This window comes from Actinomadura monticuli (genome assembly GCF_041463655.1).
In the GTDB taxonomy this organism is placed as follows: Bacteria; Actinomycetota; Actinomycetes; order Streptosporangiales; family Streptosporangiaceae; genus Spirillospora; species Spirillospora monticuli.
In genome coordinates, this window is the sequence record NZ_JAXCEI010000031.1 from 1 (window position 1) to 42,994 (window position 42,994).

41 protein-coding genes are annotated in these 42,994 nt (G+C 72.4%); 20 read left to right on the top strand and 21 right to left on the bottom strand.

Features of this window, described 5'->3' with window-relative positions:
- Positions 1-768: 768 nt before the first annotated feature.
- Positions 769-1,530 carry a hypothetical protein gene (locus tag SM611_RS36595; RefSeq protein ID WP_371954999.1) on the top strand — a complete coding sequence of 254 codons (762 nt, stop codon included), beginning with the start codon at positions 769-771 and terminating at the stop codon, positions 1,528-1,530.
- Here SM611_RS36595 and SM611_RS36600 read toward each other — a convergent pair.
- On the bottom strand, positions 1,468-2,301 hold the full coding sequence (locus SM611_RS36600; RefSeq protein WP_371955000.1) for a putative RNA methyltransferase: 834 nt from the start codon (positions 2,299-2,301) through the stop codon (positions 1,468-1,470). The genes SM611_RS36595 and SM611_RS36600 overlap by 63 nt on opposite strands.
- Before the next feature lie 146 nt (positions 2,302-2,447).
- Entirely contained in the window at positions 2,448-2,801 is a 354-nt protein-coding gene (gene trxA, locus SM611_RS36605; RefSeq protein ID WP_371955001.1) for a thioredoxin, read from the bottom strand.
- Between the two features lie 130 nt (positions 2,802-2,931).
- Here trxA and SM611_RS36610 point away from each other — a divergent pair, with 130 nt between their 5' ends.
- Positions 2,932-3,936 carry a sigma-70 family RNA polymerase sigma factor gene (locus SM611_RS36610; protein ID WP_371955002.1) on the top strand — a complete coding sequence of 335 codons (1,005 nt, stop codon included), beginning with the start codon at positions 2,932-2,934 and terminating at the stop codon, positions 3,934-3,936.
- 165 nt (positions 3,937-4,101) lie between these two features.
- Entirely contained in the window at positions 4,102-5,451 is a 1,350-nt protein-coding gene (locus SM611_RS36615; RefSeq protein ID WP_371955003.1) for a class II 3-deoxy-7-phosphoheptulonate synthase, read from the top strand.
- Between the two features lie 107 nt (positions 5,452-5,558).
- On the opposite strand, the gene SM611_RS36620 is transcribed toward SM611_RS36615, so the two are convergent.
- Genes SM611_RS36620 through SM611_RS36630 form a run of 3 tightly spaced genes read right to left on the bottom strand, consistent with a single transcriptional unit; the run spans position 5,559 to position 8,636 of the window.
- Positions 5,559-5,927, bottom strand: coding sequence for an ATP-binding protein (locus tag SM611_RS36620; protein WP_371945588.1), 369 nt, complete (start codon positions 5,925-5,927; stop codon positions 5,559-5,561).
- Positions 5,928-5,971: 44 nt separating this feature from the next.
- Positions 5,972-6,310 carry an STAS domain-containing protein gene (locus SM611_RS36625; RefSeq protein WP_371955004.1) on the bottom strand — a complete coding sequence of 113 codons (339 nt, stop codon included), beginning with the start codon at positions 6,308-6,310 and terminating at the stop codon, positions 5,972-5,974.
- 31 nt (positions 6,311-6,341) lie between these two features.
- A complete protein-coding gene (locus SM611_RS36630) occupies positions 6,342-8,636 on the bottom strand; it encodes a SpoIIE family protein phosphatase (RefSeq protein WP_371955005.1) in 2,295 nt (764 codons plus the stop codon).
- A gap of 355 nt (positions 8,637-8,991) precedes the next feature.
- Here SM611_RS36630 and SM611_RS36635 point away from each other — a divergent pair, with 355 nt between their 5' ends.
- Together SM611_RS36635 and SM611_RS36640 are read left to right on the top strand one after the other, a co-directional pair.
- Complete coding sequence (locus SM611_RS36635) at positions 8,992-13,221, top strand: hybrid sensor histidine kinase/response regulator (RefSeq protein WP_371955006.1); 4,230 nt, start codon at positions 8,992-8,994, stop codon at positions 13,219-13,221.
- An 82-nt stretch (positions 13,222-13,303) separates the two neighbouring features.
- Positions 13,304-13,936, top strand: a complete 633-nt coding sequence (locus SM611_RS36640; protein WP_371955007.1) for a response regulator — start codon at positions 13,304-13,306, stop codon at positions 13,934-13,936.
- Positions 13,937-13,977: 41 nt separating this feature from the next.
- On the opposite strand, the gene gltX is transcribed toward SM611_RS36640, so the two are convergent.
- Positions 13,978-15,381, bottom strand: a complete 1,404-nt coding sequence (gene gltX / locus SM611_RS36645) for a glutamate--tRNA ligase (protein WP_371955008.1) — start codon at positions 15,379-15,381, stop codon at positions 13,978-13,980.
- A gap of 61 nt (positions 15,382-15,442) precedes the next feature.
- Positions 15,443-16,021 (bottom strand): TIGR03086 family metal-binding protein, encoded by a 579-nt coding sequence (locus SM611_RS36650; RefSeq protein ID WP_371955009.1) that lies wholly within the window; start codon positions 16,019-16,021, stop codon positions 15,443-15,445.
- 95 nt (positions 16,022-16,116) lie between these two features.
- Here SM611_RS36650 and SM611_RS36655 point away from each other — a divergent pair, with 95 nt between their 5' ends.
- Positions 16,117-16,974: a DUF6597 domain-containing transcriptional factor gene (locus SM611_RS36655; protein WP_371955010.1), complete on the top strand. Its 858-nt coding sequence runs from the start codon at positions 16,117-16,119 to the stop codon at positions 16,972-16,974.
- The gene (locus tag SM611_RS36660; protein WP_371955011.1) at positions 16,971-17,654 is read left to right on the top strand and encodes an NUDIX hydrolase; all 684 of its coding nucleotides are present in this window, start codon (positions 16,971-16,973) and stop codon (positions 17,652-17,654) included. The genes SM611_RS36655 and SM611_RS36660 overlap by 4 nt, the downstream gene beginning before the upstream one ends.
- A 3-nt stretch (positions 17,655-17,657) precedes the next feature.
- Here the strand turns inward: SM611_RS36660 and SM611_RS36665 are convergent, their stop codons facing one another.
- A complete protein-coding gene (locus SM611_RS36665) occupies positions 17,658-18,665 on the bottom strand; it encodes a methyltransferase (protein ID WP_371955012.1) in 1,008 nt (335 codons plus the stop codon).
- Positions 18,666-18,752: 87 nt separating this feature from the next.
- Complete coding sequence (locus tag SM611_RS36670) at positions 18,753-19,247, bottom strand: HAD domain-containing protein (protein WP_371955013.1); 495 nt, start codon at positions 19,245-19,247, stop codon at positions 18,753-18,755.
- A gap of 89 nt (positions 19,248-19,336) precedes the next feature.
- On the opposite strand from SM611_RS36670, the gene SM611_RS36675 reads away from it, so the two are divergent.
- Both SM611_RS36675 and SM611_RS36680 read left to right on the top strand, forming a co-directional pair.
- Positions 19,337-20,191, top strand: coding sequence for a class II glutamine amidotransferase (locus tag SM611_RS36675; RefSeq protein WP_371955014.1), 855 nt, complete (start codon positions 19,337-19,339; stop codon positions 20,189-20,191).
- Between the two features lie 53 nt (positions 20,192-20,244).
- Positions 20,245-21,057, top strand: a complete 813-nt coding sequence (locus SM611_RS36680; RefSeq protein ID WP_371955015.1) for a PIG-L family deacetylase — start codon at positions 20,245-20,247, stop codon at positions 21,055-21,057.
- Here SM611_RS36680 and SM611_RS36685 read toward each other — a convergent pair.
- The 5 genes from SM611_RS36685 to SM611_RS36705 form a co-directional block, all read right to left on the bottom strand.
- On the bottom strand, positions 21,050-22,192 hold the full coding sequence (locus SM611_RS36685) for an ARPP-2 domain-containing protein (protein ID WP_371955016.1): 1,143 nt from the start codon (positions 22,190-22,192) through the stop codon (positions 21,050-21,052). The genes SM611_RS36680 and SM611_RS36685 overlap by 8 nt on opposite strands.
- Positions 22,189-23,502, bottom strand: coding sequence for a hypothetical protein (locus SM611_RS36690; protein ID WP_371955017.1), 1,314 nt, complete (start codon positions 23,500-23,502; stop codon positions 22,189-22,191). The genes SM611_RS36685 and SM611_RS36690 overlap by 4 nt, the downstream gene beginning before the upstream one ends.
- 89 nt (positions 23,503-23,591) lie before the next feature.
- Entirely contained in the window at positions 23,592-23,954 is a 363-nt protein-coding gene (locus tag SM611_RS36695) for a VOC family protein (RefSeq protein WP_371955018.1), read from the bottom strand.
- 72 nt (positions 23,955-24,026) lie between these two features.
- Positions 24,027-24,659 (bottom strand): TetR/AcrR family transcriptional regulator, encoded by a 633-nt coding sequence (locus tag SM611_RS36700; RefSeq protein ID WP_371955019.1) that lies wholly within the window; start codon positions 24,657-24,659, stop codon positions 24,027-24,029.
- Positions 24,652-25,944 carry an acyl-CoA dehydrogenase family protein gene (locus SM611_RS36705; protein ID WP_371955020.1) on the bottom strand — a complete coding sequence of 431 codons (1,293 nt, stop codon included), beginning with the start codon at positions 25,942-25,944 and terminating at the stop codon, positions 24,652-24,654. Before SM611_RS36705 ends, SM611_RS36700 begins: the two co-directional genes overlap by 8 nt.
- Before the next feature lie 105 nt (positions 25,945-26,049).
- Here SM611_RS36705 and SM611_RS36710 point away from each other — a divergent pair, with 105 nt between their 5' ends.
- From SM611_RS36710 to SM611_RS36720, 3 genes are all read left to right on the top strand, one after another.
- A complete protein-coding gene (locus tag SM611_RS36710) occupies positions 26,050-27,105 on the top strand; it encodes a phosphotransferase family protein (RefSeq protein WP_371955021.1) in 1,056 nt (351 codons plus the stop codon).
- Positions 27,102-27,653, top strand: coding sequence for a GNAT family N-acetyltransferase (locus SM611_RS36715; RefSeq protein ID WP_371955022.1), 552 nt, complete (start codon positions 27,102-27,104; stop codon positions 27,651-27,653). The genes SM611_RS36710 and SM611_RS36715 overlap by 4 nt, the downstream gene beginning before the upstream one ends.
- 139 nt (positions 27,654-27,792) lie before the next feature.
- Positions 27,793-28,731, top strand: coding sequence for a TIGR03621 family F420-dependent LLM class oxidoreductase (locus SM611_RS36720; protein WP_371955023.1), 939 nt, complete (start codon positions 27,793-27,795; stop codon positions 28,729-28,731).
- Here SM611_RS36720 and SM611_RS36725 read toward each other — a convergent pair.
- Positions 28,728-28,871 carry a hypothetical protein gene (locus SM611_RS36725; protein ID WP_371955024.1) on the bottom strand — a complete coding sequence of 48 codons (144 nt, stop codon included), beginning with the start codon at positions 28,869-28,871 and terminating at the stop codon, positions 28,728-28,730. The genes SM611_RS36720 and SM611_RS36725 overlap by 4 nt on opposite strands.
- A 6-nt stretch (positions 28,872-28,877) precedes the next feature.
- Between SM611_RS36725 and SM611_RS36730 the strand changes: the two genes are divergently transcribed.
- On the top strand, positions 28,878-29,168 hold the full coding sequence (locus SM611_RS36730; RefSeq protein ID WP_371955025.1) for a helix-turn-helix domain-containing protein: 291 nt from the start codon (positions 28,878-28,880) through the stop codon (positions 29,166-29,168).
- Positions 29,169-29,317: 149 nt separating this feature from the next.
- On the opposite strand, the gene SM611_RS36735 is transcribed toward SM611_RS36730, so the two are convergent.
- From SM611_RS36735 to SM611_RS36745, 3 genes are all read right to left on the bottom strand, one after another.
- Positions 29,318-29,992, bottom strand: coding sequence for an RlpA-like double-psi beta-barrel domain-containing protein (locus SM611_RS36735; protein ID WP_371955026.1), 675 nt, complete (start codon positions 29,990-29,992; stop codon positions 29,318-29,320).
- 809 nt (positions 29,993-30,801) lie between these two features.
- Complete coding sequence (locus SM611_RS36740) at positions 30,802-31,353, bottom strand: hypothetical protein (RefSeq protein WP_371955027.1); 552 nt, start codon at positions 31,351-31,353, stop codon at positions 30,802-30,804.
- Positions 31,354-31,500: 147 nt separating this feature from the next.
- Positions 31,501-31,623, bottom strand: a complete 123-nt coding sequence (locus tag SM611_RS36745) for a hypothetical protein (RefSeq protein ID WP_371955028.1) — start codon at positions 31,621-31,623, stop codon at positions 31,501-31,503.
- Between the two features lie 150 nt (positions 31,624-31,773).
- Here SM611_RS36745 and SM611_RS36750 point away from each other — a divergent pair, with 150 nt between their 5' ends.
- On the top strand, positions 31,774-32,868 hold the full coding sequence (locus tag SM611_RS36750; protein WP_371955029.1) for a winged helix DNA-binding domain-containing protein: 1,095 nt from the start codon (positions 31,774-31,776) through the stop codon (positions 32,866-32,868).
- Between the two features lie 24 nt (positions 32,869-32,892).
- Here the strand turns inward: SM611_RS36750 and SM611_RS36755 are convergent, their stop codons facing one another.
- Positions 32,893-34,416 carry a long-chain-fatty-acid--CoA ligase gene (locus SM611_RS36755; protein WP_371955030.1) on the bottom strand — a complete coding sequence of 508 codons (1,524 nt, stop codon included), beginning with the start codon at positions 34,414-34,416 and terminating at the stop codon, positions 32,893-32,895.
- A 268-nt stretch (positions 34,417-34,684) separates the two neighbouring features.
- Here SM611_RS36755 and SM611_RS36760 point away from each other — a divergent pair, with 268 nt between their 5' ends.
- Positions 34,685-34,945 (top strand): hypothetical protein, encoded by a 261-nt coding sequence (locus SM611_RS36760; protein WP_371955031.1) that lies wholly within the window; start codon positions 34,685-34,687, stop codon positions 34,943-34,945.
- Between the two features lie 140 nt (positions 34,946-35,085).
- Positions 35,086-36,675: a DUF2786 domain-containing protein gene (locus SM611_RS36765; protein ID WP_371955032.1), complete on the top strand. Its 1,590-nt coding sequence runs from the start codon at positions 35,086-35,088 to the stop codon at positions 36,673-36,675.
- A gap of 84 nt (positions 36,676-36,759) precedes the next feature.
- Here the strand turns inward: SM611_RS36765 and SM611_RS36770 are convergent, their stop codons facing one another.
- Positions 36,760-36,972, bottom strand: a complete 213-nt coding sequence (locus SM611_RS36770) for a helix-turn-helix domain-containing protein (RefSeq protein WP_067638627.1) — start codon at positions 36,970-36,972, stop codon at positions 36,760-36,762.
- A 358-nt stretch (positions 36,973-37,330) separates the two neighbouring features.
- Positions 37,331-38,233: a class II glutamine amidotransferase gene (locus SM611_RS36775; protein ID WP_371955033.1), complete on the bottom strand. Its 903-nt coding sequence runs from the start codon at positions 38,231-38,233 to the stop codon at positions 37,331-37,333.
- 181 nt (positions 38,234-38,414) lie between these two features.
- On the opposite strand from SM611_RS36775, the gene SM611_RS36780 reads away from it, so the two are divergent.
- The 4 genes from SM611_RS36780 to SM611_RS36795 all read left to right on the top strand — a co-directional run bounded on the left by SM611_RS36780 (position 38,415) and on the right by SM611_RS36795 (position 42,878).
- The gene (locus SM611_RS36780) at positions 38,415-39,095 is read left to right on the top strand and encodes a cupin domain-containing protein (protein WP_371955034.1); all 681 of its coding nucleotides are present in this window, start codon (positions 38,415-38,417) and stop codon (positions 39,093-39,095) included.
- Between the two features lie 23 nt (positions 39,096-39,118).
- Positions 39,119-39,355: a helix-turn-helix transcriptional regulator gene (locus SM611_RS36785; RefSeq protein WP_371955035.1), complete on the top strand. Its 237-nt coding sequence runs from the start codon at positions 39,119-39,121 to the stop codon at positions 39,353-39,355.
- Positions 39,356-39,440: 85 nt separating this feature from the next.
- A complete protein-coding gene (locus SM611_RS36790; protein ID WP_371955036.1) occupies positions 39,441-40,400 on the top strand; it encodes a hypothetical protein in 960 nt (319 codons plus the stop codon).
- A 1,233-nt stretch (positions 40,401-41,633) separates the two neighbouring features.
- The gene (locus SM611_RS36795) at positions 41,634-42,878 is read left to right on the top strand and encodes a hypothetical protein (RefSeq protein ID WP_371955037.1); all 1,245 of its coding nucleotides are present in this window, start codon (positions 41,634-41,636) and stop codon (positions 42,876-42,878) included.
- The last annotated feature ends 116 nt before the right edge of the window (positions 42,879-42,994 follow it).

The following is a 42,994-nucleotide window of genomic DNA, read 5'->3' on the forward strand; positions in this document are numbered from 1 at the left end:
ACCAACCCCCCGAAAGAGGCTGGCCACGGGGCGACCCGGCCAACAGACCGAGCCGATAAAGGCACTGGCTTTTAACACGCTGTTGAGTTCTCAAGAAACGGACACCCACCGCACCGAACCCCCGCTCTCGCAGGACCCGACTCCGGGGCAACCCTTCTAACTTACCCGGTCCGCTTCCGTTGTCAAGCCGATCAACGAAGATCTTTTCGACGGTCGAAGGCGTCCCAGTCCCCCGCGGAGACGACACACCCCCAGGCCGAGAGCCTGGCGAAGATCGTTCCGTAGGAGATGCCCTGCGGGCCGGCCACCTCGCGGCGTCCTGCATCCCTCTTGGGCTTTCCAACCACCTTACACGAGCCCGAGCACCGCTCGAACCGCTTTCGGTGGTCCGCTCCCCGGCGGACCGGCCACCGCACTCGGTGTCCCGCGTCCCATCCGGGGTCGTCACACGGGACCAGCTCGGCTCGCCGCCGAATTGTTCCTGGGTGGCTTCCCCGAGACCGGCCGCCTGGCGGCGTCCCGCGTCTCTCGGGGCGGGAGAGACAGTAAGGTCCCGCGTCGGCACCGTCAAATCGCGGCACTCGCCCCCCTCCCTTTCTTGTCACTCACGCACAACATCGCCATCGTTGACCTCGTCTTTCGCGCACTACGTGCGTCGGGTCACAGTGGGGTAGCGTGCGCGGACGGCTCGTCCTCCGGTGTCCGGCACCGCGGGACGGGCGGTGGCTCCCGGCACGACAGTCCACCGAGGTCAGGAGGAAACACCTCGTGAATGTGCCCGTCGCCATCCGCGCGTCCGCGGAACGCCTGGTGGTCGCAGCGACGATGGGGCCGACGATCCATGACGTGCACGCCTGGCGGTTCAAGGTCGTTCCCGGACTGATCGAGGTGCACGCCGATCCGGACAGGTTCCGGCCCGCGCACGACCCCGCGGGGCGGGGCCTGCACCTCAGCAGCGGCGCCGCGCTCGTGAACCTCCGGCTGGCCGCGGCCCAGCTCGGGCACGCGGCGGTGGTGCGGCTGCTCCCCGACGCCGGGCGTCCATCGGTCCTCGCCTCGGTGCGTCTGGCCGGACGCCACCGGGTGACACGTGAGGAGCGCCTCCTTTACGCAGCGACGCTCAAGCCCTTTCCCGCGAATCGGCCCGCGCCAGGCGTCCGGCCGGCAGTTCCCGTGGTCAACGGGCTGGGCGAGGCGGCACGCCTCGAAGGGGCGTCGCTCCATCTGCTGCCCGAGGACCAGAGCGCGACGAGCCGGCGCGCGGTGCTGACCACGCGGGGCGACTCTCCCGCGGCGTGGCTCCGGGCGGGCCAGGCGCTCCAGCGCCTCTTGCTCGGCGGGACGGCCCGCTCGGTCTCGGTCTCGTTCATGTACGAGACGGTCGATGTGCCGGGCGTCGAGGACGTGGCGGAGGCCGGCGAGGTGCCCCAGGTCCTGCTCGAACTCACCCAGGGCGTCGAGGACGGCCTACGCGAGCCGCCTGTACGTCGACAGGACGAACGACAGCGGCGTCGGCAGCGGGTCCGGTAGCTCCCGCAGCCGCTCCCTGAGCCGGTCGGCGGGGACGTGGTGCGCGCTCGGCCCCATCCCCACGAGCGTGGCCACCTCATCGTGGGACAGGGCGGCCTCCACCTCGATCTCCTGCCGCGAATCGAACTTGAAGTAGCCCGCGAGCGCGGCGTCCGTGCGCTCGGTCTTGCGCTCGTCGATCGTCAGAAGCCCGAGCGGCTCGACGAGGGTGCCGAGGTGCCGGGGCGACGGGGTGACGGTGAAGAGGAGGCCGTCGTCGCGCAGTACGCGGTGGAATTCGGCCGCGTTGCGCGGCGCGAAGACGTTGACGACGGTGTCGGCAGCGCCGTCGCGCAGTGGGAGGGGGCGCCAGAGGTCCGCGACGACGGCGCCCGCGCGGGGGTGGGATCTGGCCGCGCGCCGGGCCGCGTGCTTCGAGATGTCCAGCGCGAGCCCGGTCGCGCCGGGTGACCGGTCGAGTACGCGCCCCAGGTAGTGGCCGGTTCCGGCGCCCGCGTCGACGACGAAGGAATGGGCGGCGCAAGCGACGCTTCGCGCCAGCGTGTCGGCGGGTGCGTTGAAGTGGCCCGCCTTCAGGAACTCGTCTCGCGCGCGCACCATCTCGGGGGTGTCGGCCGTTCCCGGACGGGCGTTGCCTGGCAGGAGGTTCGCGTAACCCTGCCGGGCGATGTCGAAGGCATGCCCGCCGGCGCAGAGCAGTGCGCGGTCGGCCAGTTCGAGGTCCGCTCCGCACACGGGGCACACCAGGTATGGGACGACATCGGCGAGCATCCGTCCATCATCGTCCATCCGGGCGGGCCATCGGGTGCCGGCGCCCGCTTCTTTGCCCGTGTGCCGCCCGCCGGCCGCGCGCACGCCCACCGGACGTCGCGCCCGCGCAACCTGTCGCCCGGGGGAGGAGCCTCCCGCAGCCGGAGTCAGGACTCCGCGCGCCGCCGGACGTCCTCCATGTCGAGGCCGCGGACCTGCTCGATCACGTTCTCCAGCACCGGCTCGGGCACCGCGCCCGGCTCGGCGAAGACGATCATGCCGTCCCGGATCGCCATCAGCGTGGGGATGGACCTGATCCCGAACCGCTCCGACAACTCCGGCTCGGCGTCGGTGTCGACCTTCCCGAAGACGATGTCGCCGTGCTTGCCCGCCGATTTCTCGAAGACCGGCGCGAAGCGTTTGCACGGACCGCACCACTCCGCCCAGAAGTCGACGAGCACGATGCCGTCGGCCTGCGCGACCTCGTCGAAGTTCTCAGCGGTGAGCGTGACCGTCGCCATGTCGGTTTCTCCTCGTTCGGGGTATCAGGTCGTAGAGCGGCTCACAGCCTCGCAGTATTCCCCACCCGGGAATCACAGAGCGGTAATTAGCGTTGTCCTCTTAGGGAGATCGCACCGGAGAAGGGTCAGGATGGCTGCAACCCGTACCAAGGGCGACAGGGTCGACGTCCCCGACAAGGACCTTGTCGGGGCGTACCTCGACCGGATCGGCCGTACCCCCCTGCTCGACGCGCAGGAGGAGGTCGATCTGGCCAAGGCGATCGAAGGGGGCCTGTACGCCGAGCGGCTCCTCGATGACGGGAGAGTGCCCGCGGGCGCGACCCGCGAGGAGCTGCAGGAGGTGGCCGCGGCGGGGCTGCGCGCGAAGCAGCGCTTCGTCGAGGCCAACCTGCGGCTCGTGGTCTCGATCGCCCGGAAATACCCGACCGACTCGTTGCCCCTCATCGACCTCATTCAGGAGGGGAACCTGGGGCTGATGCGCGCGGTGGAGAAGTTCGACTACCGCCGCGGCTTCAAGTTCTCCACGTACGCGACATGGTGGATCAGGCAGGCGATCGGGCGCGGGCTCAGCCACACGGCCCGCACCATCCGGCTGCCGGTCCATGTTGAGGAGGAACTGTCCCGGCTGCGGCGCGCGGAACGCCAGCTGGGCCGCGAGCTCGGCAGGGAGCCGACCCGCGAGGAGCTCGCGGGGACGCTCGGCGCCGAGGCCGACCATGTGGACGAGCTGCTGCGCTGGCGGCGCGACCCGGCGAGCCTGGACGCGACCGTCGACGACGCGGGCGAGACGCCGATGGGCGACCTCCTGGAGGACCCGGAGGCCGTCACGCCGGAGGCGGAGATCCTCGCGCTGGACGACATCGAGGGCCTCGCCCGGCTGCTCGACCGGCTGCCGGAGCGGGAGTCCGCGATCCTGCGCGCCCGGTTCGGGATGGACAGCGGCCAGCCGCTGTCGTACGCCCAGATCGGCGCCCGGTACGGGCTGAGCCACAACCGGGTGCGGCAGATCACGGACCGTTCGCTGCGGCGGCTGCGGCAGCTGGCGAACGAGACGGATCTGAGCGGCCGCCGGACGCTGGCCGGCGGGCCCGGCTCGGCCCGGGAGCCCGCGGCGGCAGGGAGCCGGGCCGCCTGAGCGACGACCTTTCGGACGTGATCGACGACCGGGCGGCCCCGGCTCCGAGGGCCGCCCGGTCTCGTGTGTCCGGCTCTGGCGGCGCCGCGGATGGGCGGCGTTCCCGGCGCCGTCCGGCCGGGCTCGCCGTGCGCCGCCGGCCGGGCGGTGCCATAGCCTTTGGACGTGAGTACATCCGCCGTCACCGGGGACCTCGACGCCTGGCGCGCGCTCCCCGCCCTCCAGCAGCCCGAATGGGACGATCCGGACGAGGTCCGGGCGGTCGCCGCCGAACTCGCGGCCCAGCCCCCGCTCGTCTTCGCCGGCGAGTGCGACCAGTTGAAGGCGCAACTCGCGGACGTCGCCCGCGGTGAGGCGTTCGTCCTGCAGGGCGGCGACTGCGCCGAGACGTTCGAGGGGTCGAACGCCGACGCAGTGAAGAACAAGCTCAAGACGCTGCTGCAGATGGCGGTCGTGCTCACCTACGCGGCGAGCGTGCCGGTCGTGAAGATCGGCCGGATGGCGGGGCAGTTCGCCAAGCCGCGGTCCAAGCCGGTGGAGGTGCGCGGCGGCGTGGAGTTGCCCGCCTACCGGGGCGACGCCGTCAACGGGTTCGCGTTCGACGCCGCGTCCCGCCGCAACGACCCGAACCGGCTGCTGAAGGCCTACCACTGCTCGGCGGTCACGCTGAACCTGTGCCGGGCGTTCACCAAGGGCGGGTACGCCGACCTGCGGCAGGTGCACGCCTGGAACCGCGACTTCGTCCAGCAGAGCCCGGCGGGGCGCCGCTACGAGCAGCTCGCGGCCGAGATCGACCGGGCGCTGACGTTCATGAAGGCCTGCGGGGTGAACCCCGACGAGTTCCACGGCGTGGAGTTCTACTCCAGCCACGAGGCGCTGCTGCTGGAGTACGAGCGGGCGCTGACCCGCATCGACCACCTCAGCGGCCTGCCCTACGACGTTTCCGCGCACTTCCTGTGGATCGGCGAGCGGACCCGGCAGCTAGACGGGGCGCACGTCGAGTTCCTGCGGCACATCCGCAACCCGATCGGGGTGAAGCTCGGGCCGACGACCTCGGCGGACGACGCGCTGGCGCTGATCGAGCGGCTGAACCCCGACCAGGAGCCGGGGCGGCTGACCTTCATCACCCGGATGGGCGCGGGCAGGATCCGGGACGCGCTGCCCCCGCTGATCGAGAAGGTGCAGCAGAGCGGCGCGCCGGTCGCGTGGATCTGCGACCCGATGCACGGCAACACGTTCGAGGCGCCCAGCGGGCACAAGACCCGGCGGCTGGACGACGTCCTGGACGAGGTGGCCGGCTTCTTCGAGGTGCACCGGGCCCTCGGCACGCATCCGGGCGGCATCCACATCGAGTTCACCGGCGACGACGTCACCGAATGCGTCGGCGGCGGGATGGGGCTCGCCGAGGCCGACCTGCACCAGCGGTACGAGACGGCGTGCGACCCGCGCCTCAACCGGGGCCAGTCGCTGGACCTCGCGTTCATGGTGGCGGAGCTGTACCGCAAGTCGGTCTGACCGTCACGGGGCGGGCGCGTCCATCCGACCGGGTCTCCCGGAGGCGGGTGGACGCGCTCCCACCGGAGGTCGCGCGCGACGGCGCGTTCCAGGCGGGAAAGCGCGTGTCAGATGTCGACCTCGGCCCACACGACCTTGCCGCCGGTCACCGGGTCGGCGCCCCAGGAGTTCGCGAACCGGTCGACGATGAACAGGCCGCGGTGCGACTCGTCCAGGGGGCCGGGGACGGTCAGCCGGGGCAGCTGCGCGGCGCGGTCGCGGACCTCGACGCGGACGCGGCCGGAACCGCGCAGCAGCCGCAGTTCCAGCGCGGTGCCCGCGTGCCGGACGGCGTTGGCGACGAGCTCCGCGACGATCGCGGTGACGAGCTCCTCGCGCTCCATCAGCGCCCAGGTGCGCATGGTACGGGCGGCCAGGCGGCGTGCGTACTCGACCGCCTCGGTCTGCGGCGCCGCGCGCAGTGTGGTCTCGGTCATCGGGTCGGTCACTCCGCCCGCTCGCCGTTCTTCATCGTGTCCCCTCACCGCCCATCGGCAGGCGCCTCCTCAGCCGGGCCCTCGATCAGGAAGCGGTCGAGCCCGGTGGTGCGCAGCACGTTCTCGACCCGGCCGTAGGCGCCGGTGACGGTCAGCGTGGCGTTCTGCGCGCGCGCGTGCTTGTACGCCCGGACGAGGACGTTCAGGCCGGAGGAGTCACAGAAGTCGACCGCCGCGAGGTCGACGACGACCGCCCGCTCGCCCGCGTCTACGAGCTCGGTCAGCCGAGTGCGCAGCTCTTCGGAGGAGTGCAGGTCGATGGAGCCGCGCGCGGCGATCGTCGCGCGGCCGTCCTGTCGTGTCGTGTGCAAGGCAAGCCCCACGCCACCCCACCTTACCGATTGTTGGTCTCCATCATGACGCCCGCAGAACGATGAGGGCAATGTCGTCGTTCGACGGCTCGGGGCCGAAGTCGCGCACCGCGCGCTGGATCCGCGCGGCGACGGCCCCCGCGCTGAGCCCGGTGCAGCCGGCGAGCAGCCGTTCGAGGCCGTCGCCGTCGCCGAGCAGCCGGTTGCCGGAGCGCCGTTCGGTGACGCCGTCGGTGACGCAGAGCAGGACCTCGCCGCGGCGCAGGTCGACGGTGTCGCTGTGGAACTCCACACCGTCGAAGACGCCGAGCAGCGCCTGAGCCGAGGCGGCCTCGCGCACGCCGCCCTCGGGGTCGAGGACGAGCGGGAGCGGGTGTCCCGCGCTCGTCAGCCGGATCCGCACGCCGTCGCGGCGGCGCGCCGCGATCTCGCCGTGCAGGAGGGTGAGCAGCCGGCCGCGCTCCCCCTCGCCGAGGATGAGCCGGTTCAGCCGGGTCAGCACGGCGGGGACTGACATGTCCTCGGCGGCGAGGATGCGCAGGGCGTGCCGGGCGAGGCCGGTGACGGCGGCGGCCTCGGGGCCGGTGCCGCACACGTCGCCGATGGCGAACCGCCAGCGGGACGAGGACACGGGGCCGCCCGGTCGCGGGCCGCTCTCGAACACGTCGTAGAAGTCGCCGCCGACTTCGCTGCCCTCCCCGGCCGGCTCGTACACGACCGCGACCTCCAGGCCGGGGATCTCGGGGATGCCCGGCGGCAGGAGGCTGCGCTGCAGGGCGCTGCTCATGGCGGTCTGCGCGGAGAACAGGCGGGCGTTGTCGACGGCGAGGGCGGCGCGGCGGCTGAGCTCCTCGGCCAGTTCGACGGCGCTGCGCGGGAAGCGGTCGCCGGGCGGGCGGCCGATGACGATGGTGCCGATGCGCCGGCCGCGGGCGATCAGCGGGAACGCGTAGACGTGGTCGGCGGCGGTGCCGCCCGCGGCGGCCCGGACGCCCTCGGGGGCGGTGGCGAGCCCGGTCCAGGGGCCGGGGCCGTCCATCGGCGGGGCGGCGCCCGCGTGCTCCAGCAGGTCGCGGAGCCCGTCGGCGCGGTTCTCGTCGGCGTGCCACACGTAGGCGAGCCGGTCGGGCTCGGCCTCGGTGACGGTGTAGACGGCGCACCAGGTGGCCAGGCGCGGGACGACGAGCTGGGCAACCAGGGCCATCGTGCGCTCCTGGTCGAGGGTTCCGGCGAGCAGGTCGCTGGCCTCGGCGACGAAGCTGAGCCAGCCGCGCCAGGACCGTTCCAGTTCGCCCACCCTGGCCTTCTCCAGGGAGAGCGACATCTCGTCCGCGAGCCGCCCGAGCCGGGCGCCGTCGCCCTCGTCGAACCGGCCGGGCACGGAGGAGACGGCCACCACGACGCCGGTGAGGCGGCCCTGGGACTCCAGCGGCGCGGCGGCCACGGACCGCGCCCGCAGGGCGGTGGCGGTCGGGTCGGCGTCGCCGGCGACCCACGCCGAGCCCGCCCGGGCGGCGGGGCCGAGCCCGGCGACCGACAATTCGCCGAGCGGCATCTCGGCGGCGGTGCCGGCGGACGAGCCCATGATCATGCGGCCGTCGCGCTCGGTGAGCAGGACGGCGGCGCCCTCGGCGCCGAGCACCTCGCGAACGGTGGCGACGCCGTCCTCCATGGCCTCGACGGCGGCCGGGGAGCGCAGGAGCCGGTCTCCGGCGACGGGGACGTCGCGCACGTCGCCGCCGAGCCCGCCCTCGCGGCCCTGCACGGCGGCGTCGCGGGCCTGGTCGCCCCGGTCTCGGGCAGCCCGCTCGCGGGCCGTCCGGGCGCGGGCCGTCCGGGCGCGGGCCGTCCGGGCGCGGGCCGTCCGGGCGCGGGGGCCGCGCTTGGCGGCGCCGTCGCCGGCGCCCTCGGGCAGGGCCGCGTCCCCGCCCTCCGCGGCGTCGGCTCCGGGCGCGGGGGTCGCGCCGGGCCGGGGCAGCCGGAACCAGACGCCCTTGGTCCGGTGGTCGTAGGAGACGCCCCAGGAGGCGGCGAGGCGGGCGATCGACGGCAGCCCGCGCCCGCTGGAGGCGGTCACGCCGGGCATCTCGATGCCCCGGGTGGGGTGCCGGTCGCGGACCTCGATCTTGATGTCGCCGTCCTCCAGCCGACAGGAGACCTCGAAGGACGTGCCCGCGTAGGCGATCGCGTTGGTGGCGAGCTCGCTGGTGGCAAGGACGGCGTCGTCGGCGGCCTCGTCCATGCCCCAGTCGGCCAGCACCTTCCGGACGAACCGGCGCGCGTCCGCCACCGCCGCGGCGGCGGACGGGAAGGTGGCCGACGCCGTCTGCCGATCCAACTGTCGTCCCTCTGTTCGAAGCGTTGCTACCCGGGCCTGGCCATCGTGACAGACGGTTCGGCCGCGCGGCCACGAGAGCCGTGAACCGGGCCCCGCGATGCGTCCGGCCTCGGTGAACGCGACCCCCGCCACGACACGACAGACCGTAACACGAAGACTACAAGCGCGGATGCACGGTCATCGACGTCTCATCACGGCTCCACCCGGCCGGCTCGTGAAAGAGCCCGGCCGCCGCCCGGCGACGTAGAGTACAGGTGCGGCCGGACGAGGGCCCAGGGGAAGCCGGACGCGGGCCCGGAGCAGGAGTCCGTGATATCCGGATGCTCGACGATCGCGGGCCAGGAGGATGAAGAGAATGCCGCGTACCGCGTCACGTTCCCGCCCCGGCGGGTACCGCGACACGACCCCGCGTTACAGCGACGCCGACCTCGAGCCGCTGCTGAAGGCGCTGGCCGCCGTGCGGGACGGCAGGGCGAAGGCGGAGCTGGACGTGCCGGGCGAGGGCGCCGTGGCGGAGGCCGCGGCGATCCTGGAGGAGATCCGGCAGAACGAGCAGGAGCTGGCCTCCGGGCTGAGCCGCGTCCGGCGGGAGATCGGCCGGGAGGGCAAGCTGCGCGGGCGGCTGGCCTCGGGCGGCCTGCGCGGCTCGTGGGCGACCGCGGTCGAGGACGCCAACGCGATCATCGACAAGCTCACCGACCTGGCGACCGGGATGAGCCGGGTGGTGGAGGCGGTCGCGGCCGGGGACCTGAGCCAGCGGGTCGAGTTGCGGGTGCGCGGCCGGCCCATGCGCGGCGAGCTGCTGCGCATGGCGAAGTCGGTCAACGGGATGGTGGAGCTGCTCGACCAGTTCACCTGGGAGGTCACCCAGTTCGCCCGCGAGGTCGGCACGGAGGGCCGGCTCGGCGGGCAGGCGCCGGCGCGCGGCATGACGGGCCGCTGGCGGGACGTGACGGCGTCGGTGAACGTGATGGCGAACCGGCTGACGTCGCAGGTCCGCGACATCGCCGAGGTCACCACGGCGGTGGTGAAGGGCGACCTGACCCGCAAGGTGACGGTGGAGGCGAGCGGTGAGCTGCAGGAGCTGAAGCTCACCGTGAACACGATGGTCGACCAGCTGTCGGCGTTCGCGGACGAGGTCACCCGCGTCGCCCGCGAGGTCGGCACCGAGGGCCAGCTCGGCGGCCAGGCGAACGTGCGGGGCGTCAGCGGCGTCTGGAAGGACCTGACCGACAACGTCAACGCGATGGCGAACAACCTGACCAACCAGGTCCGCAACATCGCGCAGGTCACCACCGCCGTCGCGGACGGCGACCTCGGCAAGAAGATCACCGTCGACGCGCAGGGCGAGATCCTGCAGCTCAAGAACACGCTGAACACGATGGTCGACACGCTGTCGGCGTTCGCGGACGAGGTCACCCGCGTCGCCCGCGAGGTCGGCACCGAGGGGCGCCTCGGCGGCCAGGCGCGGGTCCCGGGCGTCAGCGGCGTCTGGAAGGACCTCACCAACAACGTCAACGGCATGGCGTCCAACCTGACCTACCAGGTCCGCAACATCGCGCAGGTCACCACCGCCGTCGCCGAGGGCGACCTCGGCAAGAAGATCACCGTCGACGCGCAGGGCGAGATCCTGGAGCTGAAGGACACCGTGAACGCGATGGTGGACACGCTGTCGGCGTTCGCGTCGGAGGTCACCCGCGTCGCCCGCGAGGTCGGCACCGAGGGGCGCCTCGGCGGACAGGCGATCGTGCCCGGCGCGGGCGGGGTGTGGCTCGACCTGACCGACAACGTCAACGCGATGGCGAACAACCTGACCAACCAGGTGCGCGGGATCGCCCAGGTGACGACCGCGGTGGCGCAGGGCGACCTGACCCGAAAGATCGAGGTCGACGCGCAGGGCGAGATCCTGCAGCTCAAGGACACCCTGAACACGATGGTCGACACGCTGTCGGCGTTCGCGGACGAGGTCAGCCGTGTCGCCCGCGAGGTCGGCACCGAGGGGCGCCTCGGCGGCCAGGCGATCGTGCCCGGCGCGGGCGGCATGTGGAAGGACCTGACCGACAACGTCAACGGCATGGCGTCCAACCTGACCTACCAGGTCCGCAACATCGCGCAGGTCGCGACCGCGGTCGCGCACGGCGACCTGACGCGGCGCATCGACGTGAACGCGCAGGGCGAGATCCTGGAGCTGAAGACGACGCTGAACACGATGGTCGACACGCTGTCGTCGTTCGCGTCGGAGGTCACCCGCGTCGCCCGCGAGGTCGGCAGCGAGGGGCGCCTCGGCGGGCAGGCCGAGGTCGAGGGCGTGTCCGGCACCTGGAAGCGGCTGACCGAGAGCGTCAACGAGCTGGCCGGGAACCTGACCACGCAGGTCCGGGCGATCGGCGCGGTCGCGAGCGCGGTCGCCACCGGCGACCTGACCCGCACGATCACCGTGGAGGCGCGCGGCGAGGTCGCCGAGCTGTCCGACAACGTGAACCTGATGGTCGCGACGCTCCGCGAGACGACCCGCGCCAACGAGGAGCAGGACTGGCTCAAGACCAACCTGGCGCGGATCGGCGGGCTCATGCAGGGTCACCGGGACCTGCTGCAGGTCGCCGAGCTGATCATGCGGGAGCTGACTCCGACGGCGAGCGCCCAGTACGGCGCGTTCTACCTCGCCGACAACTCGGGCGAGGAGCCCGAGCTGACGCTGATCGCCGGGTACGGGACGCGGCGCGGCCGGGCCGGGTCGCTCCGGTTCGCGCTGGGCGAGGGCCTGGTCGGGCAGGCGGCGCAGGAGCGCCGGCCGCTGCTGATCGCCGACGCCCCGGCCGACTACGTCAAGATCGGGTCGGGCCTCGGCGAGGCGTCCCCGGTCAACATCATCGTGCTGCCGATCGTGTTCGAGGACGAGGTGCTCGGCGCGATCGAGCTGGCCTCGTTCGGCCGCTTCACCGACGTCCACCTGGCGTTCTTCAGCCAGCTGATCGAGACGATCGGGGTCACGCTGAACGCAATCCGCGCGAACGCGCGGACGGAGGCGCTGCTGGGCGAGTCGCAGCGGCTCGCGCAGGAGCTGCAGGAGCGGTCGGACGAGCTGCAGCGCCAGCAGGGCGAGCTGCGGCACTCCAACACCGAGCTGGAGGAGAAGGCGGCGCTGCTGGCCCAGCAGAACCGCGCGATCGAGATCCAGAACTTCCAGATCGAGCAGGCCCGGCGGACCCTCGAGGAGCGCGCCGAGCAGCTGGCGATCTCCTCGCGGTACAAGTCGGAGTTCCTGGCGAACATGTCGCACGAGCTGCGCACGCCGCTGAACAGCCTGCTGGTGCTGGCCAAGCTGCTGTCGGAGAACCAGAGCGGCAACCTGACCGACAAGCAGGTCGAGTTCGCGCGGACGATCCACGAGTCCGGCACCGATCTGCTGGAGCTGATCAACGACATCCTGGACCTGGCCAAGGTCGAGGCGGGCAAGATGGAGGCGCATCCGCAGCGGCTGTCGGTGCCGGCGCTGGTCGACTACGTGGACGCGACGTTCCGCCCGCTGTCGGTGGACAAGGGCCTGCAGTTCGGCGTGGAGGTCGCGCCGGACGTCCCCGCCACCCTCAACACCGACGAGCAGCGGCTGCAGCAGGTGCTGCGGAACCTGCTGTCGAACGCGGTGAAGTTCACCGCCGAGGGCGAGGTGCGGCTGCTGATCGAGCGGGCCGGCGACATCGACTTCACGCTGCCCGCGCTGTGGAACACCCCGGACGTGATCGCGTTCCGGGTGATCGACACCGGGATCGGGGTCAGCGCCGACAAGCTGCAGGAGATCTTCGAGCCGTTCCAGCAGGCCGACGGGACCACGAGCCGCCGCTACGGCGGCACCGGCCTCGGCCTGTCGATCAGCCGGAACATCGCGCGGCTGCTCGGCGGGGAGATCCACGCGGAGAGCCAGCCGGGCCGCGGCAGCGTGTTCACGCTCTACCTGCCCGCCCAGTACAGCGAGCGCGCGGACCGGCGGCGCCCGGCGGCGCCGGAGGAGGCGGTCGCCGGGTCCGAGCGGGCGCTCGGCGCGGAGGCCGGGCGGCGCAACGGCGGCAGGGCCCGGCCGCTGGCCGCCCCCGCCGCGGAGAACGCGCTGCCCGTCGAGCAGCGCCCGCCCGCCGGGGAGTCCGAGCCCGCGCTGAACGGGCTGGTGGAGGAGCCTCCGACGGACTACCTCGACACCGCACTGTCGGGCCGCAAGGTCCTGATCGTCGACGACGACGTCCGGAACGTGTTCGCCCTCACCAGCGTCCTGGAGGGCTACGGGATGGAGGTCCTCTACGCCGAGGACGGGCAGGCCGGGATCGACGTCCTGCACCGCAACCCGGACGTGGCGGTCGTGCTGATGGACGTCATGATGCCGGGCCTCGACGGGTACGCGACCACCGCCGCCATCAGGGAGATGCCGCAGTTCGCCGACCTGCCGATCATCGTCATCACGGCGAAGGTGATGAAGGGGGACCGTGAGAAGAGCCTCGACTCCGGCGCGTCGGACTATGTGCCGAAGCCCGTGGACGTGGACCATCTCCTTGACGTCATGAGGAACTGGCTGCAACCCTCCATCGTCCGCTGAGGAGAGGAGACGACCGGGCAGTAGGGTCGCCGTGGGAGCTGATGCGCCGGCGATGGCGGGGACCGGAATCGGAGAGACGCGCGTGGACGACAAGGCGAAGATCCTGCTCGTGGACGACCGCGAGGAGAACCTGATCGCGCTGGAGGCCATCCTCAGCTCGCTCGATCAGGACCTCGTCCGGGCGCGGTCCGGGGAGGACGCGCTGAAGGCGCTCCTCACCGACGAGTACGCGGTCATCCTGCTGGACGTCGTCATGCCGGGCATGGACGGGTTCGAGACGGCCCGCGACATCAAGCGCCGCAAGAAGACCCGCGACCTGCCGATCATCTTCCTGACGGCGGTGAACAGCGACCCCGACTACGCGTTCCGCGGCTACGCGGCGGGCGCGGTCGACTTCATCTCCAAGCCGTTCGACCCGTGGGTGCTGCGCGCCAAGGTGTCGGTGTTCGTGGAGCTGCACACCAAGAACAAGCAGCTCCAGGACCAGACGGCGCTGCTGCGCGAGCAGGCCGCCCTGCTCCGCGAGCAGTCGGCGCTGCTCAACGAGCGTCCCGACGGGGACACGGCCCGCGACCGGCTGAGGGCGGTGGAGGAGCAGGCGGAGGCGGTCGGCAAGCACGTCCCGCCCGCGCGCCGGGACGAGTTCGACGAGCTGGCCCGCCGCCTCGCGGACCTGCGCCGCGCGCTGGAAGGCGAGGAGCCGCCCGCGTCCTGATCCGTGCCCGGCCGGTGCGCCGGGCACGGGGCGTCAGCGCCTCAGGACGACGAGGCTTCGAGGCGGGCCCGTGCGGCGGCGACGCGGGCCAGGGTGCGGTCGCGGCCGAGGATCTCCAGTGACTCGAACAGCGGCAGGCCCACGGTGCGGCCGGTGACGGCGACGCGGACGGGCGCCTGCGTCTTGCCCAGCTTGAGGCCGTGCTCGGCGCCGACGCGCTCCAGCCGGTCCTTCAGCTCGGCGGCGTTCCAGGGGGCGTCCCGGTAGGCGGTCTCGGCGGCGGCGAGGATCGCGGCGGCGGGCTCCTTCATCGCCTTGTTCCAGGACTGCTCGTCGGACGGCGGCTCGTCCAGGAACGCGAAGTCGATCATCTGGACGATCTCCGACAGCAGCGCGACGCGGGTCTGGGCGAGCGGCGCCAGCTCGGCGAACACCGCCATGTCCACGTCGAAGGGGGCCTGCTCCAGGAAGGGCAGGCACTCGGCGATGAACTTCTCGGTGGGCAGTGCCCGGATGTACTCGCCGTTGAACGAGCGGAGCTTCTTCTCGTCGAAGAACGCGGGCGAGGTGTTGACGTCCTCGATGCGGAACTCGTCGACGATCACGTCCCAGGGGACGATCTCGCGGTCGCCGGAGGGGGCCCAGCCGAGCAGCATGAGGTAGTTGCGCACGGCCTCGGCGAGGTAGCCCTCGGCGCGGTAGTCCTCCAGCGCGACCTTGTCGCGGCGCTTGGACAGCTTCTGCCGCTTCTCGTTGACGATGACGGGGACGTGCGCCCAGACGGGCGGCTCGCCGCCGAGCGCCTCCCACAGCAGTTGCTGCTTGGGCGCGTTGGACAGGTGCTCCTCGCCGCGCACGACGTGCGTGATGCCCTGGCTCATGTCGTCGACGGCGTTGGCCAGCAGGAAGGTGACCGAGCCGTCGGCGCGGGCGATGACGAAGTCCTCCAGGACGGCGTTCTCGAACACCGGCTTGCCGCGCAGCAGGTCGACGACGGTGGTCTGGCCCTCGTCCGGGGTGCGGTAGCGGAGGGCGCGTCCGGGGCCGGGCTCCAGGCCGCGGTCGCGGCAGAAGCCGTCGTAGCCCTTGTGCTGGTCGCCGGTGCGGGCGACGACGGCCTCGCGGCTGCAGTCGCAGTAGTAGGCGCGGCCGGCGTCCTTCAGCGTCTGGACGGCCTCGGCGTGCTTGTCGGCGTTGGCGGACTGGAAGTAGGGGCCCTCGTACTGCTCGCCGTCCATGCCGAGCCAGGCGAGGGCGCGGATGATGCCCTCGGTCCATTCGGGGCTGTTGCGGGAGGCGTCGGTGTCCTCGATGCGCAGCACGAGCGTCCCGCCCGACTGGGCGGCCATCACCCAGTTGAACAGCGCCGAGCGGGCGCCGCCGACATGGAACATGCCGGTGGGCGACGGGGCGAAGCGTACGCGGATCGAAGAGCTCGAAGACATGCCTCAAGGGTAGAGCGCGCGGGCCCCCGCTCGCGCCGGGACCCGCGCGCCGCGGCGGGATTCAGGGCTTCCAGCCCGGATCGCGGCCGGCGGCGCCGAGGACGCGGTCGAGCAGCGGCGCGTCCTCCGGCACGGGCACCTCCGCGCCGAACACCCCGTACCGGCGGCTCATCTCCGCCATCGGGACGACCTGCTCCCACGCCGCCCGGACGATCTCCGGCGAGAACCGGGCCTCGTGCCCGGTCGCGGCGGCGAGGTCCCAGCCGTGGACGACGTTCTCGACGAAGAGGATCCCGGCGATGAACGGGGCGGGCATGCCCTCCTTGTCCCCGGTGAGGCTGGTGTTACCGTCCCAGGCCGCGGGGTCCTGCCAGGCCTCGGCTGTCGTGCGGGCCTGCTCCGCGAACCGCTCGGCCCAGCCCGGCTCGGCGGTGAAGTCGTGCTCCTCGCCCGGCCCGGTGACCGGCGCCCTGCGCGCGGCGGCCTCGCCCCGGCCGCTCCACAGGATCAGGTGGTTGACCAGCCCGCGCACGTCCCAGTCGGGGCACGGGGTGGGAGCGTCCAGCGTCCCCGCGGGGATCTCCAGGACGATCCGCGCCGCGGCCTCCGCGGCGGGAAGCATCTGGCTCCGGACATCCATGATCTCTCCCTCGCTCATTTGTTCGAACACATGTCCACGCTATACGGCCCGGCCGCGCGGGTCTTGAACAAACACGACACCGTTAGCCTGGGCCGATGGAACGATCCCTGCCCGACGGGACCCGCCCCGAGGGGACGCGGGGCATCCTCCGGGCGCGGGAGGGCCTGGAGCGCTTCCAGGTGCGGCGGATCCCGCCGGCGCCGGAGCTCGCGCCGTTCGTGGAGCACTTCTGGGTGCTGCGGTGGGACCTGCGGGGACGGCCGCCGCACCGGCAGGCGGTGCTCACGCGGCCGTCCGTCCATATGACGTTCACCAGCTACCTGACCAGCGGGGCCACGCGGGCGCGGATCGTCGGCGTGGTGCGCGACGACTTCATCGAGGAGATCCGCGACGAGGGGCGCGTGGTGGGGGCGGCCTTCCGGCCGGGCGGGTTCCGGCCGTTCACGGACGCGCCCGTCTCCGCGCTGACCGGCCGGTTCGCGGACGTGGACGAGGTGTTCGGCGCGGCGGGTCGCGCGCTCGCCGCCGAGATCTTCGCGGCGGCGAGCGCCGAGGATGCGGTCGGGCGGCTGGCGGACTTCCTCGTCGGCGCGGCCCCGGAACCCGATCCGTCGGCCGAGCGCGCCGCCGCGGTCGTGGCGCGGATCGCGGCGCGGCCGGGCCTGGTCCGGGTGGACGAGCTGGCCGCCGACGTGGGGCTCGGCGCCCGCAGCCTGCAGCGCCTGTTCCACGAGTACGTGGGCATCGGCCCGAAGTGGGTGATCCGGCGGTTCCGGATGCGGGAGGCCGCCGAGCGGGCGGCGTCCGGCGGCGCGGTCGACTGGGCCGGCCTGGCCGCCGAGCTGGGCTACGCCGACCAGGCGCACTTCACCCGCGACTTCACCGCGGCGGTCGGGACGCCGCCCGCGCGATACGCCCGCGAGGCGGGGGGCCCTGGCAGTATCGAGTCATGACCGCCCCCCTCGACGACCCCGCCTTCGACGACTCCATTCCCCTCGGCGGCCCCTCCGACGGCCGCTTCGGCGACCTTGGCGCCTTCCGGAGGACGGCGGCCGGCCGGCTCGGAGCCTTCGCGCACACGACCGTCCCGGACGCGCCCGGCCTGCGCCGCGCCGGGGTCGTGCTGTGCGTGGTGGAGCACGGCGGCGTCCCGTCGGTGATCCTCATCAAACGCGCCTACCGGGGGCGGAACGCGGGCCAGTGGGGGCTGCCGGGCGGGCGGCTGGAGGACGGCGAGACCGCCGAGGACGCGGCGCTGCGGGAGCTGCACGAGGAGATCGGCCTGTCCGCGGGGCCGGCCGACGTGCTCGGCCGGCTCGACGACTTCCCCGCGACCTCCGGTTTCGCGATCACGCCGATCGTGGTGGCGCTGGACCGTCCCGGCCCGCTGGCGCCCAGCCCGGACGAGGTCCACTCCGTCCACCACACGACCCTGCGCAGGCTCGCGGACGACGACACCCCGCGGTGGGTGCCGCAGCCGGACGGCGGCAGCCTCCTGCAGATGTGGCTCGGCCCGGACTGGCGTGTCCACGCCCCGACCGGCGCGATGCTGTGGCAGTTCCGCGAGGTGGTGCTGCTGGGGCGGGACGCCAGGGTCGCCGACTTCGCCCAGCCCGACTGGACGCGCCACTGACCGTCAGCCAGCCGGCTCGGCCTCGATGACGCGGTACGCCGAGGGGGGCAGCGGGCCGGTGAGCGAGACGCCCGCGAACCCGGCCGCGTCCAGCAGGGCGCGGAACTCGGCCTCGGTGCGCTCGCGCCCGCCCGTCGCGACGAGCATGTTGAGGTCGTTGCGGACGATGCCCGCCGTGTCCGGCGCGACCGTCTCCGGCATCACCTGCTCCAGGATCAGCAGGCGGGCGTCCGGGCCCATCGCCGCGCGGACGTTCCGCAGGATGGCGGCGGCCTTCTCGTCGTCCCAGTCGTGCAGGACGCTCTTGAGGACGTAGGCGTCCGCGCCCCCGGGGACGGACTCGAAGAAGTCCCCCGCGACGATCTCGGCCCGGCCGGCGGCGTCCTCCAGCGTGCCGGGCGCGGCGGCGAGACCGGCGGGCAGGTCGAACAGCAGGCCGCGCACCTCCCGGTGCGCGCGCAGGATCGCGGCGAGGAGCGTGCCGTCGCCGCCGCCGAGGTCCGCGACGGTCCCGTAGCGGGAGAAGTCGTGGGCCTCGATGATCCCGGGCGCGACCGCGCGGGTGTGCTCGGCCATCGCCGCGTTGAAGACCTCCGAGGACGCCGGGTCCGACTCGAAGTGCTCGAAGGAGGTCCCGCCGGTGACGCGCGGCCACGCCGCCTCCCCCGTGCGGACCGTCTCGGCCATGTCGCCCCAGCTCCGCCAGACGTCCGGTCCGCAGAACAGCAGCACCAGGGAGCGGATCGAGTCGGGCGCGTCGGCGCGGAGCCGCTGCCCCTCCGCTGTCAGCGCGAACAGGTCGCCCTCCTTCTGCTCGACCGCGCCCAGGGTGGCGAGGCCGCGCAGCAGCCGGTGGAGGGACGGCGCGTGCGCGCCGGTCGCCCGCGCCAGTTCCCCGCTCGTCCTCGGCCCGCCCGCCAGGGCGTCGGCCACTCCCGTCTCGGCGGCCACATGGATGATCTGCGCCGGCATGTATCCGAACGCCAGGTCCAGCAGCGGTGATCTCGACATCGTCGGCTCCCCTCTCTCCGTCGTCCCGACGCTAGGGAGCCGTGCCGCGCGCGGTCTTGGACGAATGGAACCCGCCGGCGGGGCCGGTCAGCGGGCGCGGAGCCAGGCCGCGGCGGCTTCGAGGTGCTCGCCGGTGAGGCCCGTCAGGGGGTCGATCTCGACGAGGAGGTGCTCGGCGACGTACGGTTCACCGGCGATGCACTCGGTGGCGTCGGGCTCGTCCTCGAACCAGACGAAGGGGCGGCTCTCCGCCCACGCGGCCACGTGCCGGGCCTTCCAGGCGCCGAGGGTGCGCCCCTCCCGGATGCCGGGGAACCGCGGGATGGGGACGAATGGCAGCTCCGGCAGCCCGATCCTCGGCGCGATCCACTCGTTGGCGTGGTCGCACCAGTAGCTCGCCCAGGCGAGTTCCGCGCCGGTGGACTCGGCGAGGTCGAGCAGGGCCGGGCCGTGCTCGGCGTTCAGCCAGAGCTTGAACGTCCTGCCGTCCGGCGAGCACTGGTGGCGTTTGAAACCGCGGTGGGGCCTTTCAAAGGGATTGAGAACTCCGTCCACGTCCAGAAGAACCACCGGCGACCCCATACACCGGACCGTACGTCATCCGGCCCCGCCCGTCGAAGGTCGTTTGCCGTGCGAGTCTTGACCGCGGCGCATGCGGGCATTGTCCCTGCATGTGCCGACTGTTCGGGATGACCACGGGAGGGCCCCGCGTCCACGCCACGTTCTGGCTGGTGGACGCGCCCGAGAGCCTGGAGTTCCAGAGCCGCCGCATGCCGGACGGGACCGGCCTCGGCTGGTTCTCGCTGGGCGAGGAGCCCGTCCGCGACCGCGCGCCCGTCGCCGCGTTCCAGGACGCCGACTTCAACGCCGAGGCCCGCCGCGTCGTGTCGCACACGTTCGTGTCCCACGTCCGGTACGCGTCGACCGGGGCCCCCGAGGTCCACAACTCCCACCCCTTCGTGATGGAGGACCGGCTGTTCGCCCACAACGGCGTGGTGCGGGGCCTCGGCGTCCTCGGCTCGTGGCTCACCGACGTGGACCGGGCGCTGATGCAGGGGCAGACCGACTCCGAGCTCGTGTTCGCCTACGTCACGGCGGAGATCCGGCGGCACGGCGACACCTCGGCCGGGCTGATCGCCGCCGTCCGCCGGATCGCCGCGGAGCTGCCGGTGTTCGCCCTGAACATCGTGCTCGCCGAGTCGCGGCGGCTGTGGGCGCTGCGCTACCCGGACACCCATGATCTGTGGGTGCTCAGGCCCCGGCTGGAGATGCACGGCCCGGCGCGCCACCTCGGGGCCGGCCATGAGCCCGGCAACGTGGAGGTGAGCGCGCACCGGGACGCGTGCCCGGCGTTCGTCCTCGCCAGCGAGCGCATGGACGACGATCCGGGCTGGCGGCTCCTCGACCCCGGTGAACTGCTCGTCGTGGACGGGCTGGAGGCGTCCTCGCTGTTCCCCTTCGACGCGCCGGCGCACCCGCTGACGCCTGCCGACCTCTCCGCGGCGGAGTCGGTGTCCCAGGCCTGATCGACTCGCCCGCCGAGGACGTAGGGTGGGCGGCCGGAACCTGAGGAGCCCGGATGACGCACGAACTCACGCTGATGGCCGTCCACGCCCACCCCGACGACGAGGTGCTCGGCACCGGCGGGCTGCTCGCCCGCAGCGCCGCCGAGGGCATCCGGACGGTGCTGGTCACCTGCACCAACGGCGAGCAGGGCGACGACTCGGGCGGCGTGAAGCCCGGCGAGCCGGGCCACGACGCCGAGGAGGTCGCGCGGCGCCGCCTCGCCGAGCTGCGCGAGTCGGCCGCCCTGCTCGACATCGGCCACGTGGAGCTGCTCGGCCACCGCGACTCCGGCATGGACGGCTGGGCGACCAACGACGACCCGCGCGCGTTCGCGAACGTCCCGCTCGCCGAGTCGGCCGCGCGGCTGGCCGAGCTGATGGAGCACTACCGGCCGCAGGTCGTCGTCACCTACGACGAGAACGGCGGCTACGGGCACCCCGACCACATCCAGGCCCACCGCGTCGCGCTGGCCGCCGCCGAGCGGACCGGCGCGCCCGACAAGCTGTACTACACCGCCATCCCCCGCTCGGGCATCAAGCAGATGTTCGACGCCGCCCGGGACTCGGGCGCGGAGATCGGCTTCGACCCGCCGGACGACTTCGGCACCCCGGACGAGCTGATCACCAGCGTGCTGGACGTGTCCGCGCACGTCGAGGCCAAGCGCAAGGCGCTGGAGGCGCACGCGAGCCAGGGCGAGAACATCTTCCTGCTGCGGATGCCGGATGAGATGCAGCGGGCGGCGTTCTCGTTCGAGTCGTTCGTCCGGCACTTCTGCCGCGTCGACGCCCCGGACCGGGAGGACGACCTGTTCGCCGGCCTCAGGTAGCCCGCCGCTGCGCCCGGTAGTGGTCGAGGACGTCCTGCCTCAGCAGGTGGCCGAACCCCGCCCGCTCCAGGCGCAGCGCCAGCGCCGGCTCACCGGTGCCGAGGGCCGCGGCCGTGGCGCTCAGCCGCCAGTCGTGCTCGGCGAGCCTGCGCAGCAGGTACCCGCGCCTGACCTGCGTCTCCGACAGCCGGAACGACTTCAGGTAGGCGATCCGCCCGTCGCCGTCGGTGATCGTCTCGCCGATGTGGTTCTCGCCGCGCGGCGCGAAGGAGGGAAGGAACCGCGCGAGCTCGAACCCGTGCAGGCGCTGGACGACCTGGCGGGTCCCGGCCTCGTCGAACAGCCGCCCGGCCATCACCTCGCCGCGGAACGACGCCCACTCCTCCCGCTGGATCTCGGCCGCTGCCCGCAGGTCCGCGAGTGACCGGATCGCGGTGTCGTCGATGCGTGCGGACAGGTCGCCGGCGGGCGCGCCCAGCAGCCCGTACGTGTAGATCAGCTCGCCGAAGAGGTCCTCGACCAGCGTCGGGTGCAGCGCCCGGTAGTCGTCGGGGTGCGGGGCGGCGAACGCGCTCGCCAGCGAGTCGGCGACGTAGACCATGACGCCGCACTGCCCCGGATGGATCTCGAAGATCCGCAGCGCGTCCTCCAGCCCCCGCACCCGGGCCCCGGTGTAGGACTCCTCGCAGCGGGGCGACAGGCCCCGGGCGACGGCCCGGCGCGCCCACTCGTCCCAGGCGATCTCCGGGCCGCCGAAGTGCAGCGCGAGGTAGCCCTCGACGGCCAGGTGCAGGGGCAGGAAGCGGAGCCGGTCCTTGTCCGCCTTGCGCGCCATGCGCCGCACCGTCCGCACCGGGATGCGCGGCGGCGCCTCCCCGCCCTCGCGCTCCAGCAGCCGCGTCCCGTACGAGGCGCCCGGAGCCCGGCCGCCGTCGTCCCACGCCGCCACGAAGGCGTGCGGGACGAACGACACGTAGTACGCGTCGCCCACGTCCACGACCGACACCGGCTCGGCGTACACCCTGCGGTGCAGCCGCAGGTTGGGGACGGGCTCGTCGCGGATCAGCGGGACGAGCCGCACCGAGCTCCACACCTGCGCGGGGCCCGTCTCCAGGCCCTCCGGTTCGAACCTCATGCCGCTGCTCCCAGGAACCGGGCGACCCGGTCGTCGAGGTGGGCCCGCAGCCTGGCGAGCCCGACCCGCCCCTCGGCGAACCTCGCCAGCTCGACCAGCGTGGCCAGGTTCCCGGCGTCGCGGACGCCCGCCGTAGGGACGCCCGGGGCCAGCCGCCGCACCTCGAAGCCCTCCGCGTCGTACACCGGGTTGAGGTGCACGATCAGCGTCCGGTGGCCGGGCGCCAGCCGGTGGCCCGGGTCGAGGCGGGTGCGCCATACGCGCAGCACGTCGGCGGCGAGGCCGGGCGGGGCGTTGTCCCAGCCGTCGGAGACGATGAGGAGCCGCTCGGGAGCGGTGTCGAGCGCGTCGATGATCCGCAGGCCGAGCGGCGTCGGGCCGGACGGGTAGAGCAGCAGCTCGTCGGTGCGGCCCGACGTCCACAGCGGCGTGTACTCCTTCGCCAGCGCCTCCAGCAGGTAGTGCACCGCGAGCGCGACCGCCAGCGGGCGGCGCCGCTTCTCCCCCGACCCGAGGGAGGAGTAGCTGTCGTCCAGCACGGCGGCGACGCGGCCCCACGACCCGCGCGCCGCGCCGGCGAGCCGCCCGGCCGCGGTGCGCAGCGCCCCCGACAGCTCGGCACGGCGCGCGGCCCGCTCGTCCAGCGGCAGCGACAGCACGTACGTCGCGAGCCGGGTCAGCGGCATGTCCCCGAGGTCCGCCCGGACGCCGGCGCCCTGCGCGCGCAGCCGCTCCAGCCGCGTCATCCGGCGCTCGATCCGCTCCAGGAACACCTCGCGCGGGATCCCGTGCTTGGCCGCGAACCCCTCCGCGACCGTGTACGGCAGCTCGTAGATCGCGGCCTGCTCGTAGTGCGCCCGGCGCCACTGCTCGAAGATCGGCGTCTCGAACGACCTCACCGCCCGGGGCGCGAACAGGAAGCGGTGCTGCTCCCGGTCGAAGCGCAGGTGGGCGTGCCGCGCGACGTCCTTCACCGCCCCCCGGTACTTCACGAGGTCGAACGCGGGGTCGCGGCGCCCGGCCATCCAGTCGCGGATGATCGCGCGCGTCCGCCGGTTGTTCACCCCGAGCCGCCGCAGCTCCCGGAAGACCCGGTACACGCGCTGCGGCGGTATCACCTCCAGCCGCCGCGCGATCAGCCGCCCCTCCCGCCTGCGCCGCTCGACGGGGACGTCCCCCGCCCGCACCAGCAGGTTCCGGATGATGATCGCCGCGTTGTGGTCGTTGACGTCCAGCGCCAGCGCGGCCGCGTAGACCTCGCGGTAGTTCTCCAGCATGTACTCGTGCAGGAACCCGAGGCCCACGCCCACGGGCCTCCGAATAACCGCGCCCGCGGTGGGCCCGGGGACGTCGCGCCTCGGTGGCGGCGGGGGACGTTCGCGGCGGGCCGGGCCGCGGGTCAGGGGCGGTAGGTGCCGAAGTACCACTCGTTGCCGTCCGGGTCGCGGGCCGCGTAGTCGCGGGAGCCGTAGTCCTGGTCGGTGAGCGGGCGGAAAATCTCGGCGCCGGCGGCCTTCGCGCGGTCGTGGTGGGCGTCGGGATCGTCGACGGCGACGTAGACCGCCGTCGCGGGGGTCTCGGCGGCGCCCAGCATGACGAGGCCGGTGTCGAAGCGCATCTCGGCATGGACGATCCTTCCGGTGTCGTCCTTGTGCGCCGCCACCTCGGTGAAGCCGAACGCCCTCTCCAGCCACGCCATCGTCCGCGCCGGGTCGGCGGACCTGACCAGCGGGTAGAAGGTCCGGCGGATCTCGCTTGTCATGTCGTCCTCCTCATGGTCTGGCATGCCCAGTGTGGCGAGCGGCGGATCCCGCGGTCTTGGACGAATGTGACCTCAGCGGCGGGCGGCGTCGCGTTCGGCGGCGAGGCGGCGGGTCTCGGGCGAGACGGGGGCGCCGAGGATCGCGGCGACGACGTCGATCAGGTAGCTGGTGAAGAGGCGGTCGTCGGTGCGGGGGCCCGAGCGGGCGCGCCGCGCCAGCTCGATCGACGCGTACAGGATGGCGGTGAAGCGGCGGTGCAGGCGGGCCGCGTCCTCTTCGAGGAGGGGCTCGACCAGGTCGCGCCAGCGGCACAGGCTGTCGCGGGGGTCGTCCAGGACGGCGACGGGGACGAGGGGGGCCGGGCGGTTCAGCACGTCCGCCCAGATCTGCAGGTAGGCGCGGCCCGACTCGTCGGCGAGGCGGGCCGCCAGCGGGCGGACGAGGGCGGCGGCGAGGGGCCGGACGCCCCGCTCGCCGTCCTCGTAGGCGTCCAGCAGGGCGTGCCGCCGGGCCTCCACGTCGGGGGCGTGCCGGGCGAAGATCGCGCGGAGGATCCCGGCGCGGTCCCCGAAGTGGTACTGGACGGCCGTGGCGTTGCGGGCGCCGGCCTCCTGGAGGATCTCCCGGAGGCTGACGGCGTCCACGCCGCGCGCCGCGTACAGGGACTCGGCGGCATCCAGCAGGCGTCCGCGGGTGTCACTCATCGCCGATCGCGAGCTCCAGGGCCTCGGCGAACCGCTCGCGGGCCGCCTCCCGGCGGGTCGGCAGGTGGCCGGACGGCCACAGTCCCTCGACCGGCTCGACGTCGCGCAGCAGCTGCCGGGCGAGGGTGATCTTGTGGACCTCGGTGGGGCCGTCGGCGATGCCGAGCGCCTCCGCCGCGAGCAGCATGCCCGCGAACGGCATCTCGTTGGACACGCCGAGGGCGCCGTGCAGGTGCAGCGCCCGCTGCGCGACGTCGTGGTAGACCTTCGGCATCGCGGCCTTGACCGCGGCGATGTCCTTGCGGACCTTCTTGTAGTCGCCGTGCTTGTCGATCAGCCAGGCGGTGCGCAGGACGAGCAGCCGGAACTGCTCGATCTCGATCCAGCTGTCGGCGATCTTCTCGCGGGTCATCTGCATCTTGGCGAGCGGCCCGAACCGGGTCTGCCGGGACACGGCCCGCTCCAGCATCATGTCGAACGCCTTGCGGACCTGCGCGATCGTCCGCATGGCGTGGTGGATGCGGCCGCCGCCGAGCCGGGTCTGCGCGATGACGAACGCGCCGCCCTCGTCGCCGAGCAGGTTCTCGGCGGGGACGCGGACGTTCTCGTAGCGCAGGTAGCCGTGCGAGCCCTCGCGCTCGCCGCCGACGCCGACGTTGCGGACGGTGGTCAGGCCAGGCGCGTCGGCGGGCACGATGAACATCGACATGCCCTCGTAGGCGGACACGTCGGGGTTGGTCACGGCCATCACGATCAGGAACGTCGCGTGGCGGGCGTTCGAGGAGAACCACTTCTCGCCGTTGATGACCCAGCCGTCCCCGTCCCGGACGGCGCGCGTGGTGAACAGGGTGGGGTCGGCTCCGCCGTGCGGCTCGGTCATCGAGTAGGACGAGGAGATCTCGCCGTCCAGCAGGGGCCGCAGGTAGCGCTCCTTCTGCCCCGGCGTGCCGAAGTGGGCGATGATCTCCGCGTTGCCGGAGTCGGGCGCCTGGCAGCCGAACACCGACGGCGCCCAGCGGGAGCGTCCGAGGATCTCGTTCAGCAGAGCCAGCTTCACCTGGCCGTATCCCTGGCCGCCGAGGTCGGGGCCGAGGTGGCAGGCCCACAGCCCCTTGTCGCGCACCTGGTCCTGGAGCGGGCGGACGAGCCGCTTGTAGCGGGGGTCGCTCTTGTCGTACGGGTCGCCGAGCACGAGGTCGAGCGGCTCGACCTCGTCCCGGACGAACGCGTCCGCCCAGTCGAGGAGTTCCTGGTAGTCGGGGTCGGTCTCGAAGTCCCAAGCCATCGCGAGCCTCCTGCGTCGTTTCCCCGATAATCGACCCATCTCAGTAAGTAATGCAAGTGCATGACTGTTACCCTCCGGTTGACCTCGCGCCGGAAAGGGACCGCCGTGCAGCCTGAGCAGATCGACCGCGCCCTCGTGGACTTCGACGTCCTGGAAGGGTGGATGGACGGCCGGGGCCTGCCGGGCGGCCCGTTCGAGGACGTCCGGCCGCTGGCGGGCGGCACGCAGAACACGCTGATCCGGTTCCGCCGCGGCGGCCGCGACTACGTGCTGCGGCGCGGGCCGGGCCATCTGCGCGCCCGGACGAACGACGTCCTGCGCCGCGAGGCCCGCATGCTGGCGGCGCTCGACGGCACCGACGTCCCGGCGCCGCGCCTCATCGCGGCGTGCCCGGACGAGTCGGTGATGGGCGGCGCGGTCTTCTACCTGATGACGCCGGTCGACGGCTTCAACGCCTCGGTGACGCTCCCGGAGACGCACGCGAAGCACACGCGGGAGATGGGGCTGAACGCGGCGCGCGCGCTGTCGGCGCTGGGCGCGGTCGACCACGAGGTCGTCGGCCTGGGCGACTTCGGCAAGCCGGACGGGTTCCTGGAGCGGCAGGTGGGCCGCTGGATGTCCGAACTCGACTCCTACGGCGCGCTGGACGGCTACCCGGGCCCCGACATCCCCGGCCTGGACGACGTCGCCCGCTGGCTTGAGGAACGCCGCCCCAGGGTGTGGCGGCCCGGGATCCTGCACGGCGACTACCACCTGGCCAACCTGATGTACTCCTACGACGGCCCCGAGGTCGCCGCGATCGTCGACTGGGAGATGTGCACGATCGGCGATCCGCTGCTGGACCTCGGCTGGCTGCTGGCCACGTGGCCGGACCGCGACGACGAGAGCGCGGCGCTGGCGGGGCCGCTGGGCGAGGCGGGCGGGCTGCCGTCCACCGGCGAGCTGGTCGCGACCTACGCCGAGCGCGCGGACGCCGTCGCCGGGCGTGACCTGTCGTCCATCACCTGGTACGCGGTGCTGGCCTGCTTCAAGCTCGGGATAGTCCTGGAGGGCACGCACGCGCGGGCGTTCGCGGGCAAGGCCCCGAAGGAGACCGGCGACCTGCTGCACTCGATCACCCTCGGGCTGTTCCGCCGCGCGCAGGGCTTCATCGCCTCATGACGGCGATCCGCGGGGGCGGCCCCGCCGACGCGCCGCTGCTGCTCGCCATGCTGGACGGCGCGGTGGCGTGGCTCGCGGCGAACGGCCGGACGGGGCAGTGGGGCGCCGAGCCGTGGTCCGGCGACCCGCGGCGCGTGGAGCGGATCACCGGCATCGCCCGCGACGACGAGATCTGGGTGGCGGAGGTGGACGGCCGGCCCGCCGGGGCGATGGCGGTCGCGCCCCGCCCGCCGTCCTACGTCGACCCGGCCGGCGAGCCGGAGCTGTACATCACGCTGCTGGTGACCGACCGCGCGTTCGCCGGGCTCGGGGTCGGCGGCGCGCTCATCGCGAAGGCGAGGGACGAGGCGCGGGCGAAGGGCGCCGCGCTGCTGCGGGTCGACTGCTACGGCGGCGGCGACGGGCGCCTCGTCGAGTACTACCGGCGCAACGGGTTCGAGCCCGTGGCGGAGTTCCGGGTCGGCGACTGGCCGGGCCGGCTGCTGTCGCAGCGGGTGGAGCCCGTGGTGCTTGAAAATCCGGAGCGCGGGACGCAGCCTGGACAGTGACCGGTGCGAACGGGGCAGTCGGTGACGCCCTTACGCCGCACGGACGGCGACCGAGCCGCTCGCCTCGTTCCGCCGGTCGACGAAGCCCACGTCGGATTCCCGCCAGCGCAGGGGGTCGCGCGCGGGGCACGCTCGGACCATGCCAAGAAGATTCCGTTTCGGTGTGGTGGGCGAGTCGATCCGGTCGGTCGCCGGCCTGGCCGATGCCGCGCGGCGCGCCGAAGCCCTCGGATACGACGTCCTGACGCTCCGGGACCACTTCGTCGCCGAGCCGTTCGGCGACCAGCTCGCCCCGATGCCCGCGCTGGCCTACGCCGCGTCCGCCACGAGCACGCTGCGGCTGGGCACGATGGTCCTCGCCAACGACTACCGCCATCCGGTGATGCTCGCCAAGGAGGCCGCCACCCTCGGCCATCTGTCGGGCGGGCGGTTCGAGCTGGGCGTCGGCGCGGGCTGGCTGCGCGAGGAGTACGAGGCCGCGGGGATGCCGTTCGACGCGGCCGGGACGCGGGTCGGGCGGCTGGAGGAGTCCCTGCTGATCCTGCGGAGCCTCCTCGCGGGCGAGAGGACCGCGTTCGCGGGCGAGCACTACCGGATCGACGGCCTGACGGTGTTCCCGCGCCCCGAACGGCGCCCGCCGCTCGTGGTCGGCGCCGGCAGCCGCCGCATGCTCGGGATCGCCGGCCGGCACGCCGACACCGTCGGCGTCCTCCCCCGCGCCCTCCCCGACGGGACGATCTCCGACGAGGTCGCCGAGCGGCTGCCGGACGCCATCGCCCGCAAGGTCGGCCTCGTCCGGGACGCGGCCGGGGACCGGGACGTCGAGCTGAGCATGATGGTGACGCCCGCGTTCGGCGCCGATCCCCGCCGGACCGCCGCCCGGGTCGCGGCGGCGCGCGGCTGGGGCGCGTCGTCGGCCGATCTCGTCCTGGGCATGCCGTCCCAGTTCGTCGGCCCGCCCGAGCACATCGCCGAGCAGATGCTCGCCCGCCGCGACCGGTACGGCTTCACCTACTACCAGGTCCCGGACGCGTGCATGGAGGAGTTCGCCCCCGTCGTCGCGTTGCTGGCCTCCTAGAGGGGATCGGCGAAGCCGGCGTTCATCGCGAGGCTCAGCTCCGGCGGGACAGGGCGCGGGACGGCGGACGGGGGCGGCCGGTGACGAGGGCCGCCGTCGGCTTCCCGGCCCTTGCCGACCGGCACGATCACGGACACCATCGGGAGATGGACAGTCGTGCCCCGGGCGCGGAGCCGCCGAGATCGGTGCTGGCCCGCGGGCTGAGCCTGCTGGACGCCTTCGGCTCCGCCGACACCGAGCTGACCCTCACCGAGCTGGCCGCCCGCACCGGGCTGCCGAAGCCCACCGCGCACCGCCTGCTGAGCGAGCTGGTGCGGTGGGGCGGCGTCGAGCGGACCGACCGGCTCGCGCCCGCCGTCCGCACCGCGGCGCGCGCGCTGTCGCGGGAGCTGGCCCGCGAGTCGGCCGGAGAGCTGAAAATGGGGATTCCCCGGTGATCTCGCGATACCGGGGAATCCCCGTTCTCCATGCACCGGCAGCCCTGTGCCGGGTCCAGTTGAAACCCCGCGGACGGTCGTGAGCGGCCTCACATTGCTTTCGTGAGCCAATTCACGGGCGGCCGCCGCGCGGCCTCATGCCATTTTGGTCAGGAGCCGAAGGGCTTGGGCGCGCCCTTCTTGCCGGCGCCCTTGCCCCAGGACAGGACCTCCCACTTGACGTTCTTCAGGTGGCCCTCGCCCGTCCCGGCGTTGTACTTGCTCGCCGGCTTCTTGCCGTCCAGCAGGTAGCGGAAGGTGTAGGTGTCGAGGTCGAGCATGACCCCGCGGTGCGAGGGCTCGCCCGGCCCGCGGTCGCCGACGAAGCCGGTGACGGTGCGGCCCTTGTAGGTGACCTTGACCTTGGTGTGCATGGGCCAGCTCGGGCTGGCGAACAGGCCCTTCTGCATCGGCTTGCCGCCGGCGGGGGCGCCGGTGTCGCCGTTCACGCCCGACCCGTCGTCCCAGAAGTAGGACGCGGTGGTCTTGCCGCTGAGCAGGGCGCTGGGGCTCTTCGTCTCACGCTTGCCGTCGGCCTTGCCGTCGGCCTTGCCGCCGGTCCTGGTGCCGTGCTTCGCGCCGGCCTTGGGCTCGCTCTTCGCCACGCCGCCGAGGTCCTGCTTCGGCGGGGCCTTGTGCTCCTGCGCGGCCACGGCCTGCTGCGGCAGGAACTGCTTGTCCGGAGCGGAGTCATCACTGGCCGCTGCGACGCCGGCCACCAGCATGCCCGCGAGGGCCGTTCCGGTGACACCGGTCAGGAGGACGTTGATCGCTCGCTGCTGCATGGATTTCCTTCGTTCGGGGTACAGGGCTGCCGCTCAGCGCCGGTGGCGATACGCCGTTTCCGGGCATGGGAGAGCGGCTCCGAGACTCGGGACTCGGGAGATGCCGCCGCGGGGAAGGACCCGCTTGGAACGATCCACGGGCATGGTGGACCGGGCCCGTGGCGAATCGGCACGACCCGTTCTCGGGCGTGCGTGTACACGGGCTTGGATGAAGCGGAAGGAACGCCTACCGGGGGCTCACGGGCCCGTCACGGTCGCGCGGCCGGTGCATGGTACGGCCGCGGTTCGGCGCGATGATTCCCGCCTGGCGGGCGGGAGGCGACGGCTCTTGCGATCGGCCGGGTCAAGGGCTCCTTGACCCGAACCTGAGCTTGACTATATACGGCAAAACCGTACTTTCGCCAAATCAGGGTTTTCTTTACCTTTGCCCAGGTAGATCGTTTTCTGGAGAACTGGGCCGGAACGCCTTTCCCATCGGGCCTCCGGGCCGTTCGTCCCGCGGAGAACGATCTTTATGTTCTCCCGGTCGCGGCGGGCGCGTGCGCGCCGTACCGTGCCAGGCTCGGGCAAAGGGCCGGGCTCGCTGCGCCTGTGGCGGTCACAGCATCACCACGACAGCGTAAAGAACACCAGGACCCCCACGGGCATTCCAGCCGTCGTCCCAGCGAAGGTAAAGCCTCGTCCGGACAGGCCAGGACGCGGCAGGACGGCGCGCGCGGATGGCGGGGGGCATGCACGGCGCGGCACGACGGGCATGGGACGACGCGGCACGGCGCCAGTGCGCGTGCCGCGGGTGTCCGCTCAGCGGGTCAGTGCGTGGGGTAGACCGTCGGCACCAGCGGCGTCGGGCCCGTCCCGCCGGTGAAGACGGGGGCGCCCGGCTGCGGCGGGACGAACGGGGCCTCGGTGTACGCGGGTGCCGGGTACGCGGGTTCCGGGGAGTACGCGGGTTCCGGAGAGTAGGCGGGCTCCGGGTAGCCGGCCTCGGGGTACACGGGCGCCGGGTAGGCGGGTTCCGCGTAGCGGGGGCCCGGGTAGCCGGGCTCGCCGTACGGGTTGGCCGCCGCCACGATGGGGCCCTGCGCCGCCGGGACGGCCTGGGCCGGGGGCGGCGCGCCGTGGGAGCCGTCGGCCCGCCGGGGCTCGGCTCCGGGAACACCGCCCTGCCCCGCACGGCGCTCGGCCAGCACGGCCATGATCGCGTGGGCGGTCTCGGCGTCCATCTTCAGCAGGACGCTGGGCATCCCGGACTGGTCGACGAACGGGGAGACCGAAGGGGCCGGCAGCTGCGGGAGTGCCGCCCGCATCTCCTCGCGGAGATCCTGGGCCAGCCGCAGCGCCTGTCGGTCACTGTCGCTCAAGTGTGCGTTCATCGCGATCTCCGGGGAGTTCACGTGCGGGGGTCCGGGATCATCCTGCTAGGGATGGCGTGCAGGTGCAAGAGCTGATGCACGTGCATTTCAAGAAATATCACCCCGTAACCCCCGTGCCCGTCGATCGTTCCGGAGTCACTCCATCCCACGCCCGCCGGGCGCCCAGAACGCCTTGACCAGCACGGATCCGCGCGGCCGGCCGCCCTCGCGGACGAGGTGCGCGCGGACCGCCTGCACGGTGCGTGCCTCCCCGGCCACGCAGGCGATTCCCGGCTTTCATCACGCTATATCTCGTCGATGCGTTATCAAGATTCATCGTCGGTCGCGGCGTCGTCCAGGGGCCGGGACGATCACGCACGGATTCCGGCCGGTACCCCGGCCGGCCCCGGTTACCGGCATCCTGGACGCATGGTCGAAACCCTGAGCGTCCGGGCCCTGAACCGGGCCACGCTGGCACGGCAACTGCTGCTCGCGCGAGAGCCGATCCCGGTCCCCGAGGCCGTGGGCCGCCTGTGCGGCATGCAGGCTCAGGAGCCCAAACCGCCGTTCCTCGGGCTGTGGACGCGGCTGGACGGCTTCCAGGCGTCCGACCTGCACGCGGCCCTGCGCGACAGGTCGCTCGTCCGAGCCACGATGATGCGGGCCACGCTGCACCTGATGACGGGCTCCGACTACGCGGCGTTCCGCACGACCATGCAGCCGATGCTGGACGGCGCCCTACGCGTGCTGGGCGACCGCGCCAAGGGCATGGACCTCGAGAAGGTCGTCCCGGCGGCACGCGCGCTCCTCGACGAGGCGCCCCGGACGTTCAACGAAGTGCGTGCGCTGCTGCAGGAGCGGTTCCCGGACGTCAACGACCGCGCCCTCGGCTACGCCGTCCGGCTGTGCGTGCCCCTGGTGATGGTCCCCACAGAAGACAGGTGGGGGTTCCCGCGTGCGGCGCGGTTCACCCTCGCCGGCGGCTGGCTGCAGAGGGAACCGTCGGCCGAGACGGCGGTCGACGAGCTGATGCTCCGGTACCTGGCCGCCTACGGACCGGCGTCCGCCGCCGACGCTCAGACCTGGTCCGGGCTCCCGTCCACCGGCGACGCCTTGGAGCGCTTGCGGCCGTCCCTGCGGGTCTTCGCCGACGACAAGGGCCGGGAGCTGTTCGACCTGCCCGACGCCCCGCGCCCCGGAGAGGGCGCCCCGGCGCCGGCGCGGTTCCTGCCCGAGTTCGACAGCCTCGTCCTGGCGCACGCCGACCGCAGGCGCATCATCGCCGATGACCACCGGCCCTCGCTCACCACCAAGAATCTGCGCGTCCGCGCCGTCTTCCTCTGGGACGGCTTCGCCTGCGGCACCTGGGACACCGAGTACAAGCGCAGGGTCGCCACCTTGCGGATGCGTCCTTTCGAGCCCCTCCCCCAGGCGGCCGTCGACGAGCTGGCCGCCGAAGGGGAGGCGCTCCTGCGTTTCCTGGAACCCGAGGCGAAGGAGACCGCCGTCACCGTCGAGTCCTAGACGGTGACGACCGCTTGCCCCCGCTCACGCGATCGTGCGGCCGAGCCCCTCCCAGTAGGGGGCGCGGAGGTCCTTCTTGAGGATCTTCCCGCTCGGGTTGCGCGGCAGCGCGTCCACGAAGTCGACCGAGCGGGGCCGCTTGAACCCCGCCAGCCGCTCGCGCGCGTGGGCGATGACCTCGTCCTCGGTCAGCTCGGCGCCCGGCGCGAGAACCACGACGGCCTTGACCGTCTCGCCCCAGCGCTCGTCCGGGACGCCGATGACGGCCACGTCCGCGATGGCGGGGTGGGCGGCGAGGACCTCCTCGACCTCGATCGGGTACACGTTCTCCGCACCGGTGACGATCATGTCCTTGATCCGGTCGGTGAGGAACAGGTAGCCCTCGCCGTCGACGTAGCCGGCGTCGCCCGTGCGCAGCCAGCCGTCCCCGGCGAGGAGCCGGGCGGTCTCCTCCGGGCGGTTCCAGTAGCCGGGCGTGTTCTGCGAGGAGCGGATCAGCACCTCGCCGACCTCGCCGGGGGCGCGCTCGGTGCCCCCGCCCGGCTCGACGATCTTCACCTCGACCCAGTCGTAGGGGCGTCCGGCCGAGCGCATCAGATGGGCGCGCGGGCCATCCGGGTCGTGGTCCTCGGGTTCGAGCTGGACGATCGCGCCGGTCGTCTCCGTCATCCCGTAGAGCTGGAAGAGCGGCGCCTTGAACGTGTCGAGGGCGCGGCGCAGCGCCTCCGAGGTGATCGGGGACGCGCCGTAGGTGATCGCGCGCAGCGCCGAGTAGTCGCGCCCCGCCGCGCCCGGCACCTGGCACATGAACTGCAGGACGGCCGGGACGATGAACGCGTTCGTGATCCGCTCCTGCTCGAACGTGTCGACCAGCGCGGCCGGGTCGATGTCCCGCACGAGCACCTGCCGGCAGCCCGCGTACATCCCGGCCAGCGCCCAGCCGGAGCCGCCGATGTGGAACAGCGGCATCGGGACGAGGCTCACCGACGACTCGTCCAGGCCCCAGCGGCGGGCCATCCGCTCGCCCACCGCGAAGTTGGTGTTGCTCAGCTGCACGCCCTTCGGCACCCCGGTGGTACCGGAGGTGTAGAGCTGCACGACGATGTCGTCCGGCTCCCCGACGAAGCCGGGGTCGTCGGCGGGATGCCCGGCCAGCCAGCTCTCGTGCTCGTCGCCGGTCAGGACGACGCGGCCGGGGATCTCGCCCGCGAGGGCCGCGAACTCGGCGTCCAGCACGGTCACCGGCGCTTCCGCGTCCGCGACGATCGCGGCGATCTCGGCGGGCGTCAGCCGCCAGTTGACCGGCGCGGTGACGGCGCCGATCTTCGCCGCCCCGAACAGCAGGTCGAAGAACTCGGGCGCGTTCTTGCCGACGTAGGCGACCCGCGATCCAGGACCGAGCCCCGCCGCCTTCAGCGCCTGCGCCACGCGGCTGGAGCGCTCGTCGAGCTCGGCGTAGCTCACGGTCCGCGCGTCGGTGGTGACGGCCGGCGCCGTCCCCCGATCGCGCGCGTGGTCACGGACGATGGACACGACCCGGTACTCCACCCGACCTCCCGAATCTCGTTCGGTTCTATGTGGGCGACCTTATCGATTCCGGCACGGCCCGCGAAAGTACCCGTCCGCCGACACGTGCGGACATGACGCTGTGAGCGCGGGCGACTTCGAATGGTGATCAATCCGATACCTGGACTGGTTGAAAGATCCATCAAAGGGGCGCAAGCTGTGGCGGATGTCTGGAACGCCCCGCCCGACAGTTCGTTCGTTCGACCGACCGACCCGTTCCTTCCGACCGACCGCCGACAGGACGCGACCAATGTTCGAGATCTGGGAGACGAGCGAGCCGGCCCGGCTCATCAGCGACGCGGGGAGCCTCAAGGTGGCATTGGAGAAGGTCGACACCATGTGCCGGCTCCGCCACGACCAGGCCGTGGCCCACGTCGGAGAGGCCGGCGAGGGCTACCACTTCGAGATCAGGGACCACGACGGCAAGGCCCTCGCACGGCTCAGCTACGTCCCGGACACGTCCCGCGCGTACCAGAGCGTCGTGGTGGACGAGATGCGCGACGGCGCCTGACCCGCCCGCCGAACGAGGCCCCGGCCCGCGCGGTCGGGGCCTCCACGCGCCACCGCGGGTTTCCCGGCCCTGCCGGCCGGAACCAGTGCTCGACTGGCAGGATGCTTCCTGCCCTGTGATGTCGTACGTCGGGAGTGGCGGTGCGGAAGTCGTGGCGGCGCGGTCCCGCGCGGAAGCCCTCACCGCCCCCCGCGGACGCCGCGGACGCCGCCGGCCCGGCGGCCATGGCGGACGCGTTGGTGGCCGAGGCCGTCCGGTCCCTGTCGCTGGGTGACGGCGCGGCGTTTCACCGCCTCGCCGCCGACCTGGCCGGGCGTCCCGGCACACCGCACTGGACGCGCACCGCCGACCGCCGCATCGCCGCGCGGCTGCGGCAGGGCGTCACCACGGCCTGGAACCGCGGCTGGCAGCCCGCCGACATCGTCCGCTTCGCATCCCGCCGCCGCACCTCCCGCCACGCCCGCCTCGCGACGGACGCGATCGCCGGTGAACTGCGCACCTACTCTCCCACCACCGTGGACGGCCAATGGCACGAGCAACTCGCCGCCCTGGATGCCACCATCTGGTGGACGGACGACGACTCCCACCCCGCCGAGTGGTGCCATCACGAACATGTGGACCGCGCCGTCTACATCACCACGGCACTCGAATTGGCCCACCTCCTGGAAACCCTCCCGAAACTCCCACTTCTTGCCCCGCCCCCAGGCACCCTCAACTCCTCCGGCGCCACCCCAGGCTCGTCTGAGACACGCCCGTCCGGCCCAGACTCGTCCAACGCGAGCCGGGCCGACCCAGGCTCGCCCAACCCGGGCCCGTCTGGCTCGGGGCCGTCCAGTCCGGGGCCGTCCAGTCCGGGGCCGTCCAGCCCGGGCTCGTCCGGGAGTAGGTCCTCGCATCGAGGTGGGTCCAGGCAAGGTCGGTCTGACGCGGGCTCAGCCGGGCCGGGCTCGGCCGGGGCCGGGGCGTCCGCTGCGGGTAGGTCCGGCGCGCGGACGGCGCGCGAGAGTACGCGTGACGTGGATCAGCGGGTGCTGGGCAAGGTCAGGGCGCTCCTCGCCAAGGCGGAGTCGACCGAGTTCCCCGAGGAGGCTGAGGCTCTCAGCGCGCGCGCCCAGGAGTTGATGGCGCGGCACAGCATCGACCAGGCGCTCCTGGCCGCAGAGACAGATGACATGGGAGGGCCTGCCGGGAGACGCATCCCGGTGGACAAGCCGTATGACGCACCGAAGGCCGTCCTTCTGACGGTGGTCGCCGACGCGAACCGCTGCCGGGCGGTGTGGCATCGGGATCTGGGGTTCTGCACGGTCGTGGGTTTTCCGGCCGATCTGGGCGGGGTGGAGGTGCTGTTCACATCGCTGCTCGTGCAGGCGACGTCCGCCATGGTGTACGCGGGTCCTCGGCGGGACGCGCGGGGACGGTCACGAACGCGGTCGTTCCGTCACGCCTTCCTCAACGCCTACGCCGCCCGTATCGGGGAACGGCTGCGCGGGGCCGCGGACGAGGCGGCGGACAGGGCCGCCGCGGACGCCGGCGGGAAGGATCTTCTCCCCGTGCTGGCGGCGCGCGACCAGGCCGTCGAGGAGGTCGTCGGCACGATGTTCCCGAACCTCGCCAAGGGGCGGGCCGGTTCTGTCTCCAACCATGAGGGCTGGGTGGCCGGGCGGACGGCCGCCGACCTCGCCAGCTTGAACGGTCGCTCCGAGGTCACCGGGGCGTTCCGCGGTTCGTAGCGCACGGGGTCCCCCCGGGGGGCGAGGGGGACGTCCGGTCATGTGCTGTCTGCTTCCTTGTCTTCCAGTGGTCGCGGGAGCGGGTCAGTCCTTCTTGCGCCGGGTGTTGCCGCCCCGGCCGCGCAACGGCACTCCCGCCTCCTTCAGGACGTTGTAGATGAATCCGTACGACCGGCCGGTCTCGGCGGCCAGGTCCCGGATGCTCTCGCCGGCCGCGTAGCGCGGAGCGAGTTCGGCGGCGAGCTGCGTGCGTTCGGCACCGGTGACCCGGGTGCCCCTCGAAAGTGTTCGAGCCACGGGGACCTCCTGTTCCAAGGCTGGGCGGCGGGGTCCGTCCCCGCAGCTCACAGCAGTGTTGATCTCCCCAACGTACACATTCCCCCTGATTACGCCGTCGATGCCGCGCGAATCACCGCGAATTCGGCCGAAGCTGGTCTTTTCCATGGCGAACGGCGTGTCGCATCTAGACAGACGGGCCCGGGAGTGCCGACGGCCGTCCGTTCCACAGGACCATCGTCCGCGGCGACCCCCGGACCGGAACCCGCCCCCCGGCCACGCCACCGCCTACGCCACGATCGCCGAACCGGACTCACCGGCCGGCCCCGGAACCCGCCATGTGACATGCGTCTCAGAGCGGACCTCCGCAAGGCGCTGGCTAGCCGGCCGAGGTGGCCGGGACGGGCGCGGCCGGGCCAGGGATGATGGCGGTGGAGACGGGGACGGACGCGGTGGGCGCGGTGGTCTGGGACGCGGCTTCGCGGCTGGTCAGGTCCGAGCGGCGCAGCGGATGCCGCAGGGGCTCGAACGGGGAGAGCGATGTTTCGGCGAGGCCGTCGACCACCAGCAGTTCGCCCGGGTCGAGGAGCCGCCAGCCGGGCTGGTCGTCCATCGGCTCGCTGGCGAGGACGACGGCCGGCACGGGAGCCGGGGCCCCGGCGGGACGTCCGGGGCCGGTTGCACCGCCACGGCCCGGCGACAGGACCCAGAGCTCGTTGCTCTCCGGATAGCGCAGGGCCCAGAGCCGTCCAGCCTCGGCGACGAGCAGGTTGAGCGCGAACACCGGCAGTTCGGAGCCGATGCGGCGTACCGCCTCGACGAGCCCGGCGGTCGTGTCCCCACGGCGCCGGATCTCCGCCGTCAGGTAGGCGAACACGAGCTCCGAATCGGTCTCGCCCGAGACGTGGGCCCGCTCGACGTCCGTCAGCCAGGTCCGGAGCGTGTCGAGCCCCTTGACCACGCCGTTGTGGGCGAACAACCGGTCGTTCATCACGAAAGGGTGGCAGTTGTGCACGGTCAGCCCGCCCACGGACGCGTCGCGCACGTGCGACACGAACGTGTGGGAGGGGACGCTGCGGGCGTGCAGGTCGAAGTCGGCATTCGCGAAGGCGGCCAGGGGCGCCCGGTCGCGGACGGGCTCGCCGCCCAGCGAGAACCATCCGAGCCCCGCACCGTGCTGCATCCGGTGACTCTGTGCGCGCAGGCTTCGGGGCGCGTCCAGCAGCCAGTGGTCCGCCCGGACCCGGGGACCGCCGGTGCTCATCCCGAAAAGTCGGCACATATCGTCACCTTCCTGATGATCTTAACTGCGGGTGACGGTGATTTTACCGATCGTCGCGTCCGGCGTCCGGCGAATCAGCCGTGTCCCCGACAGGCAAACCGGAACGTCCGGCAGGGAGAAGACGGCGCCGGACGTGCGCGGTTGACTGCTGCGCAACGGACCGACGCGGTTGGAGGACGCCATGCCGGAGGACGCGACCACCGAGTTCTGGAAGGACCTGGAGCCGATCCAGAACTCGCAGAAGCCGGATGCGCTGCCGGAGGTGTACCTGTCGAAGGTCGCCACCGACGACGACCGCTACTACGTGCCGTTCACCGAGACCGTCGGCTCGCGCCGGCTCTGGATCAACGTCAAGGACAACTCCTGGGCCGACATCCTGCGGGCCACCAGCGCGGGCCTCGTGAACAGGCACTACCACCCCCACGAGGTGTTCGCCTACACCATCTCCGGCAAGCGGGGCTATCTCGAACGCCCGTGGACGGCGACCGCCGGCGACTTCGTCTACGAGGCGCCGGGGGAAGGGCACACGCTCGTCGCCTACGAGAGCGGGCCCTTCACGATGAACATCCTCCGGGGCGAAGCCTTCGGGACGTGTTCGCGGAGCGTTTCCGCTCGCCCGTCTTGCCGGGGCCCGTCCCCCTCGACGCCTCTCGTGTCTCTCCGGCCTCGCGCACGCTCCGGTCACTTCTCCTTGGGCTGGCCCCGGGAAAGGGCCCCGACCAGGCCGACGGGCTGGCCCTTGAGCTTCTCGGACTGCTCGCGGCGGAACGGGCCCGTGACCGTCCGGCCTCCCCCACCCGCCTGCTCCACCTGCTCGTGGCCAAGGACTACATCGACCGGCATCTGCACGACCCGGCGTTGAGCGCCCGAGGTGTGGCGTCCGCCATGGGCATCTCCGTCAGGCACCTCAGCCGCGTCTTCGAGCCCGAGGGCCTCACACCGGCCCGCTACGTCATGGACCGCCGCCTGACGAGGGCGAAGACCGACCTCGCCGACCCGGCATCGTCCCAAGCGACCGTCGCCGAGATCGCGCATCGGTACGGGTTCGCCAGCCAAGCCCACTTCACGCGTGTCTTCGGAGAACGCTTCGGACGCACGCCCGGCGCCGTCCGGCCCCGTTGAGTTATCCCCAGAACGCCGTTCTACTGCTGGGAGTCCGGGCGGCCGCGCATGCTGGCGATGTCCACGTCCCGGAAGGAGCGGCCCGATGGCCACGATCACGTTCTCGGTCCCGGCGACCACGACCTCGCGGTTCGCCGTCGCCTCGGACGGCGTCCCGCACGACCTCGCCGACGTCCTGAACCGGACCGCGTCCGGCCCCTACCACGCCCACCTCGCCGGACGGCTCGGGTCCTCCCAACTGCAGGTCACCCGAGAAGACCTCACGAACCTGCGCTGGGATCCCGGCGCCGTCCGCGCGGCCGGCCCCGAAGAGCGGCGGGCCGCGCTCGCCTTCAACGACGCCTCGGAGTTCGCCGTCGTCTCCGCTTGCGCGCCGATCACCGACCAGCCCCGCGCAGCCCAGGTCGCCCGAGCCGCCGCGCACGCCATCGCCGCGGCCACCGGCGGCATCATGGCCGACCTCGTCACCGGCCACGTCCTGGCCCCGGTCACCGCCGAACGCACCCGCTTCGTCCTCGCCGACCGCTGGCTGGGCGACACCCTGCCGCCGTTCCGCGCCAACGGCCGCTGCACCGCCCCCGACCCGGACCTCGACCCCGAGGGCGTCAACGGCTGCGCCTGCGTCCGCCTGCGCACCCGCGGCCTCCGGCGCTTCGGCCTCCCCGAACTCCAGATCACGGACGTCGCCTGCCCGCACGACCTGGCCGCCCTGAACGTCCTGCGCACCGCGGCCCGTCGCCTCCTGACCGATCACTGGTCCTGGCTCGCCACCGGCCCGGCCGAGCGCACCCGGACGATCCCCGCCGTACTCGACCTCACCCAACGCGACTTCAACGACTTCTGGGGCACCACACGCCGCGTCCGCCTCACCCCGCCGGCCCCTTTCCAGGTCACCCTCTCCCCGCTGACATCACGGCTCCTCACCGTCAGCCAACCTGCCGAATTCGACGGCACGATCAACGACTGGCTCTGGGGCGACACGCTCCCCCTAGGCATGTACGACGTCCTGAAAGCCCCCGCCGACCCCCCACAGGCCGCCGCCTAGCCACCCCTCACCCTGAAGCCGCAGCCCTACCCAGCTGGGAGCACCGCCCCCCTCCTGCACCAGCCCTGCACCGGCACCTGCACCGGCCAGAGGGACCGGGCCGTCCCCGACCGCAGAGAGCCGGCGAGGGCCAAGACGCACGCCGGTCATGACCTTTGATGTCTGACTAACCACTGGCCGCCGCGGCAACGGGCGGCCCCGGGCTCGCCCCCGGTGACGGCGTAGCCAACAGACCAGCCAAGCCAACGGGCTACATCGTGCGGGGACCGGACGACCAAGGTGCTGAACCGGCACTTGGATCTTGCCGCGGACGTGTTCAGTCCGCGCGAGGGTGGATGACGGGTCCGTTCGCCGGCTCCAAGGGCTTGGACGAAATGGTCAGCGCACCCGTCACCACGTAAACGCCCTCGTCGATTCGCCACGACCTCGCCGGATCACCTTTTGCGGAGACGCCATTAAAAATCAAGGGTGCGCATCGCCAGAAGCGATCATCGAGGCGCGTGCAACCTACAGGCGGCAAGAATCCATACGAGTCCACCAAGCGACCATCTCATAAACAGAAATCTCACCAGAAAGCAACCTGCCGGAGAAAGTGAAGCACTAGCGCTCCGGCGAACCATATTTGCGATCTAGCACCTGCGCACAACTGCTGAAGCCGACCACCGGTAGCACCAACCCGCCCCACCTTTAACACCCTACCTTAGACAACGGCGGACGGTTGCAACCAAGACCTCTTTCTCCTCGAAATTCAGGAGAATTTCAGACGTTGTTGAGCTTGCACACCTTTCCGTGCTTGCCGCCCAAATCACCGGCAAGGGCTCGCCGGTCGCGTCCGCGCGAGGCGGAACTCACCCGGCGGGTCGATGACACCGAGTGAGACTTATGGCACCGCGTGGACACCCGCGCATGCCAGGTCGCCGCCGGCGGTCGGAACCGTCCGCTTGCGAGTCACATCTGGGCCGGCCTGCGCGACCGCGCCCCTCCCCCTCTTGAAGCGCGTGACGCTAGGCGAATCCATCCAGTTCGCGCCGCCCCTTCCATGTCGGAATGCCCCCGGTCGGCCACATCACCTTCTTGTTTTTATTTCAGACATACCGCGCATTTCGGCGCTCACTCCGCTGGAGCCGGCGCCGAGGATTGTTCGGTCGAGTGTGAGCAATGTTCAACGCTCCGTAGCCGAATTGACTACGATCAGCATTCTCACGGTGACCGACGCGATCCCCCGGGGCGAAGATGAACCGTTTCCTGGCACATCCCAGGCTGGCCGTCCTGTTCGGCGACTGGCTCCGCTGCACCTGCGGGCTGCTGGGCTGTACCGCGATGGCCGGTGCCATCTCCATCGGTGCCGCGGCGCCCTCGGACGCCGCCGCCCGGCCCGATCCGGGGCACCGCCGGTCCGTGCCGCCGATCTGCCGTCACGCTGTGAGCATCGGCGACTGGTACAGCGCGCACAAGTGCAAGGAGGCATGGCGGTCGATGTACGAGAGGTCTCGCAGAAGGTCGGAACGCGGCCGGGACTTCCCCCGCTGGGCGGACCGACACAGCTGGAATCCCAAGGCACGGCAAAGGCCACCCTCACCCGTACCTCTCGACAGGCCGAGTCCGCGCGCCGCCCTGCCGGATCCGCCGGCCGGCGAGGCTCCGCCCCCCGTTCGGAAGAAGAGGACCACCACCCCTCCCGCCCTCTCCTCCCCGGCACCGGTTCGCACACGTGAGCAGGCAGAGGACGTCGACTCGCGTCCGCCCACACTGCAACCGGTCCTGCTGCTGAGCCTGCTCATCCCCGCCGCGGCGGCGATCTGCTATCCCTTCCGGCACCGGCTCTACGCCGTCGCCACCGCGGGCCTGCCCGCCCTACCCGCCACCGAGGAGGAGACGGTCCCGGCCGGCTTCGGTTACCATCCCGTCCTCGACCCGTTCGCCATCCCTGCCACGGGCCTGTCCGGCCCCGGAGCCGTCTCCACCGCGCGTGTCCTCGCCCTGACCGCCCTCGACGAACACGGCGACAGCTCCCTGCTCGTTATCCCGCGTCCCGACGCCACCGTCCTGTTCGGTCTCGCCGAGGACGAACTGCTCGACGACGACACGGCCGGGCTCTTCATTCCGGGCAACCTCGACGCCGCGCTCGCGTACATCGAGACGGAACTGGCCATCCGCCAGAACAACGGTGTGACCCAGGCACGCCGGCTCCTGCTGGTGGCCGACTGCACCCAGGAGGCCGACCGGATCCAGGCCCTCCTCGCCCGGCATCCGGGCGGCGCCTCCGCGATCCTCCTCGGCCCGTGGACGGGTGATCAGGCCGTGGTCGACGACAACGGGCTGGTCGACGCGTCTCCCGCATTGGCCTCCGCCCTCCCCGACCGCGTCCCGGCGCTGTCGCGGACCGAAGCACGCGATCGTCTCTTGGCCGCCCTGGCACAGCACCGAGAGACGAGGAGGCCCTCGCCCAAGCGCCGCTCATCTTCCCGCCGCCCCTAATGGGAGCTGCCGGGGTTGCTGATCGGGCAGACTCGGTGCCTGGTAGCCGCTGGTGAGTGAGCACTCCCGCCCCCTGGACCTTGGAGTCCTAGGGTCAGATCGTGCCCTCACCGGTG

Excerpts from the sequence above, each read along its gene's own strand:
- SM611_RS36685 (WP_371955016.1), bottom strand. The coding sequence starts at position 22,192 with ATGAGGTTCGAACCGGAGGGCCTGGAGACGGGCCCCGCGCAGGTGTGG.
- trxA (WP_371955001.1), bottom strand. The coding sequence starts at position 2,801 with ATGGCGACGGTCACGCTCACCGCTGAGAACTTCGACGAGGTCGCGCAG.
- SM611_RS36660 (WP_371955011.1), top strand. The coding sequence starts at position 16,971 with ATGACCGCCCCCCTCGACGACCCCGCCTTCGACGACTCCATTCCCCTC.
- SM611_RS36760 (WP_371955031.1), top strand. The coding sequence starts at position 34,685 with ATGTTCGAGATCTGGGAGACGAGCGAGCCGGCCCGGCTCATCAGCGAC.
- SM611_RS36680 (WP_371955015.1), top strand. The coding sequence starts at position 20,245 with ATGACGCACGAACTCACGCTGATGGCCGTCCACGCCCACCCCGACGAC.
- SM611_RS36720 (WP_371955023.1), top strand. The coding sequence starts at position 27,793 with ATGCCAAGAAGATTCCGTTTCGGTGTGGTGGGCGAGTCGATCCGGTCG.
- SM611_RS36795 (WP_371955037.1), top strand. The coding sequence starts at position 41,634 with ATGAACCGTTTCCTGGCACATCCCAGGCTGGCCGTCCTGTTCGGCGAC.
- SM611_RS36655 (WP_371955010.1), top strand. The coding sequence starts at position 16,117 with ATGGAACGATCCCTGCCCGACGGGACCCGCCCCGAGGGGACGCGGGGC.
- SM611_RS36675 (WP_371955014.1), top strand. The coding sequence starts at position 19,337 with ATGTGCCGACTGTTCGGGATGACCACGGGAGGGCCCCGCGTCCACGCC.
- SM611_RS36790 (WP_371955036.1), top strand. The coding sequence starts at position 39,441 with ATGGCCACGATCACGTTCTCGGTCCCGGCGACCACGACCTCGCGGTTC.
- SM611_RS36735 (WP_371955026.1), bottom strand. The coding sequence starts at position 29,992 with ATGCAGCAGCGAGCGATCAACGTCCTCCTGACCGGTGTCACCGGAACG.
- SM611_RS36700 (WP_371955019.1), bottom strand. The coding sequence starts at position 24,659 with ATGAGTGACACCCGCGGACGCCTGCTGGATGCCGCCGAGTCCCTGTAC.
- SM611_RS36785 (WP_371955035.1), top strand. The coding sequence starts at position 39,119 with ATGGGCATCTCCGTCAGGCACCTCAGCCGCGTCTTCGAGCCCGAGGGC.
- SM611_RS36610 (WP_371955002.1), top strand. The coding sequence starts at position 2,932 with ATGGCTGCAACCCGTACCAAGGGCGACAGGGTCGACGTCCCCGACAAG.
- SM611_RS36780 (WP_371955034.1), top strand. The coding sequence starts at position 38,415 with ATGCCGGAGGACGCGACCACCGAGTTCTGGAAGGACCTGGAGCCGATC.
- SM611_RS36665 (WP_371955012.1), bottom strand. The coding sequence starts at position 18,665 with ATGTCGAGATCACCGCTGCTGGACCTGGCGTTCGGATACATGCCGGCG.
- SM611_RS36600 (WP_371955000.1), bottom strand. The coding sequence starts at position 2,301 with ATGCTCGCCGATGTCGTCCCATACCTGGTGTGCCCCGTGTGCGGAGCG.
- SM611_RS36775 (WP_371955033.1), bottom strand. The coding sequence starts at position 38,233 with ATGTGCCGACTTTTCGGGATGAGCACCGGCGGTCCCCGGGTCCGGGCG.
- gltX (WP_371955008.1), bottom strand. The coding sequence starts at position 15,381 with ATGTCTTCGAGCTCTTCGATCCGCGTACGCTTCGCCCCGTCGCCCACC.
- SM611_RS36750 (WP_371955029.1), top strand. The coding sequence starts at position 31,774 with ATGGTCGAAACCCTGAGCGTCCGGGCCCTGAACCGGGCCACGCTGGCA.
- SM611_RS36670 (WP_371955013.1), bottom strand. The coding sequence starts at position 19,247 with ATGGGGTCGCCGGTGGTTCTTCTGGACGTGGACGGAGTTCTCAATCCC.
- SM611_RS36650 (WP_371955009.1), bottom strand. The coding sequence starts at position 16,021 with ATGGATGTCCGGAGCCAGATGCTTCCCGCCGCGGAGGCCGCGGCGCGG.
- SM611_RS36705 (WP_371955020.1), bottom strand. The coding sequence starts at position 25,944 with ATGGCTTGGGACTTCGAGACCGACCCCGACTACCAGGAACTCCTCGAC.
- SM611_RS36730 (WP_371955025.1), top strand. The coding sequence starts at position 28,878 with ATGGACAGTCGTGCCCCGGGCGCGGAGCCGCCGAGATCGGTGCTGGCC.
- SM611_RS36725 (WP_371955024.1), bottom strand. The coding sequence starts at position 28,871 with ATGGTGTCCGTGATCGTGCCGGTCGGCAAGGGCCGGGAAGCCGACGGC.
- SM611_RS36695 (WP_371955018.1), bottom strand. The coding sequence starts at position 23,954 with ATGACAAGCGAGATCCGCCGGACCTTCTACCCGCTGGTCAGGTCCGCC.
- SM611_RS36620 (WP_371945588.1), bottom strand. The coding sequence starts at position 5,927 with ATGACCGAGACCACACTGCGCGCGGCGCCGCAGACCGAGGCGGTCGAG.
- SM611_RS36635 (WP_371955006.1), top strand. The coding sequence starts at position 8,992 with ATGCCGCGTACCGCGTCACGTTCCCGCCCCGGCGGGTACCGCGACACG.
- SM611_RS36715 (WP_371955022.1), top strand. The coding sequence starts at position 27,102 with ATGACGGCGATCCGCGGGGGCGGCCCCGCCGACGCGCCGCTGCTGCTC.